58 protein-coding genes and 1 pseudogene (2 of these 59 only partly in view) are annotated in these 56285 nt (G+C 60.7%); 33 read left to right on the top strand and 26 right to left on the bottom strand.

Translation table 11 applies throughout. From position 1 onward, the window contains the following. The 5 genes from BW949_RS14790 to BW949_RS14770 all read right to left on the bottom strand — a co-directional run. A protein-coding gene (locus BW949_RS14790; protein ID WP_076367404.1) for a ParB/RepB/Spo0J family partition protein crosses the window boundary here: on the bottom strand, nucleotides 1-14 show its beginning. It extends 2155 nt beyond the left edge of the window; only the first 14 of its 2169 coding nucleotides appear in the window; the start codon lies at nucleotides 12-14; the stop codon falls past the left edge of the window. A gap of 180 nt (nucleotides 15-194) precedes the next feature. Beyond that, nucleotides 195-1406: a plasmid replication protein RepC gene (repC, locus tag BW949_RS14785; protein ID WP_074646408.1), complete on the bottom strand. Its 1212-nt coding sequence runs from the start codon at nucleotides 1404-1406 to the stop codon at nucleotides 195-197. A gap of 213 nt (nucleotides 1407-1619) precedes the next feature. Continuing rightward, entirely contained in the window at nucleotides 1620-2549 is a 930-nt protein-coding gene (gene repB / locus BW949_RS14780) for a plasmid partitioning protein RepB (RefSeq protein WP_076367402.1), read from the bottom strand. Then, nucleotides 2533-3726 (bottom strand): plasmid partitioning protein RepA, encoded by a 1194-nt coding sequence (repA, locus tag BW949_RS14775; RefSeq protein ID WP_074646406.1) that lies wholly within the window; start codon nucleotides 3724-3726, stop codon nucleotides 2533-2535. Before repA ends, repB begins: the two co-directional genes overlap by 17 nt. Before the next feature lie 134 nt (nucleotides 3727-3860). After that, nucleotides 3861-4742 carry a recombinase family protein gene (locus BW949_RS14770; protein WP_071974352.1) on the bottom strand — a complete coding sequence of 294 codons (882 nt, stop codon included), beginning with the start codon at nucleotides 4740-4742 and terminating at the stop codon, nucleotides 3861-3863. 226 nt (nucleotides 4743-4968) lie between these two features. Between BW949_RS14770 and BW949_RS14765 the strand changes: the two genes are divergently transcribed. Further along, a complete protein-coding gene (locus BW949_RS14765; RefSeq protein ID WP_076367400.1) occupies nucleotides 4969-6036 on the top strand; it encodes a hypothetical protein in 1068 nt (355 codons plus the stop codon). Nucleotides 6037-6270: 234 nt separating this feature from the next. Here the strand turns inward: BW949_RS14765 and BW949_RS14760 are convergent, their stop codons facing one another. Beyond that, complete coding sequence (locus BW949_RS14760) at nucleotides 6271-6738, bottom strand: universal stress protein (protein ID WP_076367398.1); 468 nt, start codon at nucleotides 6736-6738, stop codon at nucleotides 6271-6273. Between the two features lie 76 nt (nucleotides 6739-6814). Between BW949_RS14760 and BW949_RS14755 the strand changes: the two genes are divergently transcribed. The 7 genes from BW949_RS14755 to BW949_RS14725 all read left to right on the top strand — a co-directional run bounded on the left by BW949_RS14755 (nucleotide 6815) and on the right by BW949_RS14725 (nucleotide 15850). After that, nucleotides 6815-7246 carry a MarR family transcriptional regulator gene (locus BW949_RS14755; RefSeq protein ID WP_210187219.1) on the top strand — a complete coding sequence of 144 codons (432 nt, stop codon included), beginning with the start codon at nucleotides 6815-6817 and terminating at the stop codon, nucleotides 7244-7246. Beyond that, nucleotides 7243-8442: an HlyD family secretion protein gene (locus BW949_RS14750; protein ID WP_143524454.1), complete on the top strand. Its 1200-nt coding sequence runs from the start codon at nucleotides 7243-7245 to the stop codon at nucleotides 8440-8442. Before BW949_RS14755 ends, BW949_RS14750 begins: the two co-directional genes overlap by 4 nt. Beyond that, nucleotides 8429-10036 carry a DHA2 family efflux MFS transporter permease subunit gene (locus BW949_RS14745; RefSeq protein ID WP_076367396.1) on the top strand — a complete coding sequence of 536 codons (1608 nt, stop codon included), beginning with the start codon at nucleotides 8429-8431 and terminating at the stop codon, nucleotides 10034-10036. The genes BW949_RS14750 and BW949_RS14745 overlap by 14 nt, the downstream gene beginning before the upstream one ends. Before the next feature lie 261 nt (nucleotides 10037-10297). Beyond that, nucleotides 10298-10918, top strand: a complete 621-nt coding sequence (locus tag BW949_RS14740) for a TetR/AcrR family transcriptional regulator (RefSeq protein WP_235816325.1) — start codon at nucleotides 10298-10300, stop codon at nucleotides 10916-10918. Nucleotides 10919-10990: 72 nt separating this feature from the next. Then, nucleotides 10991-11608 (top strand): TetR/AcrR family transcriptional regulator, encoded by a 618-nt coding sequence (locus tag BW949_RS14735; protein ID WP_235816324.1) that lies wholly within the window; start codon nucleotides 10991-10993, stop codon nucleotides 11606-11608. Nucleotide 11609: 1 nt separating this feature from the next. Continuing rightward, on the top strand, nucleotides 11610-12725 hold the full coding sequence (locus tag BW949_RS14730) for an efflux RND transporter periplasmic adaptor subunit (RefSeq protein ID WP_235816323.1): 1116 nt from the start codon (nucleotides 11610-11612) through the stop codon (nucleotides 12723-12725). 38 nt (nucleotides 12726-12763) lie between these two features. After that, nucleotides 12764-15850, top strand: coding sequence for an efflux RND transporter permease subunit (locus tag BW949_RS14725; RefSeq protein ID WP_076367390.1), 3087 nt, complete (start codon nucleotides 12764-12766; stop codon nucleotides 15848-15850). Between the two features lie 715 nt (nucleotides 15851-16565). Here BW949_RS14725 and BW949_RS14715 read toward each other — a convergent pair. The 6 genes and pseudogenes from BW949_RS14715 to BW949_RS14690 all read right to left on the bottom strand — a co-directional run. After that, nucleotides 16566-17447 (bottom strand): annotated as a pseudogene (locus tag BW949_RS14715) (bifunctional enoyl-CoA hydratase/phosphate acetyltransferase); the annotation flags it as partial. A gap of 40 nt (nucleotides 17448-17487) precedes the next feature. Then, the gene (locus BW949_RS14710) at nucleotides 17488-19245 is read right to left on the bottom strand and encodes a PHA/PHB synthase family protein (protein ID WP_076367386.1); all 1758 of its coding nucleotides are present in this window, start codon (nucleotides 19243-19245) and stop codon (nucleotides 17488-17490) included. Between the two features lie 318 nt (nucleotides 19246-19563). Continuing rightward, nucleotides 19564-20643, bottom strand: a complete 1080-nt coding sequence (locus BW949_RS14705; RefSeq protein ID WP_076367384.1) for an alpha/beta hydrolase — start codon at nucleotides 20641-20643, stop codon at nucleotides 19564-19566. Between the two features lie 5 nt (nucleotides 20644-20648). After that, a complete protein-coding gene (locus tag BW949_RS14700; protein ID WP_050527161.1) occupies nucleotides 20649-21761 on the bottom strand; it encodes an ABC transporter permease in 1113 nt (370 codons plus the stop codon). A 7-nt stretch (nucleotides 21762-21768) separates the two neighbouring features. Then, complete coding sequence (rbbA, locus tag BW949_RS14695; RefSeq protein ID WP_076367382.1) at nucleotides 21769-24507, bottom strand: ribosome-associated ATPase/putative transporter RbbA; 2739 nt, start codon at nucleotides 24505-24507, stop codon at nucleotides 21769-21771. Next, a complete protein-coding gene (locus BW949_RS14690) occupies nucleotides 24504-25571 on the bottom strand; it encodes an HlyD family secretion protein (protein WP_035745651.1) in 1068 nt (355 codons plus the stop codon). Before BW949_RS14690 ends, rbbA begins: the two co-directional genes overlap by 4 nt. Nucleotides 25572-26257: 686 nt before the next feature. On the opposite strand from BW949_RS14690, the gene BW949_RS14680 reads away from it, so the two are divergent. The 5 genes from BW949_RS14680 to BW949_RS14660 all read left to right on the top strand — a co-directional run bounded on the left by BW949_RS14680 (nucleotide 26258) and on the right by BW949_RS14660 (nucleotide 30613). Further along, nucleotides 26258-27619, top strand: a complete 1362-nt coding sequence (locus tag BW949_RS14680) for an ISKra4 family transposase (RefSeq protein WP_040182552.1) — start codon at nucleotides 26258-26260, stop codon at nucleotides 27617-27619. Between the two features lie 102 nt (nucleotides 27620-27721). After that, nucleotides 27722-28651 carry a WD40/YVTN/BNR-like repeat-containing protein gene (locus BW949_RS14675; protein WP_233128156.1) on the top strand — a complete coding sequence of 310 codons (930 nt, stop codon included), beginning with the start codon at nucleotides 27722-27724 and terminating at the stop codon, nucleotides 28649-28651. Continuing rightward, nucleotides 28651-29145, top strand: a complete 495-nt coding sequence (locus BW949_RS14670) for a DUF411 domain-containing protein (RefSeq protein ID WP_043772565.1) — start codon at nucleotides 28651-28653, stop codon at nucleotides 29143-29145. Before BW949_RS14675 ends, BW949_RS14670 begins: the two co-directional genes overlap by 1 nt. Then, nucleotides 29138-29659: a c-type cytochrome gene (locus BW949_RS14665; RefSeq protein WP_138919430.1), complete on the top strand. Its 522-nt coding sequence runs from the start codon at nucleotides 29138-29140 to the stop codon at nucleotides 29657-29659. Before BW949_RS14670 ends, BW949_RS14665 begins: the two co-directional genes overlap by 8 nt. A 291-nt stretch (nucleotides 29660-29950) precedes the next feature. Further along, nucleotides 29951-30613 (top strand): L,D-transpeptidase, encoded by a 663-nt coding sequence (locus tag BW949_RS14660; RefSeq protein ID WP_009503854.1) that lies wholly within the window; start codon nucleotides 29951-29953, stop codon nucleotides 30611-30613. A 47-nt stretch (nucleotides 30614-30660) separates the two neighbouring features. Here BW949_RS14660 and BW949_RS14655 read toward each other — a convergent pair whose 3' ends face one another. Beyond that, complete coding sequence (locus tag BW949_RS14655; RefSeq protein ID WP_043772563.1) at nucleotides 30661-30945, bottom strand: hypothetical protein; 285 nt, start codon at nucleotides 30943-30945, stop codon at nucleotides 30661-30663. A 183-nt stretch (nucleotides 30946-31128) separates the two neighbouring features. Between BW949_RS14655 and BW949_RS14650 the strand changes: the two genes are divergently transcribed. Beyond that, nucleotides 31129-33483, top strand: a complete 2355-nt coding sequence (locus BW949_RS14650; protein WP_076367380.1) for a heavy metal translocating P-type ATPase — start codon at nucleotides 31129-31131, stop codon at nucleotides 33481-33483. A 63-nt stretch (nucleotides 33484-33546) separates the two neighbouring features. Further along, nucleotides 33547-34059: a L,D-transpeptidase family protein gene (locus tag BW949_RS14645; protein ID WP_018001713.1), complete on the top strand. Its 513-nt coding sequence runs from the start codon at nucleotides 33547-33549 to the stop codon at nucleotides 34057-34059. A gap of 9 nt (nucleotides 34060-34068) precedes the next feature. Here the strand turns inward: BW949_RS14645 and lnt are convergent, their stop codons facing one another. The 10 genes from lnt to BW949_RS14595 are packed head-to-tail and all read right to left on the bottom strand — an operon-like array spanning nucleotide 34069 to nucleotide 41491. Beyond that, a complete protein-coding gene (lnt, locus tag BW949_RS14640; protein ID WP_076367378.1) occupies nucleotides 34069-35646 on the bottom strand; it encodes an apolipoprotein N-acyltransferase in 1578 nt (525 codons plus the stop codon). Continuing rightward, the gene (lspA, locus tag BW949_RS14635) at nucleotides 35613-36071 is read right to left on the bottom strand and encodes a signal peptidase II (RefSeq protein WP_076367376.1); all 459 of its coding nucleotides are present in this window, start codon (nucleotides 36069-36071) and stop codon (nucleotides 35613-35615) included. The genes lnt and lspA overlap by 34 nt, the downstream gene beginning before the upstream one ends. A 28-nt stretch (nucleotides 36072-36099) precedes the next feature. Then, nucleotides 36100-36882: a ZIP family metal transporter gene (locus BW949_RS14630; RefSeq protein WP_028095370.1), complete on the bottom strand. Its 783-nt coding sequence runs from the start codon at nucleotides 36880-36882 to the stop codon at nucleotides 36100-36102. Between the two features lie 12 nt (nucleotides 36883-36894). Next, nucleotides 36895-37350, bottom strand: a complete 456-nt coding sequence (locus BW949_RS14625; protein ID WP_076367374.1) for a DUF411 domain-containing protein — start codon at nucleotides 37348-37350, stop codon at nucleotides 36895-36897. Nucleotides 37351-37353: 3 nt separating this feature from the next. Further along, nucleotides 37354-38727: a M23 family metallopeptidase gene (locus BW949_RS14620; RefSeq protein ID WP_076367372.1), complete on the bottom strand. Its 1374-nt coding sequence runs from the start codon at nucleotides 38725-38727 to the stop codon at nucleotides 37354-37356. Next, the gene (locus tag BW949_RS14615; RefSeq protein ID WP_076367370.1) at nucleotides 38724-39350 is read right to left on the bottom strand and encodes an SCO family protein; all 627 of its coding nucleotides are present in this window, start codon (nucleotides 39348-39350) and stop codon (nucleotides 38724-38726) included. Before BW949_RS14615 ends, BW949_RS14620 begins: the two co-directional genes overlap by 4 nt. Beyond that, nucleotides 39350-39817: a copper chaperone PCu(A)C gene (locus BW949_RS14610; RefSeq protein WP_076367368.1), complete on the bottom strand. Its 468-nt coding sequence runs from the start codon at nucleotides 39815-39817 to the stop codon at nucleotides 39350-39352. The genes BW949_RS14615 and BW949_RS14610 overlap by 1 nt, the downstream gene beginning before the upstream one ends. A gap of 23 nt (nucleotides 39818-39840) precedes the next feature. Then, on the bottom strand, nucleotides 39841-40500 hold the full coding sequence (locus BW949_RS14605; protein ID WP_018001721.1) for a DsbA family protein: 660 nt from the start codon (nucleotides 40498-40500) through the stop codon (nucleotides 39841-39843). Then, a complete protein-coding gene (locus tag BW949_RS14600) occupies nucleotides 40497-40919 on the bottom strand; it encodes a disulfide bond formation protein B (protein WP_043772523.1) in 423 nt (140 codons plus the stop codon). The genes BW949_RS14605 and BW949_RS14600 overlap by 4 nt, the downstream gene beginning before the upstream one ends. A gap of 5 nt (nucleotides 40920-40924) precedes the next feature. Continuing rightward, nucleotides 40925-41491: an SCO family protein gene (locus BW949_RS14595; protein WP_076367366.1), complete on the bottom strand. Its 567-nt coding sequence runs from the start codon at nucleotides 41489-41491 to the stop codon at nucleotides 40925-40927. 207 nt (nucleotides 41492-41698) lie between these two features. On the opposite strand from BW949_RS14595, the gene BW949_RS14590 reads away from it, so the two are divergent. The 6 genes from BW949_RS14590 (at nucleotide 41699) to BW949_RS14565 (ending at nucleotide 45786) form a co-directional block, all read left to right on the top strand. Continuing rightward, nucleotides 41699-42127 (top strand): MerR family transcriptional regulator, encoded by a 429-nt coding sequence (locus tag BW949_RS14590; protein ID WP_013959865.1) that lies wholly within the window; start codon nucleotides 41699-41701, stop codon nucleotides 42125-42127. A gap of 103 nt (nucleotides 42128-42230) precedes the next feature. Beyond that, on the top strand, nucleotides 42231-42809 hold the full coding sequence (locus tag BW949_RS14585) for a cation efflux transmembrane domain-containing protein (protein WP_009573601.1): 579 nt from the start codon (nucleotides 42231-42233) through the stop codon (nucleotides 42807-42809). Between the two features lie 95 nt (nucleotides 42810-42904). Then, complete coding sequence (locus BW949_RS14580) at nucleotides 42905-43660, top strand: transglutaminase-like domain-containing protein (RefSeq protein WP_071167460.1); 756 nt, start codon at nucleotides 42905-42907, stop codon at nucleotides 43658-43660. Further along, nucleotides 43650-44567 carry a cation diffusion facilitator family transporter gene (locus BW949_RS14575; RefSeq protein WP_076367364.1) on the top strand — a complete coding sequence of 306 codons (918 nt, stop codon included), beginning with the start codon at nucleotides 43650-43652 and terminating at the stop codon, nucleotides 44565-44567. The genes BW949_RS14580 and BW949_RS14575 overlap by 11 nt, the downstream gene beginning before the upstream one ends. Next, nucleotides 44564-45121: a methyltransferase family protein gene (locus BW949_RS14570; protein WP_076367362.1), complete on the top strand. Its 558-nt coding sequence runs from the start codon at nucleotides 44564-44566 to the stop codon at nucleotides 45119-45121. The genes BW949_RS14575 and BW949_RS14570 overlap by 4 nt, the downstream gene beginning before the upstream one ends. Before the next feature lie 140 nt (nucleotides 45122-45261). Further along, entirely contained in the window at nucleotides 45262-45786 is a 525-nt protein-coding gene (locus BW949_RS14565) for a L,D-transpeptidase (RefSeq protein WP_235816322.1), read from the top strand. A gap of 107 nt (nucleotides 45787-45893) precedes the next feature. On the opposite strand, the gene BW949_RS14560 is transcribed toward BW949_RS14565, so the two are convergent. Then, nucleotides 45894-46736 (bottom strand): hypothetical protein, encoded by an 843-nt coding sequence (locus BW949_RS14560; RefSeq protein ID WP_008336115.1) that lies wholly within the window; start codon nucleotides 46734-46736, stop codon nucleotides 45894-45896. Nucleotides 46737-46973: 237 nt separating this feature from the next. Then, on the bottom strand, nucleotides 46974-47570 hold the full coding sequence (locus BW949_RS14555; protein WP_102017048.1) for a hypothetical protein: 597 nt from the start codon (nucleotides 47568-47570) through the stop codon (nucleotides 46974-46976). A gap of 518 nt (nucleotides 47571-48088) precedes the next feature. Here BW949_RS14555 and BW949_RS14550 point away from each other — a divergent pair. Together BW949_RS14550 and BW949_RS14545 are read left to right on the top strand one after the other, a co-directional pair. Then, entirely contained in the window at nucleotides 48089-48331 is a 243-nt protein-coding gene (locus tag BW949_RS14550; RefSeq protein ID WP_008336111.1) for a type II toxin-antitoxin system ParD family antitoxin, read from the top strand. Between the two features lie 5 nt (nucleotides 48332-48336). Then, the gene (locus BW949_RS14545; protein WP_076367356.1) at nucleotides 48337-48657 is read left to right on the top strand and encodes a type II toxin-antitoxin system RelE/ParE family toxin; all 321 of its coding nucleotides are present in this window, start codon (nucleotides 48337-48339) and stop codon (nucleotides 48655-48657) included. A 14-nt stretch (nucleotides 48658-48671) separates the two neighbouring features. Here the strand turns inward: BW949_RS14545 and BW949_RS14540 are convergent, their stop codons facing one another. Continuing rightward, nucleotides 48672-48851, bottom strand: a complete 180-nt coding sequence (locus tag BW949_RS14540; protein WP_412779716.1) for a hypothetical protein — start codon at nucleotides 48849-48851, stop codon at nucleotides 48672-48674. A gap of 293 nt (nucleotides 48852-49144) precedes the next feature. On the opposite strand from BW949_RS14540, the gene BW949_RS14535 reads away from it, so the two are divergent. The 10 genes in view from BW949_RS14535 to BW949_RS14490 are tightly spaced (at most 14 nt apart) and all read left to right on the top strand, a layout consistent with a single transcriptional unit that may run on beyond the window. Beyond that, on the top strand, nucleotides 49145-49471 hold the full coding sequence (locus BW949_RS14535; protein ID WP_010138156.1) for a hypothetical protein: 327 nt from the start codon (nucleotides 49145-49147) through the stop codon (nucleotides 49469-49471). Beyond that, nucleotides 49428-50111 carry a lytic transglycosylase domain-containing protein gene (locus tag BW949_RS14530; RefSeq protein WP_076367354.1) on the top strand — a complete coding sequence of 228 codons (684 nt, stop codon included), beginning with the start codon at nucleotides 49428-49430 and terminating at the stop codon, nucleotides 50109-50111. Before BW949_RS14535 ends, BW949_RS14530 begins: the two co-directional genes overlap by 44 nt. After that, complete coding sequence (locus BW949_RS14525) at nucleotides 50108-50398, top strand: TrbC/VirB2 family protein (RefSeq protein WP_054540759.1); 291 nt, start codon at nucleotides 50108-50110, stop codon at nucleotides 50396-50398. The genes BW949_RS14530 and BW949_RS14525 overlap by 4 nt, the downstream gene beginning before the upstream one ends. A 9-nt stretch (nucleotides 50399-50407) precedes the next feature. Then, entirely contained in the window at nucleotides 50408-50686 is a 279-nt protein-coding gene (locus BW949_RS14520) for a VirB3 family type IV secretion system protein (protein WP_009574151.1), read from the top strand. Next, nucleotides 50676-53060 carry a VirB4 family type IV secretion/conjugal transfer ATPase gene (locus BW949_RS14515; RefSeq protein WP_076367352.1) on the top strand — a complete coding sequence of 795 codons (2385 nt, stop codon included), beginning with the start codon at nucleotides 50676-50678 and terminating at the stop codon, nucleotides 53058-53060. Before BW949_RS14520 ends, BW949_RS14515 begins: the two co-directional genes overlap by 11 nt. Further along, a complete protein-coding gene (locus BW949_RS14510; protein WP_028095514.1) occupies nucleotides 53057-53272 on the top strand; it encodes a hypothetical protein in 216 nt (71 codons plus the stop codon). The genes BW949_RS14515 and BW949_RS14510 overlap by 4 nt, the downstream gene beginning before the upstream one ends. A 4-nt stretch (nucleotides 53273-53276) precedes the next feature. After that, the gene (locus BW949_RS14505) at nucleotides 53277-54443 is read left to right on the top strand and encodes a lytic transglycosylase domain-containing protein (protein WP_076367350.1); all 1167 of its coding nucleotides are present in this window, start codon (nucleotides 53277-53279) and stop codon (nucleotides 54441-54443) included. Further along, nucleotides 54440-55237, top strand: coding sequence for a type IV secretion system protein (locus BW949_RS14500; protein ID WP_057796681.1), 798 nt, complete (start codon nucleotides 54440-54442; stop codon nucleotides 55235-55237). The genes BW949_RS14505 and BW949_RS14500 overlap by 4 nt, the downstream gene beginning before the upstream one ends. Nucleotides 55238-55251: 14 nt before the next feature. Then, nucleotides 55252-55899 (top strand): VirB8 family type IV secretion system protein, encoded by a 648-nt coding sequence (locus BW949_RS14495; protein ID WP_076367416.1) that lies wholly within the window; start codon nucleotides 55252-55254, stop codon nucleotides 55897-55899. Further along, nucleotides 55896-56285 carry the 5' portion of a TrbG/VirB9 family P-type conjugative transfer protein gene (locus BW949_RS14490; protein WP_159440072.1) on the top strand. It continues 312 nt past the right edge of the window, so the window shows 390 of its 702 coding nt (coding positions 1-390); its start codon is at nucleotides 55896-55898; the stop codon falls past the right edge of the window. Before BW949_RS14495 ends, BW949_RS14490 begins: the two co-directional genes overlap by 4 nt.

The following is a 56285-nucleotide window of genomic DNA, read 5'->3' as shown; positions in this document are numbered from 1 at the left end:
GCAGATTTCGCCATCAAATCTTCTCCACGACGGGCGCCGGAAGCCACTCTTCCGATCTCACTTCCCGTCACCCCTCAAACCAACAAACCTTTCCCTCTCCTGTTCTGGCGCTCCCGAGACCGGACCTTAACAGCTGTTAAGTCGTCAATCCCGAGCTGGCGGAACAGTACGCAGTCTCTCAACCTTAACAGCTGTTAAGCTGCAGATCGTCGCCCAATCAATGCCATGACCATCGGCCCACAGGAAAACTCACCGGCCACAGCTTTGGCAGTCAGAGCTCGCAAGTATCCACCAGGCGATCTGATGTCCTCAAAGCGTTCCAGCATGGCAGAAACGACGATCGACGCTTGCTCCGGACCCATGAACCGCTGCGCTTCTTCCCATGCAGATGCACTGATCCCCATGGCTGGTCGCACATGGCATGCCGCATCGAAAAGCTGGTGCCAATGCCGGATTTCGCCTTGGTAGAAGGTCTTGAGCGAGGGACATGCCGCGATCACCAGGTGCAGCGGGATCTTTGGCAAGTGTCTTGTGTCCTGTTCATCGACGTCAGCCACGGGCTCATTCCTGTCCACATCTGGCACGTCGGCCGCCGCCCCGCTTTTTTCTAAAGCAGGTTCAAGATCTATAGATTCTTTATTTGAATTATGATGGTGACGCTCAGATCGAGCATCATTGGTGTTCATTTCTTCTGTTTCAGAGCCATCAATGATGTTGCGTGCCTGATCGAGGAGAGCTTCAAGATCTGCTCGATAGGCCGCGAGGTCCTCAATTGAAAGCTTGCGGCGAAGCGCGCGCGCTGTGAGGATAGCTTTGTCACGAAGCTGGTCCCAGATGCCTAGGCCTGGCTGCATCTCGTCTCCGAACTCCGCGAGGGCCGCGAGATCACGCCGCATGAGGCTTACAACCTCTCTCAGACGCCTGACGCGCTCCTCAGCCTCACGTACGGCCTCTGCGGCCCGTGCTATCTCCTCGGACTGGCAGTAGAGCGGGGAAAGATCGAAGCCAAAGGCGACGCGCTCTTCGCCGTGCTTGCGGACGTAGCGCTTTCCATTGGGGCTATCACGCCGCTGGAGCAAACCAGCCTCGACAAGACGCGCGAGGTGACGACGCATAGTGGAGCAGGGCATACCATTCAGGCGCTCACAGATCGCCTTGTTCGAGGGGAAGACTACCATCTCGGCGTTCCCGCCAAGTGCATCGTCTGGAAAGAAGCTGAGGAGCCCCTGCAAAACAGTCAAATCACGTTCTGACACGCCAAAGGCCGCTTGCGCCTTGGAGAGCTCGCGCAGGAGTTCCCACTTGTTGACGGGTCTGCCCGGAACAGATGCATCGGGTCGCTCGATCACGCGCAGATGGGCGTGCGAGATCGGCCGCATAAACGGCGAAATCGGTGTGTACTCCATGAAAACGTTCACGAAGGCAAAATTTCTACGGCCCGCGAATCGCTTTGCGCTTGCGGGGTAGGGGCCAGAACGCTACATTCAGAAGTGCGAAAACTGAGATTTTGTAGCGGGCTGATCCCGGTGCGAAACCTTACAAAGGTCTCGTGAAGCTAGCTTCTCGGGGCCTTTTTCTTTTTGCCTGTATCGTGCCTCCTTCTTGTTGGTTGCTCTTCCTCAGTCTCCTGAACGCTTCCAGCGCTCATGAAGCTCGGTAATCAGCTTTGGGGCATTACCCTCCAACCAGCTGATAAAATCAGGTGCATCCGTAGTCAGATCGAGTTTAAGCTGCTTGCCTTGGCGGCCGGTCTTGACCGTCGCAGCTCCGACACCGGGGATCGCCACAGCAGACACGCCCTTTCCAGACGGGTTTGCTTTCTTCTCTGGGCTCTTCGCAGCTGCCAGAACTGCGAGAAACGCGCGCTCAGAAACCTCATCGACCGAGCCGGAACTTTCGGACTTGGCTGCATGAGCTACGGCTTGCAGTTGGTCTCGATCACCGTCGTAGGCACCCAAAGCCTTTTTGAGCTCTTCCCATCTCGGGCGACCAATCCCGGGAGCCGCACCAATTGCCTGGATGAGTTCCTCGCCGACCGTCCGAACGACACTCAAGAGCTGTGAAACCCCAGCTTCGTGGAGGTTAAGGACTTCGGCGACACCTCGATTGGTGCGCTCAGCCCCTTCCAAATGGTCACCGTCCAGAAGCGCCGTCGCCACAAGCGCACGTTCAATAAAGCTCAGATCACGACGCTCTTGGTTCTCGAGAAGCTGATCTCGAAGCGCTTGATCACCCTCAACTTCAGTGACGATGGCTCGAACTTTGATACCGAGTTCGCGACATGCTTCTAGGCGCCTGCGGCCATAGATCAGGTTGTAGCGATCGCCTTCAAGTGGGCGGACCAATACAGGCACACGCTGACCGTTCTTGGAGATAGAGTTCTTCAGGCCCTCAACTTCAATCTGAAGCCTGTCATCCAATCGTCCTTCGGTAACAATCTGCGCCGGATCGATCTCAAATACACCGCCACGCAGTCGGCGCCCTTCAAGAGCGTCAGGAGCGTTGCGAAGGGTCTGCAGCGGCAGGCCGAGTTTAGGCTTTCTTGCCATTCCGCCCCCATGTGTTCTGGATGATTTCAGCGATCTCATCGTTGACTGCGTTCATGGATTCGATCGCACGATCAAACGTCTGACGCGTGAAGTCCTTCTTGTCAGCTTCATAGAGCGTTTGCTTGGTCAAGCCGGCATCAGAAATTGCGGTCGATTCAACCATGTGATTGGTCAGGACGGACCTCCCAAACAGCCCGCGAATGAAAGCGATGACTTCGGTTTGTGGCGCGTCGCCGACTTTGTATCGCGTTGGCAAAAAGCGCAGCCAATCGAAGCGCAGATTTGCGCCTGCATCCCTGATCACTCCCAGGAGATCCGCAGTCATTCGCAGGAATTGGGACATCGACATGAGGTCAAGCATCTGCGGGTGAACCGTCACGAGAACACCCGAGGACGCGGAAAGTGCTGACATCGTCAAGAAACCAAGCTGCGGCGGGCAGTCGATCACAACAACGTCGTAGTTCGCTTCAACACTATCGAGTGCGTCATGAACTCTCGCGAAGAACGCTTTCGCTCCGCCTCGCTGGATAGCAGCAGGCGTCTCGTGCTCGAACTCCATGAGTTCAAGGTTGCCCGGGATAAGATCAAGGCCGCGGATGTAGGTCTTGCGGATCACTTCGGCGATCGGAACCGGATCGTCATAGCGAACGGCATCATAGAGGGTTCCGCCCTCCATAAGGTCGAGTTCTGGCTGGATTCCGTGAAGAGCCGAAAGAGATGCTTGGGGGTCGAGATCGATCGCAAGAACCCTGTACCCCTTGAGCGCCAAGCGCTGAGCGAGGTGAGCAGACGTCGTCGTTTTGCCGGACCCGCCCTTGAAGTTCACCACTGAAATAACTTGAAGGTCGTCACCGTCGCGACGCCCAGGCACGTAAGTTCCAGACTTTTTTGCGTTTCCTTCAAGCGTCTGCCGGATTTCCCAGATATCGTCGAGCGTATAGCGACGATGACTTCCAGCCGTCGTCTCAACGTCAACGATCTTTCCTTCTCGATGAAGCTTCCGAAGATAGGTATGGTCGACGCCAAGGAGCTCAGCAGCTTCACCGCTGGTCAAAGTGCGCATCACCTTCTTTGCATCCGGAGGGAAGTGTGCGGCGCGCTGAGCATGCAGGTTCGACGCGAGAAGTTCCGCGTAGTGCCCGATGGCGATGTCTAGATCCTGCTCTACTTCGCTCATGTCTGCCCCGATCCGTGGGCGCGTTTTTTATGTGACCGCGCGTTATTTTTCGAGACTATTGCCCGACCAACCAGATTCGTGCAAGCACTTTCTAGATTTAGTGGCAATCGGTTAGGCCAACACAAGTGTGATCCTCAGAGGAGCCCCAGCTTTTCAGCACGCTCCAGCAGCATTCTGACTGAGGAAGGCTGCCAGCTGGTGCGACCGCGAGGGGTGCGCTCACGCATGGATTCCAGTCGGTCGCAGATTGCCTGCAAGGTGATCTCCGGGTCAGCACCTTTGATTGCGGCGACAATCGCAGGCAGGCGATCGTCGGTTTCGCGACGTCCAGCGCGTCCAAGCACTTCAGCAGGCAGGAATCCGTCCGCCACGTATGCCTTCACGGCGCGGAGCAGGCGGCTTTGCGTCCAGCGCCGATCATGGGGCAGGGGGCCATTGATGATCCGCAGGACGTCTTCCCAAGCCATATCGGGGCGCAAACGGCGCACATGGGGCACCCAATCCTGCGCAGTTTCGTTCAAGCGCTCCATGTAGCCGTCCTGTCGCGCCAGCCGCACCTTGCGCAGCGCTTCAGGGTCCTTGGCGCGAAGACCTGGGTTGCCGCCTACGCGGCCCTTTGAGCGTGCCGAGGCAAGTCCGGCTTTGGTACGCTCGCGGATCAGAGCGCGTTCGAACTCAGCCGCAGCGCCCAGAACCTGCAACGTGAACTTGCCCTGGGGCGAGGCAGTGTCGATCGGGTCCTGGAGCGAGCGGAAGAACGCCCCCTTGCCTTCCAGTCTTTCGATCACTTCAAGTAGGTGCGACAAAGACCGCGCAAGCCGGTCGATCCGCACGACGACCAGCGTGTCGCCCTTGCCAATCCGCTCCAGCACACGTGCAAGCACGGGCCGCGCGCGGTTGCCGCCCGAGGCGTGCTCTTCAAAAATCTCGGCGCATCCCGCAGACTGCAGTGCCTCAGACTGGGGCAGGGGGGTCTGATCCTCGGTGGAGACGCGCGCATAGCCAATCAGCGGCATGAAACTGGGCCGTTTGCAATTTTATGTACCACCAATAAACGACCGTTTGTAAACGGATGCAAGGGCGCTCTCTGTGGCCCTGCTCAACGGAAAGCCCTTGGTTTCCATAGGCTGAGCGCGATGAGAGAGCCCTCGCCGACCCTCCCCCGCGCGTGCTATATGAGGAACGTGGGCGCACTCTGACAAAACACTTGGGTAAAATGCAAAATATCAGTAATTTGCACATATGAAGCTTCAAGCGCCTGCTTTACATGATGAATATGATGCTCTCCTCCTCGACGCTGAAGAGGTCGAGGAATCGTCCGAGGACGATCTTTGGTTCCTGCCCGGTCCAATGGAAGAAGAGCCGGATTATCTGCCACCCGGACCACGGGCCGATCCGCGTGAAGCCGAGGTCCTCGACGATTGGCGGAAAGCAGAGGCGGGTCATGCCGCCCGTCTTGCCCGTGTGGCCGGTCGCGTCGGCGCACTGGATGACCGGCTGAAGCGCGGTCCGGAAGGATGGCGGCACAGGCTTGCTCTGATCGAGGCTGCCGGCCTCAGCTGGTTTGTGGGTGACCGCATCGGCCCGGATCGGCTGGCGCTCTGGATATCCATGCGCATTTCTGGCCTGCAAGACGACAGCGCCGCACTCGCGCGTATCGGTTGGGCGGTGCGCCGTCTGACAGGGGGGCCAGGACCAGAGGTGGACCTTTCCGCCTTCCTCGATCGCCGCGATCCCGCGAACATGGCGGATGAAGCCGAGCCCTTCGCGGATCGCGCGGGCGGTTGGCTGGACCTGATGGCGCAAGCCGTCGAGCTGCACCCGATCACCCGTGCTTGCATGGGCTTTCACCTCTGGAGCCTCGCGGGTCTCGGGCAGCAGGGAGATCGAATGGAGGCGGCAGTCACCGCCGCAAGGATCGCGGTCAGCGAGGAAAAGGGGGCAGTCTTTGCGCCTGTGGCCATGGGCGGGGCAGGGGGGCTGCGCACTGGCGGCCCACCTGCTGACCGTTTGGCGCGCTGGCTCGAAGGGATGGACACCGCATGTTTGACCGGAATGCGGCACCTTGACGATATCGAGGCATGGTCAGCGCGGGCAGAAATCGCGATGACCTCCCTCTCGGGCAAGACCCCTCGCTCCTTGCGCGCCGCGTTTACCGAATGGCCCCTTGTATCCGCTCCAATGGCAGAGGCTTTGACAAGCTCGAGCCGAGCCGCCATCCAGCGCAACCTCTCTTGGATGGAAGCGCAGGGTCTAGTCCGTGAGCTGACTGGGCAGGGACGGTATCGGATGTGGCGTACTACGAACTGAAGGCTACGGCAGATTTCGCCGCACCTGTTGACTGTAGAGGTGCTCTCCGTAACCCGCCCGCTTCACTTCGCTCAAGGCTTTGAACCGAAAGATCGTTCTCGGGCGACCAGTGGTTCTTTGAGATCACGGCTATGCCTCCTGAATTTTTCGGTCTCAGCATAGTGGCGCCACACAAATTGAGCATGACCCGATTTAGCAGCAACGCGAAATCCTATGATCAAAGCAGGTCGACACTCAGCCTGTCTCGCCTGCCGCGAACAGGTCGGCATCTTCAACCTCGTGCCTCGCGATCAAGAGACTGCATGACAATCGGTCTACGAGGGCCGCGGTCACCGAGGGATGAAGCCAGCGGCTCAGGAGCCCGTATTTATGATGGCCGACCACGACAAGATCGGCCTGCACGTAATTGGCGACAGTGACGATGCGGTCCGCCGGATCACCGGTTTCAAAACGCGCACGCGGCGAAAGCCCCATTCGTTTCAGCCGTGCAACGCCTTCGTCCAGGATCTTTTTGTATTCGTCCATGTCGTAGGGGGACGCATAGGGCACCGCAGTTCCCGCCATCGATGCGCCGATGGACATGTCGACCACCGCCAGCAGCACCACCTCCGCATTACAAATCTGGGCCAGCCGAGCACCTTCGCGCAGCGCCAGCCGTCCTTCGGTCGTGCCATCGTAGGCCAGAAGGATTGTGCGATACATCTCACGAATTTCCGAGTTGATATTCTATCTACCTAGATTTATAGGTAGCATCCTATCTATTAGGATGCAAACAAAGTTGACTTCTAAAGAAGCAGAATTTGCCGTCGAATTGGGAAAAGTTGCCAGGCGTTGGCGGACCCGATTGGATTCGCGCCTGCGGACCATGGGGCTGACGCAGGCGCGCTGGATGGCGCTACTGGAACTGTCGCGGGCGGACGGCCTGACCCAGCGCGAGCTTGCCACAACGCTCGGGGTCGAGGGACCGACTTTGGTGCGCCTTCTCGACGGGCTTGAAGGACAGGGCCTGATCGAGCGGCAGCCTTGCCCGGACGACCGCCGGGTCAAGCGCGTCCGCGTGACAACTACCGCAGTGCCTATTCTGAACGAGATCCGCAAAATCACCGATGCAACGCGGAGTGAGCTTCTTGCCGGGGTGGTTGCGGAAGACCTTTCGACAGCGCTCCGCGTCCTTACATTGATTGCCGAACGTCTGGAGCAAACCGAGTGAACAAGCCCCGCGATATTTGCACGGATAGCGATGCACTTAAGCCCAAGCTCGTTGAGTTAACTCAGGAAGCTGCAGCAGCGGCGCCATCCCAGCCCTCGGACCCTGCACCTGCTCGCCGTCGTTTCAAACCGCTGCGCCTTGGCATTCTCATTCTGATGATTATAGCGCTTGTGGTCTTCGGCGGGCGCTGGCTCGGCGGGCGGTGGTCACAGGTCTCGATCGACGATGCGCGAATTGCTGCCAGCCTTGTCACCGTTTCGAGCGAGGTCAGCGGCGAGGTCGAAGCGATTGCGGTGACGACGGGCACGCGTGTTGCGGCGGGGGATGTGCTGGTGTCTATAGACACGGATCAGGCAGAACTTGTCGTGGAAGGCACAGAGGCGCGGATAGAAGCGCTTGGCGCGCAGGTCGCGCAATTGCGCGCGCAGCAGGATATGATCCGAACGCAGGTTGAAAGCCGCCGTGCCGCCGCCCGAGCCCAAATAGCCGCAGCCGAGGCAAACCATACTGCAAGTGAGTCGGAGTTGCGAAACGCACAAAGCCATTTCGACAGGATCGCTGAACTGGAAAGCCGACAGATCGCAACTACTCAGAGCGCGGAGGACGCCCAAAGCAGACTGGACGTGGCGCGTCAGCAGGAACTTGCGACGGCCGCAGCGATTGTGGCCGCCCGGGCCAATCTGGGCACTGTGGAGTCTGAAGCCGCACAAATCGCGGTCATTGAGCACCAGATAACGCGGATTGTGGCAGAACGGACAGGCCTTGAGGCAGAGCGGGCGCAGCGGCTGATCGATCTGCGAAACAGAGGGGTATTGGCTTCTTTTGACGGGGTGGTGGATGCGTCCTTCGTGGACGAGGGTGAATATGTGACCCCGGGCACGCGGCTGCTCATTTATCATCGCCCGGATGAGGTCTGGGTGGACGCGAATGTTAAAGAAACGGACTTGCGTAGGATCCGCATCGGAGCGCCCGTCTCGATCACGGTCGATGCCTATCCCGGCCGTACCTTTCACGGCGTGGTGGAGCGGATCGGGGGTGCCGCCACAAGCCAGTTTGCCTTGCTTCCAAGCCCCAACCCAAGCGGCAATTTCACCAAGGTCACCCAACGGGTGCCAATCCGAGTGTCAATCGAGACAGAAGGTGAGGTTCTGCCACCCGGCTTAATGGTAGTGTTGAGTATCGATGTCGCAGACTGACGCGCTTTTCGAGAAATACGGTCCGGCCTATCGAGCCTATGCGACCGCAACCGTCATGATCGCAACGATTTCAGTCGTTCTGTCCACGACGATCGTGAATGTCGCCATCCCTGATGTGATGGGCGCCTTCGGGATCAGTGCGGTTCAGGCGCAATGGCTTTCGACCGGCTTTCTTGCGGCGATGACGGCGACCATGCTGCTTGGGGATTGGGCGGACCGTGCTTTCGGTCTGCGCCTATCACTCAACGTGGCGCTTACGGTTTTCATCGTGGGATCGGTCCTTGGAGGGATCGCGCCCAACGAAGGTGTTCTGACGCTTGCGCGCGTCGTACAGGGCGCGGCGGCAGGTGTGGTCCAACCACTGAGCATGATCTTGCTGTTTCGTGTCTTTCCCCCTGAAAAGCGCGGCGCAGCAATGGGTATCTTTGGCATCGGGGTGGTACTGGCACCTGCACTGGGGCCCTGGATCGGCGGCTTGCTGATCGACGCGTTCGACTGGCGCTGGGTTTTCTACCTCGGGCTTCCCCCCGGGATCATGGCCATGGCGCTTGCCAATCTGTTTGTGCCGCGCCGGGACAATACCGGGCCACGGCCAGGTTTCGATTGGACTGGTCTCGGACTGCTTGCAGTCTTTCTCGCCTCGTTGCTCAATGCGCTTACCAACGCGCAGCGGCTGGGCTGGGGGTCCGATCCGATCCTGATTCAGTTCGCGATTGCGACAGCGGCTGCGACCGGCTTCGTGATGTGGGAGTTGCATACGTCAAAGCCGATGCTGGACTTGCGGCTGTTCCGCAACGTGCCCTTCGCCGCAGCCTCTGTGGTATCCTTCATCATGGGGGCAGGCCTTTTCGGTTCCACCTATCTTGTGCCGTTGTTCGTGCAGACGATCCAGGGGTTCACGCCGACGCAGGCGGGGCTGCTGCTCATGCCATCAGGGTTCGTGCTGGTGCTGGTCTTTCCGCTGGCGGGACGGTTGTCGGACAAGGTCCCAGCCGCACTGTTGATCGGAGCCGGCATGGCGATATTCGCCTGGTCCTCCTGGTTGTCGTCGGTGGTCGAGATCAACACAAGCTTTTGGACCTTGGCCTGGTGGACGATCCTGTCGCGGATCGGTCTTGGTTTCGTGTTTCCCGCGATTTCTGCAGGCCCATTGAAAACTCTTCCTCGCGATCTGATCGGGCAGGGGTCGGGGGCAATAAATTTTGTGCGCCAGCTCGGGGGCGCCTTCGGCGTCAATCTTCTGGCGGTGCTCATGGAACGACGTACGATGTTGCATGCGGACGCTCTGGCCGCCACGCAAACCAGCGATAATCTCGCAACGATGACATTCCTTCGGGAGGTGAGCGGGATCTTGCGGGGCGCGGGGCTGCCGGACACTCAGATTTTTGCGACTGCCGCGCAATTCCTTGGCCAGACCGTCGTGATCCAAGCCAATACCTTGGCCTTTCGTGACGGATTTATTGTGGTCACGCTGATCTTCCTGATTGCACTTATCCCAACTGCCATCTTGCACTACGCGACTGTACGGCTGACTGAAGCCGCGGATGCGGGAGCGTCGCCTGCAGCACGCGAGGCCCGGCATCCTGTTCAGTAGGGCCTTGCGCCTCTGTCCCAATCCCGATGATTGCACGAACGAGTTCCTCTTAGGTTACGTGTTTGTGGTCGTTACGATGACCGGCTTGAGCAGTGCCACCGCCTGAACGTCAAAAAACTGCGCCGTCGTGGAGGGAGGCTTTCGAGAGGATCAAACGTAGGCACGTTTTTCGGTCCCAAACGGAACGGCATTTGTTGCGTTACTTGTAGTTTCCACAAAATTGACCCTGCTTTGTCTGACTGTACAAAAACGCCAAAGTTGATGGAGATGGTGAGCATGAGGAACAGCAAAGCCGATGACGTGCTCAGGGGTGCCCGGACCATTTTCCTGCGATGTGGCTTCGAAGGGGCAAGCGTCGATGCGATTGCAGAGGAAGCCAACGTGTCCAAAGCGACGCTCTATGCGCATAGCCCAAGCAAGGAACGACTGTTTCTCATCGTTGTGGACACGGAATGCGCCAGGCTCTCGGCGGCAATCTCTCGGCCCCTTCCCAAAGACCTGGACCCGCGGGCCATCCTCGAAGAGCTTTCACGGCGCTTGATCAACCTTGTGCTTGACGACGACTATATTCGGCTACTGCGTGCGTGCATCGGCGCGGTTTCAGTTTTGCCCGAGGCCGGCGAAATATACATGAAGGCCGGGCCGAAGCTGGCCACAAGGCATGTCGGCCAAGTCTTGCACGCTCTTCATGACGCGAAAGCCCTCAACGTAGAAGACCATCTAAGCGCTGCCGGACAGTTGATTCACCTTTCCGTGTCAGGCGTCATCATGCCTCGATTGCTGACCCTCGACCCAAAGATCGACGTTTCAGATCATGCCAAAAGAGCGGTTGACGCCTTTTTGAAGATCTATTCAGACATAGGACAGCCTCGCGCGACGTGATGCAGCAACATCCGCGCGTGGGCCGTTCGTCCATGCTGACACCAATTGCCTTCGCGGAGGCTTGACGCGGTCGTGGAAGCGACCTACTTCCCCGCTGAACTTAACCGACCGGATGGTACAGTCATGCATGAGCGCCCGCACTCCGAGGTCGGCGGCAACGCGTCGCGCCGGATCCTCGAGGCGGCAAGGACCGTCGCCATGCGAGAGGGTGCCGGGAAGGTCACGATCGAGTCCGTGGCCAGAGAAGCCGGCCTGAGCAAGGGCGGCGTTCTTTACAACTATCCAAGCAAGAAAGCTCTTTTGGCCGGGCTTCTGGACCAAATGCTCACTGCGCATCGCGAACTTTTTGAAAGGCTCCCGGAGAACCAGTCGTCACGCACATTACGGGGGCATCTTGAGACCATCGTTCAAACGGAGGGCGTGGATGATGATCTGTCCATGGCGATACTCGCGGCAGCAGCCTCCGATCCGCAGTTGCTCGACCCGCTCCGCAAAGAGCTGACCGGCGATATCGAACGTATCCTTTCTGAAACGCAAGACGCTCCGGCAGCAATGATTGCCGCGCTCGCAATCCAGGGTCTGCGATTTCAGAGACTTCTTAAACTTCCTGACGGTGGCGCCGATCTCAAACGGCGTGTCGTCGAACGGTTGAGGACCATGATCGATGAACTTGAAGAAAAGACACACTAGCATGAAAGGTCTCGCCGTCGTCGTTTCGGTCGCGGCGCTCGCCGCCCTTGCGGCGCCGTTTCTGCCGACGGTGCTTTCCTCCGTTGTGGCCCAGACTGAAACGGCGGCCGATCCGGCGGGTTTGGCACCCGCCCCCCAGGCGGGTCGACCCGTCACTGTCGAGCTGACCCAAGCGGTCTCGCGCACGATCACTCAGACCCGCACAGTCGCGGGCCGCGTCGAACCTGCCAGAACCGTCGATATTGCCTTCCAGATACCTGGGCAGATCGTGCATCTTGCCGTTCAGTCAGGCGACAGGGTCCGCAATGGCGACATCATAGCGGAGCTCGACAGGGTCGACTTTGAACTTGCTCTGGACCGGGCGCAGGCGTCTTACAATCTCGCAAATTCCGAGCTTCAGCGCGCCGCCGATCTCGCAGAGAGGGGTGTTGCCGCAGATGCCCGGCTCGAGACGGCGCAGGCGCAATTTGCGCAGGCGCAAGTACAGCTTCGTCAAGCCGAGCGGCGCTTATCGCAAGTGCGTATATTGGCCCCGTTCGATGCGATTGTGGCCAGAACCTTCGTCGAGGAATTCGTCAATACCACGACGGCAGCGCCTGTTGCGCGTCTGCAAGATCTTAGCGAAATGCGGGTCGTGATTTCCCTGCCCGAGGAACTGGCAGCTATTGCGCGCGCGACGCCCGACGCCTTCGACATTACTGCCAGCTTTCCGGCAGTGCCCGGGTACACTGTGTCGCTCGAACTGCGATCCTTTTCAACCGATGCAGACCCAACGACGCAAACATATGATCTGGAATTTGCCATTACCGGCGAAATCGATCCACGTCTGCTGCCGGGCATGACGGCTGATGTCGGCATCGCTGTCTCAGCCGATGCCGACACGGGACAAGCCGTGGTCATCCCCGTATCGGCGGTGGATACGACGAGCCGGTCCGAACCATCCGTTTGGGTTTACAACGAAGCATCCCGTAAGGTCACGCGAAGGACGGTCCGGTTGGGCCTGCCTTTCGAGAACGACATTGTCGTTCTTGACGGGCTGGAGGGTGACGAATTGGTTGTGTCCGGTGGCTGGTGGCGACTGAGCGAAAGCCAGTCCGTCATCGCCGCCGGCTTATAATTCCTTTCCTTTCCTTGGGCAGAACGGAAGATCGTCTCATGGCACTCAGTATTTCTCGTACGATCATCCAGCGTCCGGTGGCGGTCTGGCTCATCATCATCTTCTGCCTGTTTGGCGGGTATTGGGGGCTGAACACAGTCGGCCGTCTCGAGGATCCAAGCTTCACTCTAAAGACCGCACTTGTTTTCGTCCCCTATCCGGGTGCGACAGCGGTGGAAGTCGAGGAAGAAGTAGCTGACGTCATCGAGGATGCGCTTCAGCAGATGATGCAGCTCGATCGGATCGAGTCGAGATCGATGCCGGGAATGGCCCAGATCACCGTGGAAATCGAGACGAGCTACGGTCCGGACGAAATCCCCCAGGTCTGGGATGAGATGCGGCGGCGCATCCGCGATGTAGAAGGGCAACTTCCTGCCGGGGCGCAGGCCCCGATCATCAACGACGATTTCGGTGATGTTTTCGGGATGTTCTATGCCGTCACGACCGAAGGATTGAGCCCGCAGGAGCAACGGGATCTCGCAACGAACCTGCGCGTGGGCCTTGTGACAGTCGACGGTGTAGCGAAAGTGGATGTGCAAGGCCTGACCGAGGAGGTTATTAATATTGCAATTCCCTCTGCGGTTCTTGCCGAACTCGGTCTTCCGCCCGATCAACTCCTCGGCCTGTTGCGCGACGAGAACCAGGTCTTCCAGAATGGCGAACTGAGCGAGGGCCCGGCGCGCATCGGCCTCTCGGTGCCGCCGGGTTACATCACACCAGAAGGGATCGAGACCCTACGGCTGGGCCTCGCCGGTGAAGTCGGGCAGGTATCGGTCTACGACGTCGCACGCGTCACCCGGGAAGAAACCGAACAGCCCAGTCAGATCATCCGCCAGAATGGAGCCGCCGCCTTCACGCTCGGCGTCTCGGCGCTAACGAGCCGCAACGTCGTCGAGGTCGGCGAAGCCGTATCCGTCCGCCTGGATCAGTTGAAAGAGAACCTGCCCGAAGGGGTCGAGATCACCCCGATCTACGAACAGCACGTCGTCGTCGATCAGGCCGTTTCCAGCTTCCTGATGGGTTTGGCTCAGTCAATCGTCATCGTGGTAGGCGCCCTGATGCTGACCATGGGCTGGCGCGCGGGCCTCGTGGTGGGGGCGACCCTTGGGCTTACCGTTTTCTCGACCCTGTTCTTCATGTCGATCTTCGGCATCCAGATGGAGCGGATCAGCCTTGGAGCCCTGATCATTGCGATGGGGATGCTGGTCGACAACGCGATCGTCATCACCGAAGGGATGGTGATCGGCATGGCGCGCGGAAAAAGCGCCGAGGACGCCGCAGCCGAAACCGAAACTTCGACATCCGTTCCCCTTCTCGGCGCAACGGTCATCGGGATCATGGCCTTTTCTGGCATCGGTCTGTCGCCCGATGCGACGGGAGAATTCCTGTTCTCACTTTTCGCCGTGATCGCCATATCGCTGTTGCTAAGCTGGATCCTTGCGGTCACCGTCACGCCCTATCTTGGCAAACTGCTGCTCAAAGCACCCAAGAACACCTCGGACGACCCTTACAAAGGGGCGTTCTACAGCACCTATCGTGGGATTCTCTGGCTTGCGCTGCGGGCCCGTATCCCCGTCGTTCTGACGGTTGTGGGGATCACGGTGTGGTCGCTGATGGCCTTCGGTCAGGTGAAGCAGGCGTTTTTCCCTGCGTCCAACACGCCACTTTTCTACGTCGAGTTCCAGATGCCGCAAGGAACCGACATCAACATCACGGACCGTGAAATGCTTCGGCTGGAAGCGATACTTCGTGAAGAGGAGGCCGTGACGGACGTCACCACGCTGGTGGGGCGTGGCGCAAGCCGCTTCATGCTGACCTACAATCCCGAGCAGGCCGATTCCAGTTATGGCCAGCTGATTGTCCGGGTTGCCGATGCTACACGGATCCCCTCCATCGCAGCCAGGCTCAACCAGGACCTCCCGGCGCAATTTCCCCATGCCCTGATCCGGGTCGAAGAGATCGTGTTCGGACCGCCTTCCGGTGCCGATGTCGCTGTCCGCTTCTCGGGGCCCGACCCCATCATCCTGCGCCAGCTGGCAGATGATGCGATCGGGATCTTCAGAGACGCCGGGACGATCACAAATCCTCGCACGGACTGGAGGCAACGAGAATTGCTCATTGAGCCGAATGTGGACGAATCCCGGATGCGGCTTGCCGGTGCCACGCGGAGCGCCATCGCGGACACCATTCGGCTCGGAACCTCGGGTCTGCGTGTCGGCGAATTGCGGGAGGGCGACGAGGTGATCCCGATCCTGCTCCGCCTGCCCGAGAGCGAACGCACCGGCACAGATCATGTGCGCGACCTGCCGGTCTGGTCCGCCGGAGCAGGCGCATATGTTCCCATGGCCAACCTGGTGCAAAGCCTGGAGACACGCCTTGCCGAGGCGCTCATTCACCGGCGCGACCGGGAGCGAACGATCACCGCGCTCGGTGGCGCACGCGACGACCTGACGGCCGACGAAGCCTTCAGAAGTGTCCGGGCACAGATCGAGGCGATGCCGCTTCCGGAGGGCTACACCATGGAGTGGGGCGGCGAATTCGAAAGCGCCGGCGAAGCACAGCAAAGCCTTGGCAAGCAGCTGCCGCTCGGTTTTCTCATCATGCTGACGATCTCGATCCTCATGTTCAACAAGATCCGTCAGCCGCTGATCCTGTGGCTTGTCGTGCCGATGTCGGTGACCGGTATGGTTCTGGGGCTGTTGTTCACCGGACTGCCGTTCACCTTCACGGCATTGCTCGGCTTCCTGTCGCTTTCGGGGATGCTGATGAAGAACGCCATCGTTCTTGTCGAGGAATTCGACCTGCAACGTGCAAATGGTGTTCCAGATTACCAGTCCGTGATGGATGGATCGGTCAGCCGTCTACGGCCCGTGGTGCTCGCGGCCGGAACAACGATTCTCGGCATGATCCCACTGCTGCCCGACGCGTTCTTTGCGTCCATGGCGGTGACGATCATGGGTGGTCTCGCCTTCGCCTCGATCCTGACGCTGATTGCCGTGCCGGTGCTGTACGCGCTGTTCTTCAGGATAAGGCCCCCCAAAAAGAGTGAAGGGCCGATTGATACTCAAGGAGCGGTAGGTGTTTGATCTCGCCCAATAGCGTCGAAGAGTAGTCTATAATCCTCACAGAGCGAAGCCTGGTCACCACAGGCGCCGACTTGGAGCAGTTTGCTGATGTGCCCGGATAACTGGGCCGTGCCGACCAACCACATTGTGGCAAAGCAGCATGAGCCGGTCATCTTTCATCGTGAAATCTCGCCGGCCATCACGGCCCTCACATGAACGGCGAGCGTCGCGGTGAACCTTGGACAGCCGAACTGCCGGATGACATCGATGACCCGTGCGTCGTAGGCTGCCTGCCCGATGAGGCGACACAGGTCTGACTCGTGAAACTGCCGGTTGCCGCTGGGTGCGGCCTTGATCTGATCGTGCAGCTCACGCTCCCGCGGGTCAGCCGCCTGTCTTGGCGTCGTCGCTTCGGCTAGTCAGCTTACCGAACCGGGCGAGGTTCGCCATCAGCGCATGAACCCCAGCAGGTAGCCTGCGGGAACCCTGTCGTTCCCGCGCGCCCGGTTGAAAGCCAAGTGTCGCGTAGCCCTTAATTGTGAGATGAGAAATCCAACGGGAGTGGACAAAACATGGGGATCATCTTCGTCGTTGCGGCCCGTGCTAAGGTGAGTTCTTTGCGTGTGGGGCTGCCATGGACGTACGGATTACAATCGAAACTACCTTCGACAACGGGGAGAAGCGCACTCATCAGCTTGACGGCATTCTGGCAGATGTCGCGCTTATGCTCTAATGTCGGTGCGATATTGATCGCGGTATCGGTGACGATCACCGGCTTGCGATAGGCGGGCACATCCATCGCATAGACATGGCTGATCCGGCGTTCGGTGCGCAGGCCGCCGCTTTTCGAAACCACCGCCGCAAGCAGTTCATCGGAATGCAGGCTGCCCTTGACCAGCACCTGGACCTTGCCACAGGCCGCCAGTTCCACCGCCCGCGCCGCCGCTGCATGGCTGTGCTCTGTCTCCTCGATCCGGAAGCCGTCAAGCGAGACCCCGGCCTCGGCGGCCGCCGCGCGAATCTTTGCGCCGGGACCGATCAGGATCGGGTCAAGCAGGCCTTCGTCGCGCACCTCGATCGCGCCAAGGATCGCGGATTTCGAACAGGGATGCACCACCGCCGCCCGCACCGGGGGCAATGCGCGGGCCTCTTCGACAAAGCCCTGCCAGCGCCCCTTCGGCAAGACCACCGCCTCGGGAAGGTCACCCGGCACCCAGGTCACCTGCTCGACCGGGGCCAGCACCAGCGCCTCGCCCAAAAGCACCACCTCGCCCCGCTGATTGCGGGCGGTGGTCGTCAGGCGGACACGGTTCTTGCCCTCGATCAGCTCGGCCACTTCAACTTCGGCGGTGATGGTATCGCCTGGCGAAACCGGCTTGTTAAAGCGGATCTGCTGGTCGAGATAGATCGTCCCCGGCCCCGGCAGGCGGGTGCCCAGCACCGCCGAAATCAGCGCCGCAGTCCACATGCCGTGCACCACGACATGGCCAAACGGCCCATGGGCGGCGAAACCGGCATCCAGATGCGCGGGGTTGGCGTCGCCGGAAACAGCGGCGAACAATTCAATATCCTTGGGACCGACGTGGCGGACAAGACTGGCGCGGTCGCCGATTTTCATCTGGTGAAACAGATAGTTGGTCAGAGTGCCGGTCATCTTGTCACCTCTGGAAAACATATGTGCCGGGCGCATCTGCCAGCGCGTTGCCCATTGCGCGCGGCGCGGCGGGGGCACCCGAACGCGCGGCAAGCCAGGCCTGCCAGGGCGTCCACCACGAACCCTCGGTTGCAGGATTGGCCTCGACCCAGGTCTCGGGCGGCAAAAGCGCGTCGTCATGGGCGCGGGTCGCCAGCCGGTAGCGGCGGCGCGGGTGACCGGGAGGAGAGACGATCCCCGCATTATGCCCGCCCGACGTCAGCGCGAAAGTCACCTCGCAATCGGTGAACTGGTGGATTTTGTAGACCGACTTCCAGGGTGCGACATGATCGCGCTCGGTCCCGACGGCAAAGATCGGCACCCGGATGTTCTGCAACAGAACTGTCTTGCCCCCGGCGGTGAAGCGTCCCGAAGAAAGCTCATTATTCAGATAAAGCCTGCGCAGATATTCGGCATGCATCCGATAGGGCATCCGGGTGCTGTCGGCATTCCAGGCCATGAGATCATTCATCGCCGTCCGCTCGCCCATCATGTAATCGCGCACCATCCGGGACCAGATGAGGTCATTCGAGCGCAAAAGCTGAAACGCCCCCGCCATCTGATCGGCAGAGAGATAGCCGCGGTTCCACATCATGCTTTCAAGAAGATGCAGCTGGCTTGGGTCGATGAACAACGCAAGCTCGCCCGGTTCGGCGAAATCGACCTGCGCGGCAAGCAGCGTCAGCGAGGCGAGACGCGCGTCCCCCTTCCCCGCCATGGCAGCCGCCGCGATCGACAGCAAAGTGCCACCCAGACAATAGCCGGTGGCGTGGATTTTCTGATCGGGCATTAGACGGGTGATCTCATCCAACGCGGCCATCACGCCCAGCCGGCGATAATCCTCCAGCGTCAGATCACGATCCTCTGCACCCGGATTGCGCCAGGAAATGGCGAAAACCGTGTGGCCCTGCGCCACCAGCCAGCGGATCAGTGAATTCTCCGGGCTGAGGTCGAGGATATAGTATTTCATGATCCAGGCCGGAACGATCAGCACCGGCTCGGGGTGCACGGTTTCTGTCGTGGGCGTATACTGGATCAGTTCGATCAGGTGGTTGCGGAAGATTACCTTGCCCGGCGTCACCGCCACATCGCGACCCGGTGTAAAGGCCTCGACACCCTCTGGCGGCTCCTGCCGGATCTGGCGGACGACGTCCTGCAGCCAGTTCTGCCAGCCCTTCACAAGGTTCATGCCTCCGGTAGCCCAGGTCCGTGCCACAACCTCGGGATTGGTAAAAGGGTTGTTCGAAGGCGCACAGACATCAAGGATCTGTTTCGCGGCAAAAGACACCACATCCTCGTGGTGCTTCGTCACGCCCGGAACCTCATGGGTGACGTTATGCAGCCATTGCTGCTGCAGCAGGAAAGCCTGCGACATCCAGCTGAAGGGCGGTTTCGCCCAGGCTTCACCGGCGAAACGGCGGTCGCCCGGCAAGGGCGTGATGACCGGCGCGGCCTGCGGATCCATCGCCGAGGCCATCAGATGCGCCATGAGACGCTGCCATTTGCGGCCCGCCTTGACGCCCAGTTCCATCTGCTTGCCCGGTGCCTGCGCCAGATGAAAGGCCCAGTCGACATAGGCCATCATCAGCGAGCCGGGCGAGACCCCGCCGCTGAGCTGTCCCGAGAGCGCCTCTCGTATGCGGTCAACGGCCTGAAAAGCCTCGATGCCAAGGCTTTCATCGCCGGTTGCACCCGAGCCATCTGATTTGGGAGTAAGGGCCATGTCGCGTCTCCAATTTACCGGCGGAAGTTAGCACAGAACTATCAACGAGTGTTGATCGAATTCAAAGAGTTCAAGATGTTTCTTGAACATAGGCATTGCGCCCAAGGCCCGATGCCGACGACATGTCGTAAAGCGCCGTCAAACCGCCGAAACAGCCGCCCCCGGACTGAACAGGCAAAGCATCGGCGTCCGGCGGCGGACACGGAATCCCCTGTCCCTGCCCTGATCATCATGGACGATTACCGGCAAAACGGCGCGACGTCGAGGCCATGACCCGGCCAATGCCGCTGGCACCAACGCCGGGCCAAGGCCGCGGCCTCAATCCGCCAGCACATCAGCGATGCCAGTGAAGACACCACCGACCTGATTGAAGACAAAGGCCCCCGCCAAGCGTACCTCATCGAAAAGGGTGTTTTCAACCACAGCCCCGGCCTCGCCGGAAAGCAGGCCGACATAGCGGCTGTGGGCGGGATCATCGGTCGGAATATCGGTAATATCCACGATCCGTATTCCGGTCGCGACCGCCAGGCGCTGGACCGCCGGATCACGCACATCGACAAGCCCAAGCCGTATCCGACGTGCCGAAAGCTGCGACGACAGTTTCAGCGCCAGATCGTCCGAGGAGACGAGCACCGTGATGGGATGCTTCATCGGCCCAAGGCTGACCATCTGGGCGCGGAAAAGATCGATATCAATATCCGGGGCGGCAAGGATGACCTCGATCCGGTCCAGCACATCGTCCCGCCCGGCAAGACGCAGTTGCACCAGCGTCTCCATCGTCAGCCGCGCGCCCATGCTGTGAGCCAGCACCGGCACCGCGTCGGAAGCGGACCGACCCTTTGTCAAAAGCCGCAGCAGATCGGCAAGCGCCGCGCGGGAAAAGTCAGACGCGTCACGATCAGCCAGATAGGCGCCCGGATAGCCTGCCGAGGGCCATGTAAAAAGGACAGGCTTTTCCTCGATATGCGCATCGACCGAAAGCTGCGCGGTGCGGAACAAGGCCTCATGAAAGCGGGTGTTGAAGCCGTGGACATAAAGCCCGACCCCCTCGCGCGAGAGACGCTTTGCAAAGGCGTCACGGCTAAGCGTCTGCCGGCTGCGCATCACGAAATTCCGGTCGGCGCTGCTGCCATTGCGATCCGGCCATTCAATCTTTCCCGGCCGATGGCCAGGCGGCACCGAGACCTCGTATTCCAGCCAGCTTGGCCGGATGGAGCGAGAGTCGCCAAAGGCCCCCGGCAGATTTGCCTCGGGCGCGCGGGTGGTCATGGTCAGCACCCGGACAAGGCGGGCGCCCTCGGGCAGGGCACCGGCATCGGGGGCCAGAACTTCCGGCCCCGGACGCGCAGCGCAGCCTGCAAGCGCAAGCGTCAGGATCAGAAGCAGGCGGCCCAACATATGCCTTACCGCAGGAATTTCTTGAATCGTATCAGTGCCAGCCAGAACAGCGCCACCCCGATCGCCGCCAGCGCCGCGAACTGGGGCCAGACCACGTCAAGCCCGGCACCTCGGAACAAGATGCCCTGCGAGAGGATGATGAAATGCGTGTTGGGGGCTGCAAGCATGATGGTCTGGATGATCTCTGGCATGGATTCCCGCGGCGTCATCGCGCCTGACAGCACCTGCAGCGGCAAAAGCGCCATCATCAGCAAAAGCGCGAATTGCGGCATCGACCCGGCGATGGTAGCAAGGAAAATTCCAAGCCCCGTCATGGCGAAAACCATCAGCACCGCGCCCGCAAGAAACAGCACGACCGAGCCCTGCACCGGAACCGCCATCAGCGCCTGCACCACAACACTTAGCGAAAAGATCGACCCCAGCAGCACCACCAGCCCCATCGACCAGATCTTGGAAAACATGATCTCGGTCGGGGTGACGGGCATGACCAGCAGGTGCTCGACCGTGCCATGTTCCTTTTCGCGGATCAGCGCCGCGCCGGTCAGCACCAGCGACAGCATGGTGATCGACCGGATCACGGCGGAAATCGCGCCGAACCACTTCGGATCCAGCGAGGGATTATACCGCGCGCGGAGCGCCAGATCGACCGGCAGCGCGGTCTCGGCCCGGTAGCCCGCCACATATTCCGAAACCTCGGAGGACACGATCTGCTGGATATAGCCGCCGCCGGTGAAGGCCTGGCTCATCCTTGTCGCGTCGATATTCAGCTGGATCGCCGGGTTTTTTCCGGCCAGCACATCGCGCGCGAAATCCGGTGGGATGTTCAGCGCAAAAGTATCCAGCCCCTGATCCATCCGCCGATCCATCTCGGCCGTCGTGGTCATCTGCGGCTCGACAAAATAGGGCGGATAAAAGGCCGAGGTGATGCGGGCGGAGAGATGCGACTGATCCTCATCCACGATCGAGATCGCGGCATTCGTCAGCGCCTCGGGCGAGACGTTCGCAGAGGTCCAGATCGAGAGCGAAAAGGAATAGACGATCAGCACCAGCATCACCGGATCGCGCCAGAGCCCGCGCAATTCCTTGACGCCCAGATTGAAGGTGTTGCGCAGGTTCATCCGCCCCTCACTTCGCCTGTTTTTCCAGGAAGGCCGCCGCCAGCCCGATAATCACCGGAATGGCGATGCCCATGGCCAGCATCGGCCCGGCCAGTTCCGCCATTCCGAAGGCCTTGGAGAAAGCCCCCCGCGCGGCGGTGATAAACCAGGTCGAGGGGTAGATCTCGCCCAGAACCCGGCCAAAACCCGACAGCGAAGAGACCGGGTAGATCAAACCCGAATAGCTGACCGCCGGGATCATCGTCAGCATGGCGGTCGCGAACAGCGCCGCGACCTGACTTGCGATGAAGACCGACACCAGAAAACCAAGCGCCGTGGTCGCGGTGACATAGATCAGCGCCGAAAGGGTAAAGCCCAGAAAACTGCCGTTGAAGGGCACTGCGAAGAATGTGACCGCCATGGCCATCATCAGGAAGAAATTCAGCATGGCCAGCGCGATATAGGGCAGCTGTTTGCCAAGCAGAAATTCCAGCCGCGTCACCGGCGTGACGTAGAAATTGATGATCGAGCCCAGTTCGCGTTCACGCGCGACCGAAAGCGTGGTCAGGATCGCCGGGATCATCAGCAAAAGCAGCGGGATGATCGCCGGGACCATCGCATTCAGGCTGCGCACGTCGGGGTTGTAGCGGTATCGGGTCACCAGTTCGAAACTGCCGCCGCTCGCCTTGTCACCGTAAAGCTGACGCGCCTGACGTGTGATCCAGTCGGCATGCATGCCCTGCACATAGCCCTGCACCGTATTGGCGCGGCTGGGGTTGGCGCCGTCGAACCAGGCCCCGACCTGCACATCCCTGCCTGCCGCGATATCGGCGGCAAAGCCGGGCGGGATCTCGATCGCCAGCGCCAGCTCGCCCGAGCGCATTCTTGCGTCGATCTCGTCGTAACTTGTCAGGGCCGGCTGTTCGATGAAATAGCGCGATCCCGCAATATCGGCGATATAATTGCGGCTGGTGGTGGTCTGGTCGCGGTCAAGGGCGGCGAAGGTCAGATCCTCGACATCCATGTTGATGCCCAGCCCCACCACGATCATCAGAAGAAGGCTGCCGACCAACGCCATGGTCAGCCGGATCGGATCGCGCTGCAATTGCAGGCTTTCCAGCTGCGAATAGCTAAGCAGTCGCCGCAGGCTGAAGCCGGATTGCTGCGCGTGATGGGTCACCCCGGCTGCGGGGGCCTCGGGCGCGGCCTCGGGCGCAGCGGCGGGGGCGGGTGCCGTCTCGCCAATCGCCTCTTCAAGATAGGCGATGAACGCGTCTTCCAGCGTGGCGCAACCTTTGGCTTTCGTGATCCCCTCGGCGGTGTCCGAGACCAGCACCTTGCCCGCATGCATCAGGCTGATGCGGTCGCACCATTCCGCCTCGTTCATGAAATGGGTCGAGACAAAGATCGTCACGCCATCCTTGCGCGAAAGTTCCGCCAGAATGCGCCAAAAGCCGTTGCGCGCCACCGGGTCCACCCCCGAGGTCGGCTCGTCAAGGATCAGGATCTCGGGCGCATGGATCATCGCCACTGCCAGCGAAAGCCGCTGGCGGATACCCAGCGGCAACGCCTCGGGCAGGCTGTCGGTCACGTCGCCCAGATCGAACCGGGCGATCATCTCGTCAACCCTGGCGGGGATCTTCTCGGCCGCCATATCGAAAAGCCGCGCGTGCAGATCAAGGTTCTGACGCACCGTCAGCTCGGAATAGAGCGAGAAGGCCTGCGACATGAACCCGACCCGGCGGCGCACCGACAGATCGCTTGCATCGACCTCATGGCCGAAAAGCTTTGCCCGGCCCTCACTCGGCTCCAGAAGCCCGGTGAGCATCTTCATCGTCGTCGTCTTGCCGCAGCCGTTCGAACCCAGAAAGCCGAAAATCTCACCCCTGGGGATGCGGAAGGAAACATTGTCGACCGCCACGAAATCGCCAAAGCGCTGCGTCAGCCCCTCGGCCTCGATGGCGATATCGCTGTCATCGGTGGTCCGCGGCGGGATCACCACGGCACTGTCTTCGCCCCGGTCTTCTTCGGGCAAAAGCGCGATGAAGGCTGCATCAAGCGTGTCGGCCCCGGTCCGCGACAGCAGATCGCTGGTGGTGCCGGTGGCCAGCACCCGGCCCGCATTCATCGCAACCAGCCAGTCGAAGCGCGCGGCCTCTTCCATATAGGCGGTGGCGGTGATCACGCTCATCCCCGGCCGTGTCGCGCGGATGCGGTCGATCAGATCCCAGAACTGGCGGCGCGACAGTGGATCGACGCCGGTGGTCGGCTCGTCAAGAATCAGGAAATCGGGATCATGGATCAGCGCGCAGCACAGACCCAGCTTTTGCTTCATGCCGCCCGACAGCTTTGACGCCGGGCGCGACCGGAACGGCGTCATGCCGGTCGCAGCCAGCAGATCGGTGATCCGCCGCTCGCGTTCGGCCATGTCATGACCGAAAAGCGAGCCGAAGAAATCAAGGTTCTCTTCGACCGAAAGCGTCGGGTAGAGGTTCTTGCCCAGACCCTGCGGCATATAGGCGGTGCGGGGGCAGACGCGGTTGCGATGCGCCACATCGCGCATATCGCCGCCCAGAACCTCGACCTTGCCCTGCTGGATCACACGTGCCCCGGCCAGCAGCGACAGAAGGCTGGACTTTCCGACCCCGTCTGGCCCGATCAGCCCGACCATGCGCCCCTCAGGGATCTCCAGCGTCACATTGTCAAGCGCCGTGACCTTGCCATAGCGCAGCGTCAGGCCGGAGACCCCGGCAACTGAGCCGGTCATTTCACGACATTGGAAAGAAAGTCAGGCCAGGCGGCATCCGGATCAAGCCGCAGATAGGCCATGCCCGGCAGGCCGGTTTTGACATATTCGATATGCCGCGACAGCAGCTCGGGGTCGATGCGGGCACGGACGCGGAACATCAGCTTTTCGCGCTCATCGGCGGTCTCGACCGTCTTTGGCGTGAACTGCGCCACATCGGCAACATAGGAAACCGTGGCCGGGATCACGAATTCCCGCGCCGCATCCATGACAAGGCGCACCTCTGATCCGACCTGCACCCGGCCGACCTGCGATGTCGGCAGAAAAACCGTCATATAGACATCGCCCAGATCGACAAGGCTGAGGATCCGCCCGCCAGAGCCGACAATCTCGCCCTCTTGTGCGATGCGATACTGGATCCGGCCCGTGCGCGGCGCTTTCAGCGTGGCGTCGTCCAGAGAGGCCTGGATCGCATCAATCGACGCCTTTGCCGCCTCGACGGCCGCACTTGCATCGACCACCTGCGCCTGCGCGCTGCTGACCCCCGCCAGCGCTGCCGCATGGCTGGCTTCGGCCGAGGCCACACCGGCGCGGGCCTGGGCGTCCCGGGCGCGGTCATCATCCAGCACCTGCTGCGAGATCGCACTGGTCTTTGCAAGCTGCTCAGAGCGTTCAAGCCTGCGCGACGCGGCATCGGCAACCGAGCCTGCCTGATCAACCGCGGCCCGGGCCGCGCGCTCTTGTGCCTCGGCCTGAGCGACCAGCGCCCTTGCTGTCTCGACGCCGATTTCGGCGCGGGCAAGCTGCGCTTCGGCCTGACGTTTTTGTGCGTTCAGCTGCACCACGTCCATCTGCACCAGCACATCGCCTGCGCTGACCATGTCACCTTCGGCAGCGGTGATTTCGGCGATTCGGCCGCCGGTGAGCGCCGCGATATCCACCTCGGTCGCCTCGATCCGGCCATTGGCGCTGGCAAAACCCGCCGGCAGACCGGCGGGTTGCAGCCGGTCCCAGGCCAGCCAGCCAAGCACGGCGACAACGGCCAGGCCGCCCAGAATAATGGTGTTTCTGCCGGGCTTTGCCATGATCTGCCTCTGATTGCTGTGCTGATGGATGCTTCGCGCATGTCCCGATGCGGTTTTCGCCCTACGCTCCCCTGTTGTCAACGCTCGATGACAGGGTAAAAACCTGTATGGGGGTCTGTTGCCGGACGGTGCTAAATCCTACGCTCTCATGAGCGTTTTTGATCTTCCCGACACGATTAGACTATCCCGCTGGCGCGAGATGGTCAAAAATCTGTAGCCTGTGCAGGCGCTGGAGACGGCAGGCCGAACCGATGGTTGTCATTCTCTCATCCGCGGATTGGATACCGCCTGACCAAATTCGATACGGGTGACCTCTCTCTAAGACCGGATGTCTGTCCCAAAGCGTAGACCGAGGATTTCCCTATCCATGGCCGCCATCTCCAGCGTGCTGCACAGGCAGTCTGAGTTGGCGATCAGGCCGTAAGCGGCGTCCTGCGCGCGATATCCCAGATGAACCCGGCCAGTTCCCGGGCGATTGCGCCCAACACGCGCGGCTGCGGTTTGCCTGTCCGGCTCAAAGCTCGATACCGTTTGCAAAGTCGCGTCTGAGCTTTCCAGCCAATATCCTTGATCTCCTGCGGCAGATGCGCCGAGCGCTTGAGATACGGAGGGAGTGGACAAAACATGGGGGTCATCTTCGTCGTTGCGGCCCGTGCTAAGGTGAGTTCTTTGCGTGTGGGGCTGCCATGGACGTACGGATTACAATCGAAACTACCTTCGACAACGGGGAGAAGCGCACTCATCAGCTTGACGGCATTTCACGACCCTACCGGGTGACCTGTCCAGACGGGATCGGGTTGCGCCTCGAGGATGGGAAGAGGGTTGTCGAACAGATTCAGCGGGCAATTCTTTGCGATCAGGTTGAGGAAATCATCCGAGAAAGCCGCGTATGCCCGGATTGCGCCTCGGTTCGTGCCATTCATGACTATCGCACGCGCGATCTCGACACGCTCTTTGGGCGGGTTCGGGTCAAAGCCGCGCGCTTGCGCCGCTGTTCGTGTGATGCCAGGTCAGCGGCGATGCCCGGCGGACCTATTTCTCCGCTGGCCTATTTCTTTCCTGACCGGGCTACCCCGGAGCTGCAGCGGCTCCATGCGGAACTCGGGTCCCGGCATTCCTTTCGCGAAGCCGCGCGGCTGATGAAAAGCTTCCTCCCCTGCCATCCGCCCCATCACACCACGGTGCGTGACCGGTTGGGAAGAGTAGCCGCGGGGCTCGAGAAAAGTCGAAGGGCATCAGGCGATCCCGCTGAAGCACTTCCCAAAGGGGGTTTGACGGTTTTTCTGGACGGTGCGCATATCCGCTGTCGACCGGAGTATCAGCAGCGACACCTGGATCTTGTGGTCGGTAAGATTGAAAGTCGCAATATGTGCCGACGATTTGGCTTGGTCGCCAATGCGACGGCATCGCCAGGCAGCCGGATGCGAGAAGAGCTGTCAGACTTTGGATGGAAGCCGGGCCGTCTGTTGACGGTAATCTCTGATGGCGAGCTTGCTCTCCCGAACCTCATACGGAATGCCATGGGTGGCGACGGCCAGGTGAAGCATATCCTCGACTGGTGGCACATCTCGATGCGTATTCGACATGTCGAGGCCGCCGTTCAGGGTCTGGTCCAGATACCGGGATTCACTGGAATTCCGGTGCTGTTCCAGCGCCCCGCGAAAAGCCTTCGCTGGTGGCTGTGGCATGGCAGAGCACGGGTCGCGGAAACTTATCTGAAAGGGCTCATGCACGATTGCACCCGCCTTGCGGAAGAACCTTTGGCTGTCCGCACCGCTGCCGCTCGTGTGCAGGCCCGATGCGGGACACTGTACACCTATCTCGCGAACAACATGGAATCCCTTGTCGACTATGGCCGACGGTACCGTAACGGGCTGCCCATCTCGTCATCTCGTGCCGAAGGATCAGTCGATGACATTGCCAATGCCCGCATGGGAAAGCGCAGAAGGATGCGGTGGTCGCCCAAAGGGGCTCACCGAGTAGCCGTCACAAGGGCCGCAGTTCTCGATGGTCGGCTGACCGTCGCAAACAGAAAACGCGCCGCATGACCCCCATGTTTTGTCCACTCCCGCAAACGCGCCGCGTCTCGGATTTAACGGCAACGCGACAATGGGCGTGATCCGCGTCGCATGAGCAGAGGAGCAAGCAGATTGAAATCGATTGAGATTGGATGTCGGCCAAACCGGCGCAAGGTTCTTGCTGCCGTCCTCGGTAGCGGCTTAGCCACGGTGTTGCCAAGGCTTGTGCAGGCTGCAGTCGATGGTGATCCAGCGGCTCTGGCCTTTGATGGTGATACCATCCTGCTGGCAGATCGAGGGTTGTTCGTCAGTGACGATGCCGGCCAGACTTGGACCGCGGCAGAGACACTGGGGAACGTGCTGTCGCTGGCGACCCATCGCGACCGGCCCGGCCGTGTGGTTGCGGGGTTGGCCGAGGGCGGTGTCAGCATTTCCGAAGACGGGGGCGCTTCGTGGCGTATCTTTGAAGCTAGGCTGCCTGACGGAGAAATCACTGCCGTTGCTATCGCCTCGCGGAACCCGGACATGATCTATGCCTCGCTTCGCGGCGACGGGTTGTGGAAGAGCGAAGACGCCGGTGCAACCTGGTCGCTCGCCATGGACCGCCCCTGGCTCGACGACGCAGAGCGGGAACTTCTTTCTCTGGCTTCGGTCGAGCTTGAGACCGGCATGGGCGGGATCTGGATCTATGCGGGCACCGAGGTTGGCCTAACGCGGGTGCCCGATTGCTTTTGTCGCTGGCAGGACGTGCAGCCAGGCAATGCGATGGACGCATTGGTTGCGGGTGAAGCCCCACCGTCCGAAGCGCCATTGCCAGGAGGTGAACCGATCCTGTCGCTGGCCAGTGCCCCCTCGGCGCCGGAAGTGATGTATGCCGCGCTGCGTTCGGGCCTCTGGGCATCGCAGGACGGCGGAGTCATCTGGCAAAAGCGGGCGAGCAAAGCTGCGACCGCTGTTGCGGTTCATCCAAGAGACGAGACCTACATCGCTGCCCTGTTGGGCGGCATCTTGAAAATCAGCCGTGACGGCGGCGCAACCTGGATCGAAACAGGAGAACGATGATGGAGAAAATGATGCAGAGAAGAAACGCGCTTGGTCTGATTGGCAGCGGCATTGTCGGAATGGTGGGCCTGACCACATCGGCCTGGGCGCAAGCGACCGGCGATGTGGCGCCCGGTCTGGCGGGCAGCGAAAGGCAGATCACCATCTGGCGCGATCCGGGCTGCGGCTGCTGTGATGCCTATGGGGATTATCTCGAAGAACACGGCTTTACCGTAACGCGTGTGGATGACCGCGACTTCGACAAACGCTCGGTCGAAGTCGGTGTGCCCGCCCAGGGCATCGGCTGCCACTTGGCCGAGATCGACGGCTACTATGTCAGCGGTCTCGTCCCCGTCGACATCATCGAGCGGCTGCTGGAAACCCGTCCGGCGATAACGGGTATCACCTTGCCGGGAATGCCCGCGAACGCACCGGGCATGGCTGCGGTCAAGTCAGGCACGCTCAGGACCTACGCCTTTGGCCCGGAAGGAATCTCAATCTATGCCGATGAATAAGGGGCCGAAAGATCGATCGGCGAAGTGTACGGTCAGGCGGTCAGTGCACCTCGCTGCCCTAGTGTCCGCGCTCGCGACCACCGGCGTTGTGGTGCTGGCCCAATCGGAACCGGTTGACCCGCGTGTCGAGGGACTGACGTTTTTGGGAGAGCCCGTGCTTGCATCCCAGGTCATGGCAGGGCAACAGCTTTATGCGGACAACTGCGCCAGTTGCCATGGTGCCAGCCTCGAGGGTCAGCCCGATTGGCGTCGCCGTCTTGACACAGGAAGAATGCCGGCCCCGCCGCATGATGACTCAGGCCACACTTGGCACCATTCAGACCGCATGCTTTTTCAGATCACTAAAGGCGGGGTCGGGGCCGTCGTGCCGGGATACGAGAGCGACATGCCGGCCTTCGGAGAGGATCTGACAGACGCAGAGATCGCGGCTATCCTCGTCTACATCAAGAGCACCTGGCCTGAGCGACAACGTGAGTTCCAAGCCGAAGTTTCGGCCAATGACACGGGCGGGTGAAGATCGACAGGGTGTCAGGATAGTATCTTTCGACCAAAACCGATCCACCGGGGGACCAATTCGGCAAATCTGTCCTACTCCGCCCCCTGACTCCCGCTTTACCACGCTAATTCGGACCTGACCTGGTTGGCCGTTAACCCGCCCGCAAGGCAAGCATGTGCTACCAGGGTCGCGTGCATGCGTTCACGAAAATTTGCCCTTGAACCTCTAGCCACTAGAAGTCCTATCTATTCAAGGAGAACATATACCGTTCTTGCCATCAATCGTCGGCGGGAACCGAAAGGGTACGAAATGCTGACAAGACGACACTTCATTCAAACGACAACAGCGCTCTTTTCGGCGACTGTGGCCAACCCTGTGTTTGCCGATAGCTGGCCCACCGAAGCGCAGAAGGCTGAATGGGACGCGCAAGTCAGCCCGCCCGGCTTCGATCCGGCCACGTCAAACCCTTGGGGACTACACCCACGTTTCTTGCCTCAGCGTGTGGACGCGAAGGACGGCCTCGTGCCAGGAGACATCCATGTCGATGCGGTTGCGCGATATCTCTACCACATTGAGGAGGGTGGAACCGCGATGCGCTACGGCGTGGCGATCGCGCGGGGCAACCTCTACGAGCCAGGTGTTTATAACATCAAGCGCAAGGTCAGGTGGCCGCACTGGACGCCGACACAGAACATGATCGAGCGGGATCCTGAAAACGCAAGATGGGCCGACGGGATGGAACCCGGCCCTCAAAACGCCTTGGGATCGCGGGCGCTCTATCTCTATGTCGGAGATCGCGACACCTATCTTCGGATACACGGCACACCCTATCCGAGAAGCATCGGCGGTCGCGCGAGTTCGGGTTGCGTGCGGATGGTTATGGCACACATCAACGAGCTCTATCCGAACGTCGAGATTGGATCGACAGCACATCTTTATTCGGCTGAGGACAGTGTTACCGCGAGAAGTTGAATGAGGTAATTAGCTTTGAGCGAAATGATGTGACGTGCGGGTCGTCGTCACGCTTCCCGCGCGACGCAGATCGGATTGCCGTTCACCGTGCGCAGCGGCAACAAGGTCGTTTCAACGGGGCCGCTGTGTTCGTACCAGTAGCACCCGTCTTCCGGCACCAAGCGCGCGGTTGCAACATCCTGATCCGGGGCAGCCATTGCAATCACAGCTTCGGGAACGTTGCCCGGCTGGTCTGCCGAGTCGCCCGATCCAGTCGGCTGGATTGCGCACCCGGCCGTAAGCGACAGCGCCACTGCAAACATTATTTTTTGCTTCAGCATCAAAACCCGCATCAAGCTTCCTTTCGTGTCTGTTTTTTCTTTGCATCGGCTTTTCATGCCTCAAGGCGTGATGGAGCCGGTCGCCGCATCCTCTAGCAATAAAACAAACTGAAATACCACCGTATTTTGCTCTTGAAGCTCTAGCTACTGTAGGGGCTATGTCATGGTAAAGCACCCGAATCCAGAGGTCCATTCATGCCGTCCGACACCCATCGTCACGACCACGATCACGCCGAAGATGCCCAGAAAAGCGGCGGCAGCTGCTGCGGGAGCGCCGGAACGTGCGGCGACATCGTTCCGGCGATCCCCGCGCCAGCGTGCGGGCGCAGTTTTCAGGTGTCCGGCCTCGATTGCGCCGAGGAGGTAGCAATCCTGAACAAGGTGGTCGGCCCGAAGATCGGCGGGGCCGAGCATCTCGCGTTCGACGTGATCAATGGACGGATGACTATTCTCGACAGCGCCAAGAGTGTATCGGACGGCGAAATTGCAGAACTGGTCGCAAGCACCGGCATGACCGCCAAGCCTTGGGATGCCGAGAACGCGTCGGTCGACCAGGCGGCCCATCTTGCAAGACAGCGGCTGTTTACGGCGCTCAGTGGAGGCTTCTGGGCCGCAGGATTTCTGTGGCACATCATCGAGACCGGCATGGGCGGGGCGCTCGGCCTCTTCGCGGGTCACGGCGAAGCGCCGATGCCACTGGTCGAGGCAGGGCTGTTCGCGGTTGCGATCCTGTTCGGTGTCTGGCTCGTGGCACCCAAGGCATGGTCGTCCGCTCGGCGGCTGTCGCCCGACATGAACCTGCTCATGGTGGTCGCCGTGGCCGGTGCCATCGGGCTTGGCGAATTTTTCGAGGCGGCGACAGTCGCGTTCTTCTTTTCGCTCTCGCTCTACCTCGAAAGCTGGAGCGTCGGGCGTGCGAGGAATGCGGTTTCAGCTCTGCTCGACCTCGCGCCGCCGACGGCAAGAGTTCTTCATGATGACGGCTCGGAAGCGGACGTTCCGGCTTCTGCGGTTGCTATCAACGCACGTTTCATCGTGCGCGGCGGAGACCGCATCCCATTGGATGGTGAGGTTGTCGATGGGGCAGGGGCCGTCGATCAGGCGCCGATCACCGGAGAGAGTGCGCTGGTCCCAAAGGAACGGGGCGACGAAGTCTATGCCGGTACGATCAACGGCGAAGGCACACTGACGGTGCGCGCCACGAAGGCCGCCTCGGACACCGTGTTGGCCAAGATTATCCGCATGGTCGGCGACGCCCATGCCCGCCGCGCGCCGGTGGAGCAGTGGGTGGCGAAATTCGCCCGCATCTATACGCCTATCGTCATGGCTCTCGCCATTGCAATTGCCCTGCTGCCGCCGCTCATTTTCGGGGGGGCCTGGGATTATTGGTTCTACAATGCACTCGTGCTGCTGGTGATCGCTTGCCCATGCGCTCTGGTCATCTCGACACCGGTCTCCATCGTCGCTGCACTCACCGCCTCAGCGCGGGCCGGGGTGCTGATCAAGGGCGGTGCATATGTTGAGGCACCGGGCAAGACCACTGCACTGGCCATGGACAAGACCGGCACGATCACCATGGGCGAGCCCGAGGTGGCGGCGGTGCATCCGCTGGGCAAAGCATCGGCGCAAGATCTGATGACCCTCGCCGCTGGGCTGGAGGCACGTTCCTCGCATCCCTTGGCGCGCGCCATTCTTGCGCGGGCAGAAGCCGACGGCATCAAGGTATCCGCCGCGGAAGATACCCGAACCGTTCCGGGCAGGGGACTTGAAGGACGCACAGACGGCCGGTCGATCTGGCTGGGGTCGGACCGGTTTGCCGAGGAGAAGGGTTTCGGCGACGCCATTCCGAAGGATTTGCGCGACCGCATCGAAGGGGCTGGCAGCACCCTTGTTGCCGTGGGCGACGACACCGGTGTCACCGGCATCTTGGAATTGCGCGACCGTATCCGCCCGGATGCCAAAGGCATCGTGGCGCAGCTTCACGCGCAGGGTGTGAAGACCATCGTCATGCTGACCGGTGATAACGAGCGGACAGCGCGCGCTGTTGCAGCCGAGGTCGGCATCGACGAGGTCCGTGCCGAGCTTCTGCCCGAAGACAAGGTGACTGCCATCGAAGAACTGGTCGAAACGCATGACATGGTGGCCATGATCGGCGACGGGGTCAACGACGCCCCGGCCATGGCGCGCGCGCATTACGCCATCGCAATGGGTGCCGTTGGTTCGGACGCGGCAATCGAGACGGCGGATATAGCCCTGATGACCGACGATCTCGGCAAGGTGCCTTGGCTGATCGGTCATTCGCGCCGGACAATGTCGATCATTCATCAGAACATCGGTATTTCCTTGGCGACCAAGGGCGTTTTCGTTGTCGCTACCGCGTTCGGACTGGCATCGATGTGGGGCGCGATTGCAGCCGACGTAGGAGTGTCATTGCTGGTGGTGGCCAATGCCCTGCGCCTGCTGAACAGCCAAGAGGCCAAGGCGCCGCCGTCCGGCGGTGAGCAGGTTGGCCCACAGATGGCAAAGGCCGCGCTTGCCCACGGACATTGATCACGCAGCATTTGCAAGGTAACGTAATGTCCATAACAGACCTCACGAAAGAGGCATCGAGCAGTGAAAACCATCCGATTTCCCCGCCGCGCCGTCCTGTTGGGCGGGCTGGTAGCGTTTCTGTCCGGGTGTGCCAGCAAGTTCCGCAGCTATGACGGACCCGAAGTCACCCGTGTTCGGCTTTACAAGGGACAGCGCTTGCTTGTTCTCGACGGAGCCGATCGCGTCTTGCAAACCTATCCGGTCGGGCTGGGTTTCGCTCCTGAGGGTCACAAACAATTCGAGGGGGATGGCCGGACTCCGGAAGGAGTTTACACAATCGACAGGCGAAACCCCAACAGCACCTACCATCTTTCGATTGGCATCTCTTATCCGAACGAGGCCGACATCGCCTTTGCCGAAGCGCAGGGCCTTTCCCCCGGCGGCGACATCTTCATCCATGGTGGCCCACGCCCCGGCATCGACCCGACAAATGTCCGCGACTGGACAGCTGGCTGCATCGCGGTCACGGATCGGGAGATCGAGGACATCTATGCAATGGTGAAGGACGGGACACCTATCCACATCTTTGCATGACGGTCTTTCTCATGCGGCGGTAGTGAGCCGTCGCATTGGCGCCATTGCCCAGCTCCACGAAGCCAAGATGAGCGCCAACAGCATCCAGTCCCCGAAGCTCGCGTAGAGTGTCGGCGGTCGCGCGGAGGGCAGGCTAGCGTCGATGATGCCCGTTTCGCCGGTATCGAGCCGCGCAACGATCTCTCCGCTCGCGTCGATGACCGCAGAGATGCCCGTATTCGCGGCTCGGATGACTGGAAGGCCTTCCTCTACGGCGCGCATACGTGCGGAAGCCAGATGCTGCTCGGGTCCGATGCTGGTGCCAAACCAGGCATCGTTTGTCGCGTTGAAAATCCAGTCCGGCCGGAACAGGTCGTCGACCACATGCCCTGGGAAGATGATCTCATAGCAGATCGCCACGGCGACCAGCGGCACACCCGGAAGCGCAAGCGTTCTCGGGCCCGGTCCGGGCGTAAAATCGCCCAGACCCGCCGTGAGCCGCTCGATGGGCAACCAGCCGCGGAATGGCACATATTCGCCGAAGGGCACGAGATGGTGTTTCGCGTATCCGGTCAGGATCTCGCCGGTCTCGTCAAATGCCTGGACCGTGTTGAAATATCGGGTGCCATCCTCGCTCGGTACACGGTCCGGCACACCGGTAAGCAGCACTCTGCCGTCTGGTAGCGCTGCGGCAATGCGGGCCCGTGCCTCCGTATCCTCATCGAGGAAACCCGGAAAGGCGGTTTCCGGCCAGAGAAGAACGTCGAAATCGCCGGGCTGGGTTGAAAGCTCAAGATAACGCGCGAAGGTTGCCTCGCGGTTCTCGGGCGCCCATTTCTCCTCTTGGGGAACGTTGCCCTGGACGATGCGCAGCTCCACACCGGGTGGCTGTTCTGTATCCGACTGGAGGCGAAGTGTGCCGACGGCCCACATCGTCGCGATGCCGGCCAGCGCCATGAGCGAGATGGTCAGTCGTTGCCGCCCGGACGCCATGACAGCCGCGACGGGAAGTGCCGCGACGAACACGGTGAGAAAGCTTAGCCCATAGCTTCCGACCCACGCGGCGGGCTGGCGCAAAGCGGCGTAATCGACCAGAGCGTAGCTGGCGAGGATCCACGGAAAACCTGTCAGAACGTGACCACGCAACCACTCGGCCACGGTCCAGAAGGTCGCGAACAGGAGGCAGGCCAGGAGATTGCCCAGGGCTCCGCGCCGCGCGATTTCGGCGAAGAGCACAGCGGCAATGGCCGGGAAAATCGCGAGACCTGCGGACAATCCCGCGACGGCCGGGATCGCCATCGCCCCAAACCGCTCGGCCTCGACGTAGAAACTCTCCGCGATCCATGAAATCCCGAAACCGAACTGGCCGAGTCCGAACGCCCAGCCGACGAGAAAAGCACGCCCGAAGGAGAGACCGCGAAGACCGACAAACAACGCGGAATAGACAACGGGAACGAGCAGGAGAATCGAGAAAGGCGGGAAAGTCAGAACGGTCAGCGCCCCGGCGACGAAACCAAGCGTCACCCGCGAAAGCAAACGGTGGCGCAGAGCGATGCGGTTCAGAATTTCCGGCTTCACGACTTGATCGAACGCCGCGCGCTGATCCATGGCGCGGCGAGCAAGAGCCCCACGCCACTGACGACAAATACATCGGCCAAGTTGAAGGCAGGCCAATGTGTTGTGCCAATGTAGAAATCGAGAAAGTCTGTTACAGCCCGATACCGCACACGATCGATGACATTGCCCAGGGCTCCGCCAATGATCGCGCCATAGGCAAGCGTTTCCACCGCATTGTCGGCGCGAAACAGCATAACCCCCAGCCAAACACAGATGGCAAGAGCGAGAGCGATGAGGCTCCACCACGGCGCGCCGCCCAACATCCCGAAAGTCACGCCGTCATTACGATAAAAGACGAGGTTGAATCCCGGAAACACGGGAATCCCGGCGCTTAAAGTGACGGCATTCGCAACGACAATGGCTTTGGTGATCTGATCGATCGCGAACGCAGCAAGTGCTGCGAAGACGCCGATCATCGGAGATACCTTGTTTAGTGACATTGCCTCATCCCAACCAGACATCAAGGAACAGCATTAGAACGAGCCCGACTGCGAGACCGAGCGTCGCCCTGTTCTGATGGCCGCTGCGATGGGTTTCGGGGATGATTTCGTGGCTGATAACGTAGAGCATTGCGCCCGCGGCAAAGGCCAGACCCCATGGAAGCAGCGGTTCCGACAGTGTGATGATCCCGGCCCCGAGCAGGCCGCCAATCGGCTCGACCATGCCCGTCAGCGCCGCGATGCCCCAGGCGCGCAGCTTCGGATATCCCTCGCCCAGCAGAGATACAGCGACGGCCAATCCTTCGGGCGCATTCTGAAGCCCGATTCCGACAGCAAGAGGCAGACCGCCCTCCATACCTCCGGATCCGAAGCCGACCCCAACCGCAAGGCCTTCGGGGAAGTTGTGGATCGTGATTGCGATGATGAACAGCCAGACCCGCCGCAAAGACGCCGCTTCGGGCCCTTCGCGTCCTGTCTTGAAGTGCTCGTGCGGCAGCTTTTCGTTCATCAGGGCGACAGCCCCCATGCCCAGAAGAATCGAAACGCATACGATGGCCGCAGGCATCGCGCCGTTTTCGAACATCGGCTCCGCCGCATCCAATGCCGGGATGATCAGCGAAAAGAAAGAAGCGGCGAGCATCACACCGGCAGCGAAGCCGAGCGACAGATCGCGCGTGGCCCGGGACGGGATGCGCCCAAACAGCACGGGAACTGCTCCGACTGCCGTGAGCGAACCGGCGGCGAGACTTCCGAGAAAGCCAAGCATTATCGGAGACAGATTTTCCATGGGCGGGCCAGATTATCCTTCGGCGTAGCTCGAAAAGACTTCCGTCGACCCGTCCTTGCGGATGAGGAAGACATCATAGGCCTCGCGGTCGTCTTCTGGCCCCATGCCGGGCGAACCATAGGGCATCGCCGGAACGGCGAGGCCGACGGCGTCCGGGCGCTCATCGAGAAGGCGGCGGATGTCACCGGCCGGGACATGGCCTTCGATCACGTAGCCATCAATGAGCGCGGTGTGGCAGGAGACCATGCGCTGCGGCACGCCGTTGTCGAGCTTGAAGCGAACCAGCGACCCACCGAACATGTTCTCGCCCGTCGGCGCAAACCCGTTTTCTTCGAGATGGTTCATCCAAGACAGGCAACAGCCGCAACCGTTCGTCTTGCGGACCTCGATCGCCGTTGCCTCTGCGAGAACCTGGGCCGCTGGTAACAGGCCGAGGGTGATTGCCAGAGCTTGGGTCATGCGTTTCATGGGTCAGAGCCTTTCGGTTGTCGTTTCGGCAATCTCGCTGCCGAGGTTTTCATTCAGAAGCGCGCGCGCCTCGGCCAGACGCGAGAGCGCGGCGGTATCATCCGCTTCGCTCTCGGCTGCTTCGGCGAGCCGGTCGTCAGTGAGGGGGTCAGTCGGGCGCCCATCCACGAGGACTTCGTAGTGCAGGTTCGGACCTGTCGCCGTGCCAGTCGCGCCGACGCGGCCGATCACATCTCCCGCCGCAACGCGTTGGCCTTGTGCCAGGTCTTCCGGCACGGCGCTCAGATGCGCGTAGCGCGTCATGGTGTCGGAGCCGTGCGAGATTTCGACCACACGGCCATAGCCACCGCGCCAGCCAATGAAACTAACCCGCCCCGGTGCCGTCGATTGAACCGGTGTCCCACGTGCCGCTGCGAAATCGACGCCGGTGTGCATCCGGACGTTGCCAAAGACCGGATGCGTGCGGCGTCCGAACACCGAGCTGAGGCGCGCACCCTCGACCGGCTGTGCGAAGACGCGCAGCACCTCGCCATCGACGTAGATCGTCGCCTGACCGCTGCCGTCGTCCGGCCATACGATCTCGTAAAGCGAACCGCCGATCTCCAGTGCGGCGAAGGCGAGTTCGGGCTGTCCGATCCTGTCCTCTCCGACCCGCGCCTCACGCCAGAGAAGCCTTAGTGTTTCGCCACCGGCCATCTCGCGGCGGAAATCCACGGTCCCACCCAGCATCTGCGCAAGGTCCACGGAAAAACGGGCGGGTATGCCGGCTTCGTCGAGTGCCGCGAAGATCGAGCTGTCGATCACGGCTTCGCCGGCAAGGGTTACGATCTCCGGATCCGGAGCCACGACCTGTGTGGACAACTGCTCGCCGAAAACCACCTCGATCCGAACCCCGTCCTCGACGGCGAGTGAGACGGTGCGGGGGCTGCCGTCCATGGTCGAAGCAACAGTGACCGAGTGCCCCGGCCGCAGCCGTCGCAGATCGTATTCCGCGCCAAGCGCGAGGGCAACTTCGGCTCTGTCAGGTGCCGCAAGACCAGCTTCAGACAGCAAGAAATCGAGCGTTTCGCCAGGTGCAATGTTGCGCGACCATGTCGACAGGGGTGGCTCGATCGCCTGCACGGGCCTGTCGGCAAACGCGACCTGCAGAAGGGGCAGGGGGCCGAGGTCGGGTGCATCTTCTGCCCATGCCGTCGCGGGCAGCGTCACGAGGATGTCAACGTTTTGGGGAGCTTCAGGACCTTGGGGCATCCATTTACCTGCCGAGGCAAGTTCCGGCGGCACGGGTTCTTTCGACATGAAATCAGAGAGGGCGATAGCCGCTCCCAAAACCATCCCCGCAATTGCGACACAAGCCGCCATAGTTCTGAGCCTCATGTCGCCCCCTCCGTTTCTTCTTCCAGCGCGCGGCGAATTTTCGGCACCGCGAATTCTCTGGGTTCGTGATAGTCGATCATGGTGACGAACCGCCCAGAGGCTGCGAACAGGAAGACGCTCGCGCTGTGGTTCATCGTGTAATCGCCGCTCTCCGTCGGCACCCTTTCGTAGGTGGCGCGGAAGCCGTCCGCGACGCGCGCTATCTGCTCTTCCGGTCCCGTCCAGCCGCGGATCGCCGGATGGAAGTAGCCGACATATTCGGCCATCGTTTCGACAGTGTCGCGCTCGGGATCGACCGTGATGAAAACCACGTTCATCTCGTCGGCCTCGTCTCCCAGATCATCGAGCCATCCCGAAATGTCCGAGAGCGTGGTCGGGCAGACATCGGGACAGTAGGTGAAGCCGAAGAACGCCATCGTCGGGCGGCCGATCAGGGTTTCTGGCCCGACCGCGTTGCCCTCATGATCCGTCAGACGGAAATCCATCTCGGTCAGGGCCACAGGCCGCTGCCCGACAGGTTCCGGTCCACCGGGTCCATCGACCTGCCACCAACCGACGAAGAGCATCAGGGCGACCGCCCCGACACCAGCCGCGCCGTACCCCAGGATCGCCCGTCGCCGCATCAGTCCTCTGGCCCCCGCGCGGCGATTCCAAGGATCGGCACCTCGACCGTCACTTCGCCTCCGTCGTCGAAAAGCAGGGTCAGCGGAAAAGTGTCCCCTTCCGTCATTGGTTCTTGCAGCCGCATCAACATTGCGTGCAGGCCCCCCGGTTCGAGCGCGATGCTCTCGCCCGGGGCGATCACGATCTCCCCCGCCGGGCTCATGGAGCTCACACCTTCGGCATTGGTCTTCGTCTCGTGGATTTCGGGCATCATCGCGAGCGGTGTTGTAAGGCCGATCAGCGTCACCGGCTCGTCGCCAGTGTTGCGGATCGTCATGTAAGCGGCCCCGGGACGGTTCATCCCGATGGAGGCGCGGGACCACGCGTTCTCGACGACAACATCCTCGGGTCCGGCCAGCGCGGGCACCGAGAGCCCTCCAAGGGTCAAAAGCGCGGCCAGTGTGCCAGTCAAAATATACTTTTTCATCGTTCTGATCCTGCCCTTTCCATTCAGCTTTGCGCGGCAGCGACTTCGGCGGCCACCAGACGACGCAACTCTGCCTCCCCGAATGGATCGAGCGGCTTGCCGTTCACAAAGAATGTGGGCGTCTGGCGAATTCCCACGGCCTCGACGTCAGCACGATCCTGGTTAAGGATCGCCACGACACCGGGTGCCAGCATTTGCGTGCGCGCGGCTTCGGCATCGAGTCCGGCCGTGGCGGCGATCTGAAGGATCAGGCCAGGCGCCGGGGCACCGTGCGACGCCCATCTCGGCTGTTCCCGCAGAACGGCCTCGAGCACCGGCACGTAAACGTCCTGCATGCGCGCCGCCTCGAGCACGCGGATGGCTTCCTCGGATGCCGCGCCGTGGAAGGGCGTGTAGCGGATCACGACGCGGACAGCTTCCCCATGCTCGGCCATGATGTCCTTCACGATGGGATGAAAGGCGCGACAGGCCTCGCAGGCCGGATCGAAGAATTCGACGATTGTGACGGGCGCATCCGCAGGCCCGAGGATGGGCGAGTAGGGGCGGATCATCGCCTCCGCAAGTTCCGGAGCAACGGGCTCCGCTTCGGCCACTGGGCCGGGGCGGATTGCAAACCAGGTGGCTCCGCCGAAACCGGCGGCGCCGAGGGCAAGAACGGACAGGATCAGGCCGCGTCGATTCATGTTCGTGTGTCCTTCAATGAAAGGGCCGACAGCGCCCCGATCAGCGCGAAGGCGGCGAGCGCCATCAGCGGGATAGGGATGCCGACGACCAGTTGGTTGTCATCGGTGCAAGAGGGGCCGGTGGCCGTGCAGGGCTGGACGCGTTCGGGAACAAGACCGACGTACAGCCCCATGTGCCAGAGGGCGATTGCGCCGCCGCCAAGCGCCAATGCGATGCCGTAGCGCCCCACGCGGCCGTCCCGCCACCAAAGGCCGAGCCCGAGGACAATGGCCAAGGGGAACATGAAGGCGCGCTGGAACCAGCACAGCACACAGGGCGTCTGCCCCAGCACCTCGCCGATGAAAAGCACGGCAAGCGAGGCGACGAGCGCGATGATCCACGCCAGCCCGAGGGCTGTTTCTCCGGACATACGGTTCATGTCGGTCAGATCCTCTCTTCCAGATCGGCGAGGATCTCTTCGGCGGAGGTGCCGTAGGGCCACGAGTCGGCGAAGCCCGCGTCGGGATCGAAGAGGAACAGATGCGACGTGTGGCCCATCGTGTAACCATCCGGCGCCGCAGCCTCTTCGACGCGTTCGAAGAAGATCGGAAAGGTCTCGGATGTGGCGGCGATCTGTTCCGGCGTGCCGGTCAGCCCGATGAAGCCCGCATCGAACAGCGGGACGTATTCGGCGAGTGCTGCGGGCGTGTCTCGTTCAGGGTCGATTGTTATGAAAATCGGCTGGACCTTGGCGGCATCGTCGCCCAGACCGTCCATCACCGCCGCGACCTCGGATAGGGTCGTCGGGCAGACGTCGGGGCAGTTGGTAAAGCCGAAAAAAACCAGCATCCAGCGCCCCGCAAAGTCCTCCTCGGTTCGAACCATACCCTGGTGGTCCGTCAGTTCGAACTCAGCGAAAAAAGGCGGTTCGGCGTCGGTTCGGGCGCTATCGGCACGATAATCGGACCAGAGCAAAAGCCATACGAAAGCAAGCGCTGCCACGCCTGCCAAAACCCAAAGAAACTTCTGTGCCGATGTAAGGGACAATCCTGTTCGCCTGATTTTGATTCTTATTGCCTGTGCGGATACATCCTCTAGCCGCTAGAGGTTCAAGCACGAAATCATGGTATAGCTTGAACTCACGCGTCTGTGAAACCGACACTTGTTTATTCCGACGGCAAAACCTACACAAACTGTATCTTTTTCATGGAGGCGAAAATGCTCACGATCGGTACTCTGTCAAAGAAGACTGGCACGAAGGTGCAGACCATCCGGTACTACGAACAGATTGGGCTCATGCCCGAACCTGGCAGGACCGAAGGCGGGCAGAGGCGCTACGACAATGCACAGCTCGACCGGCTGTCCTTCATCCGCCATTCGCGACAACTCGGTTTCTCGCTCGATGCGATCCGCGAGCTGCTCGACCTCAGCGACCATCCCAACCGGCCCTGTGATGAGGCTGATGCCATCGCGCGTCGCCAGCTCAAACAGGTGGAGCAGCGCATGGCCCGCCTGAAGGCGCTGCGCACGGAACTGAAACGCATGGTTCACGAATGCAGCGGCGGGCGGACGGGAGATTGCAAGGTGCTTGAGGTGTTGCGGGACCATTCGGAATGCTTGACCGAACACGAGGAAATCGGGGCCTGAAGGAATTCAGCCAACATTCCGGCTGGAACGCAGATCAGCCGCAGAAGTTAATGTGTCGTACAACACAAGCTGGAACCACAAAATGGCCGCTAGACAAGATTCAATGGAGAGACGGACGCTTTGGATCGTTCTGGCGCTCAATATCGGTTTGGCCGTGGCTTTTTTCGCAACAGGCGCCTTCGGCGACTCAAGTGCCCTGATCGCCAACGGGCTCGATAACCTCTCCGACAGCTTCGTCTACGCGATCAGCCTTTTCGCTTTGTCCCGATCCGCCAAATGGAAACGCGGGGCGGCGAACGTTTCCGGCGGGCTGCTGATCCTGTTCGCTGCAGGCATCCTCTACGATGCGTGGCGCCGCTACATCGGTGGGTCAGATCCGCTCGGGACGATCATGATTGCAATGGCCCTGATCGCGGCGGCTATCAACGCAGTCTGCGTTTGGCTGCTCGCTAAGCTCAAAAATCCAAACGTCAATATCCGCGCGGCCAACACCTTCAGTTACAACGATTTCGCCGCGAACCTCGGGATCGTCGTGGCCGGTGGCCTCGTCGCTTGGCTAGGAACCAACTGGCCGGACCTTGTCGTCGGTGTGATCGTCGCCGGGATCGCGGCCTGGGGCGGTATCGACATCCTGCGCGACGCACACGGCGAACACCACAAAGCGGTTCACACGGACAAATAGTTGCGGGAGATTCTTTCTGAAAGAAAGGATTGAAGCTATAGTGACTATAGCAATTAGTCTTGTTCCAAGACGATTCGAGGAGCGACCCGTTGCAGATGATCGACCCCCTACTTGTACCCACCAAACTACTGGATTTTGATGCCGCGCCTCTTGCGCGTCTAATTGAGAACCGCAGCTGGCGCGGCTTATCCGAATACGATCGGATCGGAGCTGCCTATGATTTCGTTCGGAATGAAATCGCGTTCGGATACAATCGAGCTGACGACATCCCCGCATCCGAAGTGCTTTCCGACGGCTATGGGCAGTGCAATACCAAAGGCACGCTCTTGATGGCGCTGCTGCGTGGTGTCGGCATTCGTTGCCGGTTGCATGGGTTTACGATCCACAAAGGCTTGCAGCGCGGTGTTGTCCCTGAGCTGGTGTATCCGCTTGCTCCGCAGGAAATTCTCCACTCATGGGTCGAGATCGAATTTCAAGGTGCCTGGATCAACCTTGAAGGCTTCATCCTGGATGACGCTTTCCTCGATGTCCTGCAAACGTCATTCTCGGACACAGAAAGTCTCTGCGGTTATGGCGCGGGCACGGATTGCCTTGGCGCGCCTCCCGTCGCCTGGAACGGAGAAGATACCTACATTCAGAAAACCGGCATCGTGCAGGATTTCGGCGTGTTTGATACGCCGGACGCCTTCTATTTTTCCCATGAGCAATCCTTTGGATGGCTGCGTGGTGCCCTTTACCGTCATATCATACGCCACTGGATGAATGCGCGCGTTCGTGGTTTCCGCAGCGACCGCCTCAAGACTGACCGACGCGCGACACACGCGCATGAGGAGCCTGCCAATGCCACATGACCACGGGCACGCGCATATCGATCCGGATTCTGGCGATCGGCGGGTTGCCATCGCGATCTGGGCGAACGGGCTTCTTACCGTTGCGCAAATCGTCGGGGGCATATTGTCGGGCAGCCTGGCACTGATCGCCGATGCGCTGCACAACTTTTCCGATATGGCCTCGCTTGTCATTGCCTTTGCCGCACGCAAGATCGCGCGCCGCCCGGCCGATGAGCGCATGACCTTCGGCTATGGCCGGGTCGAAATCGTCGCGGCCCTGATCAACTACACCACCCTCATCGTGATCGGCTTCTATCTGATCTACGAAGGTGGCATGCGCATGATTGATCCACCCGAAGTCATGGGGTGGACCGTAGTCATTCTCGGTGGAATCGCGCTTGTGGTCGACACGCTGACCGCAATGCTTACCTATTCGATGCAGAAGGGGAGCGTGAACATCCGTGCGCTTTTTCTCCACAACCTTTCGGATGCGTTGGCTTCAGTGGCCGTCATAGTCGGCGGGACGCTCATAATACTCTATGATATGCGTTGGGTTGATCCGGCCATCACTATCGGCATCGCGCTCTACATCCTGTATCTGTCCTTCACCGAAATAGGGGGCCCAATTCGAACCCTGATGCTTGGGAGCCCACCAGGTATTGATGGAAATGACGTGGTCAGAGCGATCCAGTGTGTCGATGGCGTTGTGGACGTGCATCATGTCCACCTGTGGCAAATGCAGGAGCACGCCGCGGCATTGGACTGCCATATTGTCGTCGAACGCGAACGGATGGGTGAGGCCGACAAGATTAAAGAAAACGTCAAATCGGTGCTGCATGAACGTTTCTCAATCGAGCATTCCACGCTTGAATTCGAAGCGAGCGACAATGCGCATCAGGAGGCGCAGGTGTTCGGACACCGCTCATGACGATTGCCCAAGGCATACTAGTGGTCGTTGGCCTGCTATCCGGTCTGGTTTTGATTGGTGCGCTCCTTTGGTCGATCGCCCGCCCGTCCAAGCGCATCTGGCCTCCAAACAGAGAGCATTCAGTCATACCAAACATTGCATGGGGACTCACATTGGCCGTGTTTGGGGCGGTGATCGGTTTGGGCATCTTGGATTGGAAATCCGCTTCTATGGCCAACGCACTCCGTTGGGCGGTCGGGCCGTTCTTGATCGCAACCGGAAATCTGATTGTCTGGTGGGGGGCATTCAGCATTGGACTGAAAGCCACCAGCGGTGCGAAAGACGAGCTGATCACTTCGGGTCTCTACCGTTTCTCTCGGCATCCGCAGTACCTTGCCGACATGGCCATCCTGGTAGGTTTTGGTCTTCTCTTCGCCTCATCTTGGGTTTGGCCTATCGTCATCGTTGGAGTTGCCGCGCTGGCCCTTGCCCCGCTCGCGGAAGAGCCATGGCTGCATGAACAATACGGCTCCAAGTATCGCGATTATTGCGCTGAAACGCGTCGATACCTGTAAACTCGCTGCCTCACGAGAACGTCATCGTTTTTCAGTTGAACCTCTAGCTACTAGAGGTCGTATCCGTCAGCCAACAAAAGAGTGAGGCGAGGCATATGACAAAAACACTGAAAACACGACGCCAGTTCGTTTCGACAACTATGATCGGACTTCTGGCAGCACCTTCCCTTCTCCGTGCTCAGGAGCAGGAGCCCTCGGCGGTACGCAGAAATATTTCGTCCTTTAGTGTGGATCTCTGGCAAGACCACTTCGATAACCTTCAGCACGGTGCAATTTTGTGCGACATCGACTCGCGTGCAGTCCAGTATTGGTCGGAAGACGAAAGTGTCTACAAACTCTATCCGTCGAGTGTCCCTGCCTCGGAAGAGTTGACCCGCCGAGGATATACAGAGGTTATAAGGAAGGTGGAGGGGCCGAGTTGGCGGCCCACTCCATCAATGAAAGAGCGTAACCCCGAATGGCCTGACTATTGGCCGCCGGGTCCTGACAACCCGCTTGGAACACACGCACTTTATCTGTCGTGGCAGTATTACCGGGTGCACGGAACCGGTGACACGCGCAAGATCGGTCGGCAATCATCAAACGGCTGTATTGGACTGTACAACGAGCACATTGCTGAACTTTTTGCTCTGGCAGAAGTGGGAACTCAGGTCAGGATTTTCTGAAAGCCAAGGAAAGCTGGCTAATACTTCCATTTTTAACATAAACTTCACTATCGGAACTTGACATCTGTAGCGGGGCTTTCATGGACTCCAAGTCCGAGCAAGCGAAGCTACCGGGATATCTCCCCTTCCAGCACCGCTCGTCCGTGCACCGCCAAGGTTGCTGAAAACCTCTGGCACCCAAACTTGCGGATCACATCGAGTACCCGCGCTTCGTAGGCAGCGTGTCCGATCAAGCGACACAAGTCGGACGCGTGGAACTGGCGGTTCGCAGTTGGTGCGGCTTGCATCTGTCTCAGCAATTCGCGCTCTTTGGGATCCGTTATTGGTCTCGCGGGCGGCTTGACCGCGGGACGAGTTGGAGTTCCCCACGAATTTCGCCATCGGCGCATGAAGCCAAGCAGGAAGCCGGCCGGCACCCTGCCGTTGCCTCGGGACCGGTTGAAGGCAAGGAAGCGATCCCAGATGACCTGGGTGTCGATGTTCCAGCAGGGCAACGTGGCCTTCGCTGCTTTGATGAGCTCCGCCCAACTTGTCTGAAAAACGTTCGAACTCGTGGTGATATCGATCAGCCCTGAGAAGATAGTTTTGTTTTTATTATCTCTAGATAGTGATGTGTCGCCTTCACCTGACACGAGATCATGGGTTTCACTCTCCTCGTCGAAAGCGGAAAACCGAAAGATCCAGGGCGCGAACTTGCCATTCGGCTTCGCCCGCTCGAGCTGCAACTCCGAAGCCTCAAGTTCGCTCAGAAGAACCGCAAGATACTGCCGTGAGACACCCATCTTCTCCGCCAGGGCCGAGAGGGTGAAGGCTGCCGTTCCGCGCGACAAACCGTTGTAGCCATCCTTCCAGGCGATGGCATCGAGGATGAGGGTGGCAAGCTTGTGCGCTGCAACAGAGAGATTTGTCTGCGTGATCCGTCGCAGGATCAGGCCGGTCGTAGGTTCCATGGTCGAGGTCTCCTTGGAGATCCGACGCCATGTCGTGAGACAACAACATTCTTGCCAGCAAAACAACTTTGCTGGTTGCAGGTGTTTTAGCGGTGCGCTAGGAAACTCTTGTTCACGGAGTTTTCTAGCACGGCGTCAGGCTTCACGGTCTGGCGTCGTCTCCTTTTCGGGGGTTTTGCACAGCCTTCCGTGCGGGGTTGTCAGGACGCGCGCGGTAAAAACCGCGCGCAGATTTTGTCAGTAGCGAACTTCTTCAGAACCATAGTTCCCGGCGTGATCACGCCAGTCGACGAAGACGGAACGGTAAAAGTAGCTGCCACATCCATTCGGGATGCTCAGGCCAGATGCGGCTGGCACCTGGCCCACGGTGGATCTTGTCCATCGGTAGTCGCCCTGCACGCCGTAGGACCCCAATCGCGTCGAGTCGCTGCGATTGCAGTCGCCATCTCGGTTTTCGTGCTGGCGATACTGGATGTGATAGACCCGTATGCTGCGCACGAAATCAAAGGCGTCGCCCGAGATGTCGATGTCGGCTTGTTCATCCGCTTGGACGCGGACAAGGGGCATAGGAGTCGATTCCTGCGGTTCGGGCGGATCGCGGAACGTGATGTCATAAAGGCGTTCCATAGGCGACATTGGACTGGGGTCTTTGAACGACACACCCATTGGGCACCGCCAGATTTGTAAGGGCGGCTCGATCGGCCATGGCGTGATCCGCCGAATGAAGACCGCTCTGGCATGCGCGCAGGGCGCAGAGGCAGGCCAACCGCCCGCAAGGCAGAGGAGGATCGCACAATCCACCTGATAGGCCTGAGCCGGAGCTGACGAGGCCATTAGTCCGGATATGCTTATTGCCGTGGCTGTTGCCACGCCGTGGATCACGTGCTTCATGATGCCGACTCCATCTATAATGGTGCAGCGATACGAAACAACATTAATGATAGCAAGGAGATTTGATTGATGGTTGCGTGCGATTGTTCGCTTGTCTAGCTTGATGGCTTCCAAGAACTGACGTCGGTTCTGGCTGCTTCGGCGTCTTGAAAGTGGCCAAAATTGCGGACCTCTTTCATGTTAACTTTCACTCAAATATCTGTAACCAAATACAAATATGGCATTTCAATGCGGCCACGAAAGCGGTCATGGAAGAACAGGCCGCATGAGCCCGTCACACGGCGAGTCGCAGCGCTCATGGTCTCGGGAATGGCAGAACGGAAAACTGTCTCGCCTGGTTCCCCGGCGGGAATCCGGGCGCAGAAGGACGGGGTGGAGCAACGAGCCTATGTTGGGACCGAACATGACCTTGAAGATTTATGTCAGTATCTGATACGATTGAGCATGGATAGGAGAGTCTGATGCCAAACGTCCACCTGACCGAACCGATGCAGAAATATGTGCAGGCGCAGATCGAGTCCGGCGCTTACGCCAATCTGAGCGAAGTCGTGCGCGCCGGCGTGAGGATGCTGATGGAGAAGGACGGCGCGCGGCAGTTCTACGCCCTAAAGGCCGACCTCGAGATGGCAGCCACCCTGGCCGAAAATGGGGATTTCGCCGAGTTCGATGCTCAAGCCTTCGAACCGGATGCGTTTGATCGCTGACCCGCATGACCATTCGACTTTCCGGTCGGGCCAGAGCCGACCTTGAAGAGATCCGTGCCTACACCGTCGGAACTTGGGGCAGGGACCAATGGCTCGTCTATTACCGCCAGTTGGTCACCGCCTTCGAGCGGATCACTGGCGATCCCGACCGGGGCCGGGACAGGAGTCTCTTTGTCCCGGGGATGCGGTCGGTCAATTGCCAGCGTCACGTGATCTTCTACAAGCGGCTCGATGCGGCGGATGGCGCGGCAGTCATCCTGCGTATCGTGCACCAGCGCCGCAACATGCCCGCGCTCGTCTACTACGAGGATCTCGACGGCGGTTAAGCCCATGCGTTTGCTCAGTCCAATAGCTCGACCAGTCTTCCATAGTCTTCACTGACCTCGCGCGCCTCCTGAAGCGCGCGGGCGCGCTCGGCATCAAGACAGCGGAAGTACTCCTGGATGTCGGCGATGTAGCTCTCGAAATCAGCACGCAGCAGATCGGCATAGGCACGCATGTCTTCTTGCGACTGAGGCAAGAACGGTCGTTCGGGAGGCACGCAATCTGCTGCCGCGGCTATCGGCATGCTTCCAAGCAGGAACGCGAACAGCAACGGTGCGTTGCGCGCAATAAACAAGCGCAGGGCAAAACTCCTTTGCCGCCTTTAAGATTATCATTCTGTCGGCTATCACCGTTATCGGAGCAAGGCGAACTTCGTCAACACGTTATTATTGTCTTGCTATCACTAATGTTGTTTTGTATCGCTCACGGTGTTGCGACCCCGTGGGCCTGATACTGCACCCAGGCAGAACAAGGACCCAAGGGAAGGCCATGATAGAAGAAGCCCCGAATGTGGTTACAGAAGACGGACTGCGCGGCTTGCTCGCCGAGGGCTACCTCATTGAGGTGGTCTGCAAGGAGAGAGCAGAGAAGCGCCATAACAGCTGGTACGGCTCGTGGGTCATCCGCGCCGTCGCCACTGATGGGCGTGACGATAAGATGCTCGTCACCAGCCGAAGCGTCCTCAAGCTCCGCGACTTCAAAACCATCGTTGGCCTTGTCAGTTTCCTGGCCGACATGGGCTGTACGACCGCTAGCATCCCACTTGAAGAAGGTGGCCGCGAGCGCCACGCCGCGCCTCCGGTCAAAGGCAGCTGACCGCGCGACTGCGCTCGTCGTTGCTTTGGGTACAGGCGTTTGTTCCGCGCCCCCGGCCCTGGCCGACGGTTTCATCTTTTCGGTTGGCCCAGACGGCCAATTGATTTCCACTTCTCAAGAGGCAAACGGGCGCCTTTTTCTCTTCGCAGAACCTCGCGTTCCTGACGCAACGAGCGAGACAGCGATCCCGGCTCGATCCGCCGCCCGCGCCACCCCAGAAATCCTCCATGCGATCGAGACCACGGCTCTGCGGTATGCTGGGCATGGTGCGCTGCGTCGCGCAGGGCTTTCAGTCACTGATTGGGCGCTCCTTTACCGGGCCAATATCGAAGTCGAGAGCGCATACAATCCGGCTGCACGTAGCCCTGTCGGTGCCATAGGCCTTGGCCAGCTTATGCCGGATACCGCCCGCGATCTCGGCGTGGACCCACATGACATTGCGCAGAACCTCGACGGATCAGCCCGATACTTGCTGATGATGCTCGACCGGTTCGGCGAGGGCTCTCTGGCCCTTGCGGCGTACAACGCTGGCCCTGAGGCGGTCACACGCCACGGCGGCATCCCCCCTTTTCGAGAAACCCAAGGGCATGTGGCCCGTGTGACTGCCGTGTTTGAGCGGCTCAGAGGAGATCTTTCATGACATCGAGACCTTCGATCGTCGCGCTCGGCGCGATGGCCCTTATCGTGCTGGCGGGTCCAGCGCTTGCACAGAGCATCGACCTCTCGCCGGTACAGACCCTGCTTCAAGGCATTGTCGATGCGATCACCGGTCCCTTGGGAATCGTGATTGGCACACTCGCACTGATCGGGGTGTTCCTTTCCTGGCTCTTTGGCATCCTCGACTTTCGTCAGGCGCTCTGGGTCGTGGTTGCAATCGCGGGCATCGCCGCAGCACCCACCATCGTCGCCGCCATCTGGACCACCTGAGCTCCATCCATGGCTGACCAGTCCCGCGTGTTCATCGGCCTTCTCAGGCCACCCAAGCTGATGGGCTTGCCGATCATGTACGCCATGGTCTGGCTCTTCGGCTCGACGCTTCTGTTCCTCTGGGTGCAGAGCTGGGTGGTGGCTGTGTTCGCGGGGCTGGCCTGGCCGGCGCTTTGGAAAGCCGCGGACTGGGATCCGAACTTCCTCGATGTCCTGGTGATCACCCTGCAGGAAACCCCGCCCACGACGAACCGCAAGCTGCACGGAGGCGACAGCTATGCCCCGTGATGGAATTACCGATGAGGTTGAGAACGCCATCGATCCGCTGACCGCGCTTCCCGCATGGGTCAAGGGCGAGAAGCGGCTCTCAATGATGCTGCCTTATGTGAGCCTCGTGAACGACCGAACGATCCGGACACGCGGCAACGAACTGATGCAGTGCATCCGCCTCGAAGGGGTGAACAGCACCACGAGCGAGGACGGGCATCTCGACCGGATCGGAGGGTTGCTGGCTGGCATCGTCGCGCAGGTCGGGACCGAGTTCTCATTCTACCTGCACAAGGTCTCGAAAGCGGTCGACGTGACCCTGCCGCCCATTCCGGGCGAGGGGTTTTCTGCCGCCGTCGACAAACGATGGCACGCGCATCTCGGCCGCGCGGGCCTGCGCGACAAGACGCTGACCCTGACTGTATTGAAGCGCCCGGAGACCGGCAGCCGCTTGCCCTTCGGTCTGGGCGCGTCCCGCGCCCGACATGCGGCGGACACAACCCGGCGCTTGCGAAAACTCGACGAGGTCGTGGGGTTTCTGCTGTCCTCCTTCGACGAGTTGAAGCCCCGCCTGCTGGCCGCCAGCAGTGGCGAGCTTCTGGGCTTCCTCGGTTCACTCAACACAGGCGAGGAGCACCCGCTCTTCCCCCGGTCGCGCCTCGGTGTGATCGCCGAGGACGTCGCAAATACCCGCGTCACCTTCCGCGGCACGACCATCGCTCTCTCGGACGGTGCCGTCGGCGACAAGCTCGGGGCGATCTTTGCGGTGAAGAACTACCCCGCCAAAACCGATAGCCTGATGCTCGACGAGTTGAATCTGCCCGTCGACATGGTGGTCACGCACTCTTTTGTGCCGATCAACGCCAACATCATGGCGGGCCGGATCAAGCGGCAGCTGCGGCTAATGCAGGCCGCCAATGACGGAGCCGTCAGTCTCGCCCAGGAACTGGAACTCGCGCAGGACGATCTGGAATCCAAACGCCTGATCTTCGGCGAGCACCACATGACCGTGGCCGTCTATGCCCGCACCCAGACGGCGCTTGACGACATCGCGGCCGAAATCCGCAACATCTCCGCCACCTCCGGCATCAACCTGATCTCGGAAGCCTTCGGGGCACGGGCGCATTTCATGGCGCAGCATCCCGGGAACACAGGGGCGCGCAGCCGCAAGGCCGCAATCACGAACCACAACTTCGCCGATCTCGCTACCTTCCACCGCACCCCGCTCGGAAAGACAGGGCGGGAAGTGCCCTGGGGCGTGCCGATCACACTCTTCCCGACGCCAGAGCGCAGCGGTTTTCGCTTCAACTTCCACGAACAGGGCGCGCCAGATCGCGAGCCCACAGGTGGGCACACGCTGATCCTCGGCCGTCCCGGCTCCGGCAAATCCGTCCTGGCGGCTTTCCTGATGACCATGGCACGGCGGGCAGGTGCGCGGGTCTTCGTATTCGACTATCGCGCGGGCATGGAGATGGCCGTCCGCGCGCTCGGCGGCAGCTATTCGACCGTGCGGGCGGGGCGCCCCACGGGCCTCAATCCGCTCCAGACCGAGATCGACGCCCGCGGGCAGGCCTGGCTTGCCGACTGGCTTGCAAGCCTCCTCGAGCGCCGCGATCGACCGCTAACCCCGGTTCAGACCAACCGACTGCAGGAGGTCGTGCGCCAGAACGCGAGCGCAGGACATGCGGGGCTGCGGAACTGGTCGGATTTCGCCTCGCTGCTGGTCTCGACCGATGACGAAGGCGATCTCTTCGAGCGTATGCAGGAATGGACGGCCGGGGGTCGCTACGGCTGGATCTTCGGGGCCAATGCCGAGGACAGTTTCAGCATCGACGGAGACGTCGCGGGCTTTGACCTCACCGGCATCCTCGATTCCGAGAGCGAGCGGGAACGCATGGCGGTCCTGTCCTACCTCTTCCGTCGGGTCGAACGGGTGATCGAGGACCGCAAGCCCACCATCATCGTCATCGACGAGGCATGGAAAGCCCTCGACAACGCCTACTTCGCAGAGCGGCTCTCAAACTGGCTGGTGACCGCCCGCAAGCAGAACGCCGTCGTCGTGATGATGACCCAATATGCCAGCCAGCTCGAGCGCACGCGCACCGGCAAGACCATCGTGGAAGCGGTGCCGACGCAGGTGCTCTTGCCCAACATTCGTGCTTCCGCCGCTGACTACGCGATGCTCGGCCTGACCGAGAAAGAGCTCGACGTGCTTCTGGGCGTCGGCTCGGCCTCGCGGCTCGCGCTTGTACGCGACGACCGTGGTTCCGTCGTGATCGATGCCGATCTCAGCGCGCTCGGCCCGCTCGTGACCATCCTTGGCGGAATGGAGAAGGGCGAAGCGCTTGTCGGCGCCGATTATCGCGAACGTCCTGATTTCTGGAGAGTGACATGACCCGTACCATCATTCGCAGCGTCGTGCTGCTCGGGCTCGGCCTGACCCTGACAGCCTGTGCGCAGCATAACCCCCCGCAAGCCAACTGCTTCAATTTTCGCGAGGCTCCTGCGCAGGCAGGAACCGCCACCGCCACGATCTCGACCATGGGGGCGGAGGTCACGCGCCGCGACACGGCCTGCGATTTCGTCCTCTTGGGGGCGGGCGGCTGAGCCAATGCGGACCTGGCTTCCTCTCTCGATGATCGGCTTTGCACTGGCAGGTCCCACGGCGGGGCCAGCGGTCGCCCAAGGCGTGCCGACCTTCGATCTGCGCCTCTTCGCAGAGCGGCAGGCCATCCTTGAGCAGACCGATCGGGACCTGGCACTGCAGCAGGACCGGCTAAGCCGCGAGGAGGAACTGGCCGAAATCGAGCGCCAGCAACTCGCCTCCCTCGAAGGGCTGATGGATGCCATGTCGCTTGGCGCTGGAGACGTGGCCGGAACCGTGGCGGGGCTCGAGGCGGGGCAGGGGGCGGTAGACGACGTCGAAAGCGCGGCCGCCAGTCTTTATGCACCCGAGGACACCAATCCAGCGGCAGCGCGGATGTTCGGCGATGCCAGGGAGGGGATCGAGGAGCTGATCATCCGCGCAGCACGCGACACCCATAGTCTGTCCGGGGTCGGCCGCGCAGGTCTTTCGCTCGTGCAATGGCGCTGTCTCTTGCAGGCGCTGATCTGGCAGGAAAGCCGTTTCCAGATCGGGGCACGCTCACCCGTGGGTGCCTTCGGACTTACCCAGATCATGCCCGGTACCGCGGGCGATCTCGGGATCTACCCGGCCTATTACGACGATCCCTATCTGCAGGTCACCGGCGGTGCGCGATACCTCGCACAAATGCTGAACATGTTCGATGGCAACATTATCCATGCGCTCGCCGCCTATAACGCCGGGCCGGGCAATGTGCAGGATTATGGCGGTGTGCCACCCTTCGCGGAAACCCAGCATTATGTCGTGGTGATCCCGCAGCAGTACAACAGCTACCTCGCGGGCGTAGGCGGCATCGATGCGCTCGGCACCATCGACCCTGTGCTCCTCGCCAACGCGAGTTTCAGCCTCTCGGCCCATGGCGCCGGGGTCTATGGCGATTATTCGCTGGTTTCGGTCCGTGCCGCCGCCCTGCGGGTTCAGGACATCATCACCCGCATCGGTGAGACCGAGGATCTCCACGAGGCCATCGTGCTCAACACCTATGCCCGGGCCGAACTGGCCCGGCTGGTCGCAATCCGGACCCGGATCAAGGCCGCCCGAACCGAGCCACTCAGTGCCGAGCAGATCGCCTTGGCGGCGGCCCAGGCTGCCGAGCGGCAATTCATGGATTTCAGTCAGGAGGATTTGCGTTGAACCTGCGCCTGCCCCGTTCCCTTTTCGCCGGTAGCATTGCTCTCGCGCTCACCCTCAATGTCACCGGACCTGTCGCGGCACAGGGTGTGCCCACGGTGGACACTCAGAACATTGCTCAGGAAATCCGCCAGCTTCAACAGATGCTGCAGGATTTCGGGATCCAGACCGATCTTCTGGACAATGCGTTGGAGCAACTGGACATGCTGCAAAGCCAGCTCGATCAGCTGAACGAGATGTATGCCTCGCTCACCGGGCCGCGCAGCATCCTCGGGCTTGCCATGGGCGGGGACCTCGACACCTTGCTTGAGGCCAACTTCGAAGACATCCCCGGCCTGATCCGCGGCATCCAGGCGGGCGATTGGAGCGCGCTCATCGGGCCCAATGCCGGGCCCATGCGCACGCAGATGGAACAGGCGCTGGCAAGTGCCGGGTTCGACGAGGATTCTCTCCGCGAAATCGCCACCAGCGGCAATCCGGGCGCCGAAGGCGTGGCCACGCGGGCAACCACAGGTGCTGTGATGTCGGCGGCGGCGCAGAACAGCCACGCAGAGGCGGAACAGTCGCTCGAACGGGTGGAACGTCTGGTCGAGATGATCCCGGACATGGAAGATCTCAAAGCCTCGATGGATCATAACACACGCGTCACGGCGGAACTCGCCATCGCCATGACCCGGATGTGGGAGCTGGAAGCGATCCAGACCCTCGGCGCAGGCAATGCAGGCGTGGTTGATGCCGCCACCGTCGCCGAAGAGCGCCGCTACATGGACTTCACCTTGCCGGATCTTGAGCCATGAGTGGGGCAGGCGTGATGACTGCGCGCGAACTCGTGGAAGAGGAACTTGTTTACGGTGCCCTGCGCCGTGAACAGCTTTGGCGAGTGATCGGCCTTTCCGGGGCGGGCTTTGGCGTATTCGGCTGTTTGACGGCTGCGGCTGTCGCGCTGATGATCGAAACGCCGCCTCCCGTGGTTGTGCCCTACGATCCCGCGACCGGGATGGCGCTCCCCAATGCCACGGTTGAAACCGTGTCGCTTTCCGAACGGCCTGCCGTGATCGAAGCGCAAATCTACCGCTACATTCTCGACCGCGAGACCTACAACCAGCTCGACAACGATCTTCGTGTCCACCGTGTCCTCGCACAGTCTTCCGGGTCGGCCGAGGCCAACATGCGCGCGATGTGGACATCGGGTCAGGAGAGCTATCCGCCGACGCGTTACGGGGCTGCGGCCGAGATGGCCGTTGAGATCGCATCGATCACCCTTATTGGCGAGAACCGCGCCCAGGTGCGGCTCAGAAAGCGCCTGACCAGCCCTCAGGGGGTACAGGATGGATCGTTCACTGCCACGTTGATGTACGAATTCCGGCCCGAGCGGACCCGCGCGATCGACGATGTCTGGCAAAACCCTTTCGGATTCACCGTCACCCAATATGCTATCCGATCGGACCGTTCTGAATGACCCGCACTCCAATCTCTGCGCTGCTGGCCGCCAGTATTCTCGCGTTCGCGGGAACGACTGCTTTGGCCGAAACTACGCCCCGTCCAGGTTCTCATGACAATCGCGTGCGCGTCGCGACCTGGACTGAAGGCCAAGTTTACCGTGTCGTCACGACTCTGACCCGCGTCACCACAGTCGAATTCGGTGAGGGTGAAACCATCCGCTCGATCATCGCCGGCGATACGGTCGGGTTTCAATTCGACGGTGTCCCGGGTGGCCGTGCCTTCGCCATCAAGCCAACAGCATCTGGCGTCGCCACCAACATCACCGTCTACACCAACCGTCGCTCCTACTACTTCCATGTCGTCGAAGCCCGGGAGACGCCGCATTATGTCGTACAGTTCCGC

Origin of the sequence: Phaeovulum vinaykumarii (assembly GCF_900156695.1) — a bacterium.
Taxonomy (GTDB): Bacteria; Pseudomonadota; Alphaproteobacteria; order Rhodobacterales; family Rhodobacteraceae; genus Bieblia_A; species Bieblia_A vinaykumarii.
The sequence above is the reverse complement of the archived record's forward strand: the minus strand, read 5'-3'. Positions and strand labels throughout refer to the sequence as shown.

Coding starts and splice junctions, on each gene's coding strand:
- repC (WP_074646408.1), bottom strand. CDS start 1,406: ATGGAGTACACACCGATTTCGCCGTTTATGCGGCCGATCTCGCACGCC.
- repB (WP_076367402.1), bottom strand. CDS start 2,549: ATGGCAAGAAAGCCTAAACTCGGCCTGCCGCTGCAGACCCTTCGCAAC.
- repA (WP_074646406.1), bottom strand. CDS start 3,726: ATGAGCGAAGTAGAGCAGGATCTAGACATCGCCATCGGGCACTACGCG.
- BW949_RS14770 (WP_071974352.1), bottom strand. CDS start 4,742: ATGCCGCTGATTGGCTATGCGCGCGTCTCCACCGAGGATCAGACCCCC.
- BW949_RS14765 (WP_076367400.1), top strand. CDS start 4,969: ATGAAGCTTCAAGCGCCTGCTTTACATGATGAATATGATGCTCTCCTC.
- BW949_RS14760 (WP_076367398.1), bottom strand. CDS start 6,738: ATGTATCGCACAATCCTTCTGGCCTACGATGGCACGACCGAAGGACGG.
- BW949_RS14745 (WP_076367396.1), top strand. CDS start 8,429: ATGTCGCAGACTGACGCGCTTTTCGAGAAATACGGTCCGGCCTATCGA.
- BW949_RS14740 (WP_235816325.1), top strand. CDS start 10,298: ATGGAGATGGTGAGCATGAGGAACAGCAAAGCCGATGACGTGCTCAGG.
- BW949_RS14730 (WP_235816323.1), top strand. CDS start 11,610: ATGAAAGGTCTCGCCGTCGTCGTTTCGGTCGCGGCGCTCGCCGCCCTT.
- BW949_RS14725 (WP_076367390.1), top strand. CDS start 12,764: ATGGCACTCAGTATTTCTCGTACGATCATCCAGCGTCCGGTGGCGGTC.
- BW949_RS14710 (WP_076367386.1), bottom strand. CDS start 19,245: ATGGCCCTTACTCCCAAATCAGATGGCTCGGGTGCAACCGGCGATGAA.
- BW949_RS14705 (WP_076367384.1), bottom strand. CDS start 20,643: ATGTTGGGCCGCCTGCTTCTGATCCTGACGCTTGCGCTTGCAGGCTGC.
- BW949_RS14700 (WP_050527161.1), bottom strand. CDS start 21,761: ATGAACCTGCGCAACACCTTCAATCTGGGCGTCAAGGAATTGCGCGGG.
- rbbA (WP_076367382.1), bottom strand. CDS start 24,507: ATGACCGGCTCAGTTGCCGGGGTCTCCGGCCTGACGCTGCGCTATGGC.
- BW949_RS14690 (WP_035745651.1), bottom strand. CDS start 25,571: ATGGCAAAGCCCGGCAGAAACACCATTATTCTGGGCGGCCTGGCCGTT.
- BW949_RS14680 (WP_040182552.1), top strand. CDS start 26,258: ATGGACGTACGGATTACAATCGAAACTACCTTCGACAACGGGGAGAAG.
- BW949_RS14670 (WP_043772565.1), top strand. CDS start 28,651: ATGGAGAAAATGATGCAGAGAAGAAACGCGCTTGGTCTGATTGGCAGC.
- BW949_RS14665 (WP_138919430.1), top strand. CDS start 29,138: ATGAATAAGGGGCCGAAAGATCGATCGGCGAAGTGTACGGTCAGGCGG.
- BW949_RS14660 (WP_009503854.1), top strand. CDS start 29,951: ATGCTGACAAGACGACACTTCATTCAAACGACAACAGCGCTCTTTTCG.
- BW949_RS14655 (WP_043772563.1), bottom strand. CDS start 30,945: ATGCGGGTTTTGATGCTGAAGCAAAAAATAATGTTTGCAGTGGCGCTG.
- BW949_RS14650 (WP_076367380.1), top strand. CDS start 31,129: ATGCCGTCCGACACCCATCGTCACGACCACGATCACGCCGAAGATGCC.
- lnt (WP_076367378.1), bottom strand. CDS start 35,646: ATGGATCAGCGCGCGGCGTTCGATCAAGTCGTGAAGCCGGAAATTCTG.
- lspA (WP_076367376.1), bottom strand. CDS start 36,071: ATGATCGGCGTCTTCGCAGCACTTGCTGCGTTCGCGATCGATCAGATC.
- BW949_RS14630 (WP_028095370.1), bottom strand. CDS start 36,882: ATGGAAAATCTGTCTCCGATAATGCTTGGCTTTCTCGGAAGTCTCGCC.
- BW949_RS14625 (WP_076367374.1), bottom strand. CDS start 37,350: ATGAAACGCATGACCCAAGCTCTGGCAATCACCCTCGGCCTGTTACCA.
- BW949_RS14620 (WP_076367372.1), bottom strand. CDS start 38,727: ATGAGGCTCAGAACTATGGCGGCTTGTGTCGCAATTGCGGGGATGGTT.
- BW949_RS14615 (WP_076367370.1), bottom strand. CDS start 39,350: ATGCGGCGACGGGCGATCCTGGGGTACGGCGCGGCTGGTGTCGGGGCG.
- BW949_RS14610 (WP_076367368.1), bottom strand. CDS start 39,817: ATGAAAAAGTATATTTTGACTGGCACACTGGCCGCGCTTTTGACCCTT.
- BW949_RS14605 (WP_018001721.1), bottom strand. CDS start 40,500: ATGAATCGACGCGGCCTGATCCTGTCCGTTCTTGCCCTCGGCGCCGCC.
- BW949_RS14600 (WP_043772523.1), bottom strand. CDS start 40,919: ATGAACCGTATGTCCGGAGAAACAGCCCTCGGGCTGGCGTGGATCATC.
- BW949_RS14590 (WP_013959865.1), top strand. CDS start 41,699: ATGCTCACGATCGGTACTCTGTCAAAGAAGACTGGCACGAAGGTGCAG.
- BW949_RS14585 (WP_009573601.1), top strand. CDS start 42,231: ATGGAGAGACGGACGCTTTGGATCGTTCTGGCGCTCAATATCGGTTTG.
- BW949_RS14580 (WP_071167460.1), top strand. CDS start 42,905: ATGATCGACCCCCTACTTGTACCCACCAAACTACTGGATTTTGATGCC.
- BW949_RS14575 (WP_076367364.1), top strand. CDS start 43,650: ATGCCACATGACCACGGGCACGCGCATATCGATCCGGATTCTGGCGAT.
- BW949_RS14570 (WP_076367362.1), top strand. CDS start 44,564: ATGACGATTGCCCAAGGCATACTAGTGGTCGTTGGCCTGCTATCCGGT.
- BW949_RS14565 (WP_235816322.1), top strand. CDS start 45,262: ATGATCGGACTTCTGGCAGCACCTTCCCTTCTCCGTGCTCAGGAGCAG.
- BW949_RS14560 (WP_008336115.1), bottom strand. CDS start 46,736: ATGGAACCTACGACCGGCCTGATCCTGCGACGGATCACGCAGACAAAT.
- BW949_RS14555 (WP_102017048.1), bottom strand. CDS start 47,570: ATGGCCTCGTCAGCTCCGGCTCAGGCCTATCAGGTGGATTGTGCGATC.
- BW949_RS14550 (WP_008336111.1), top strand. CDS start 48,089: ATGCCAAACGTCCACCTGACCGAACCGATGCAGAAATATGTGCAGGCG.
- BW949_RS14545 (WP_076367356.1), top strand. CDS start 48,337: ATGACCATTCGACTTTCCGGTCGGGCCAGAGCCGACCTTGAAGAGATC.
- BW949_RS14535 (WP_010138156.1), top strand. CDS start 49,145: ATGATAGAAGAAGCCCCGAATGTGGTTACAGAAGACGGACTGCGCGGC.
- BW949_RS14525 (WP_054540759.1), top strand. CDS start 50,108: ATGACATCGAGACCTTCGATCGTCGCGCTCGGCGCGATGGCCCTTATC.
- BW949_RS14520 (WP_009574151.1), top strand. CDS start 50,408: ATGGCTGACCAGTCCCGCGTGTTCATCGGCCTTCTCAGGCCACCCAAG.
- BW949_RS14515 (WP_076367352.1), top strand. CDS start 50,676: ATGCCCCGTGATGGAATTACCGATGAGGTTGAGAACGCCATCGATCCG.
- BW949_RS14510 (WP_028095514.1), top strand. CDS start 53,057: ATGACCCGTACCATCATTCGCAGCGTCGTGCTGCTCGGGCTCGGCCTG.
- BW949_RS14505 (WP_076367350.1), top strand. CDS start 53,277: ATGCGGACCTGGCTTCCTCTCTCGATGATCGGCTTTGCACTGGCAGGT.
- BW949_RS14495 (WP_076367416.1), top strand. CDS start 55,252: ATGACTGCGCGCGAACTCGTGGAAGAGGAACTTGTTTACGGTGCCCTG.